Source organism: Sphingobium sp. 3R8 (assembly GCF_020166615.1).
In the GTDB taxonomy this organism is placed as follows: domain Bacteria; phylum Pseudomonadota; class Alphaproteobacteria; order Sphingomonadales; family Sphingomonadaceae; genus Sphingobium; species Sphingobium bisphenolicum.
Genome location: NZ_JAIQXR010000009.1, coordinates 1 through 55412, shown reverse-complemented (window position 1 = coordinate 55412; position 55412 = coordinate 1). Strand labels below are relative to the sequence as shown.

Below are 55412 nucleotides of genomic sequence, written 5' to 3'. Positions count from 1 at the left end.
ACCGATCGACATTCAGTCCCTTGACTGCTGACTAACGCACTGCGTGTTCCCGCGCAGGCGGGAACACGCAACGCTTAAATGGCACTTGAAATCACTCCGGCTGGCGCAGGAAGTTCAGCTCCATCGCCTCGCGCAGCGTGTCGTCGATCGCGCGGCGGCCTTCGGCGCCATGGGTGACGACCGTGGTGTCGCAGGTGGCGACGCACACGCCCTTCTGGAAGCCGGCCGAACTGATCGTCCAGCTGGTGCGGCCGATATGGCCGATCGCGCAATGCACCTCGAACGGATAAGGGAAATGCGATTCCTCGACGAAGTTCAGGTTCACGTTCGCGACCAGCCAGCGCACGCCCTGCTCCTGCGGATGGCGGCCCATATGATGGTGGAAACGGATGCGCGCGGTTTCGAAAATGCCGGAGATCGCCACATTGTTGATATGGCCCATGGTGTCGAGATCCTGGAACCGCGTGTCGATGCTGGTGACGAAGCGATAAGCCTCCGGGTTCAGACGCCAGGATTCGGGTTTGGCCATGTCCTGCTATTTCCCTGATTATGAGCGTGCCGTAGCGACTTCCGATCGGACGCCGGAAATCGCGTCAATCCAACAGATAAGCCTCTTAACCCGGATGGCGGGTGATGCAATCGCGCCCATAAAAATGCCGCAACTGCGTCCTTTGAGACACAGCGCGCCGCCAACGAGCAACGCAGCGTTTCGCGCCCGGTCGATGGACTTGGGCGCGCGGGCATCATAGTTTCGGGTCCGCCATGATCCAGGGAACCACCATGCAACGCTATAGCCGGGCCGCCATCTTCCTGCACTGGGCGATCGCCGCCCTGCTCGCCTTTCAGATCGCCGTCGGCTGGGCGCTGGAGGATCTGGGCGCGCGCGGCTTCGCCCTCTATCAGATGCACAAGTCGGTCGGCATCACCGTGCTGGCGCTGACGCTGGTGCGGATCGCGGTGCGTTACTGGAAGCCGCGCCCGGCCAAGCTGGAGGGCGGCTGGCAGGGCGCGCTGGCGTCGGGCGTACATGTCGGTCTCTACGCCTTCATGCTGGGCGCGCCGCTCACCGGCTGGGCGCTGGTATCGACCGCAAAGGTCAAGGTGCCGACCTTGCTGTTCGGCGTCATCCCCCTGCCCCATCTGCCCTTGCCAGCGAGTGCGCATGGCCTCGCCGAAAACGGCCATGGCCTGCTCGCCTGGCTGGGCATCGCGCTGCTGGCGCTGCACGTCGCGGGCGCGTTGCGCCATCATCTGCTGATGCGCGATGGCCTCATCTGGCGGATGGTGCCGGGGCGCTCCACCGCTCTGCTGATCGGGCTGCCCGCGTTGATTCTGGTCGGCTTCGTCGCCGGCCGCGCGATCCTGCCCGCGCCGCAGGCTGCATCGGCGCCCGTCCCGGTCGCGGAAGAGCCCGCCAATGCCGCGGCGGAAGACGCCAATGTCGCGGAAGCCGCCAACGCCGCCGTCCCGGCTGAAAACGCAGCCGCGAACGACAGCGCCGCCGTCGCCGAACAACCCGCCGGCCCGCCCCCCGCATGGACGGTGCAACCCGGCGGCCGCATCGGCTTCTCCGTCGGCAATGATGGCGAGACGATCAGCGGCAGCTTTTCCAAATGGACCGCGCAGATCGTCATGGACCCCGATCATCCCGACAGCGCCGATATCCAGGTGACGATCGACATGGCCTCGGCCAGCGTGGGCGACGCCTATAAGGACGGGATGTTGCCCGGCGACGAATTTTTCGGTGTCGCCGCTCATCCCACCGCAACCTTCACGGCCAAGGGCGCGGAAGCCATCGGTCCGAACAGCTACCGCGCCCGCGGCACGCTGACGCTCAAGGGCGTGTCCAAACCGCAGACGATCCGCTTCACCCTGTCCGGCAAGGACGCAACCCGCAAGGTGTCGGGCAGCGCCACCATCACCCGCGCGCTTTTCGGCGTGGGCAATGGCGACAGCAGCGGCGGGCTTGGTCCGCAGGTGGCGCTGACCTTCGCCTTCACCGCGAAGCGAAAGAATTGAAGAAAAAACAGCCTGCTCCCGCGCAGGCCGGAACAGGATAAGGGACACATGATGATGCGCCTCCTCCCCTTAGCCGCTGCCCTGCTCGCCGCATCCCCCACCCCGGTCGCGGCGCAGGCCTTCATGTTCGAAACCGGCACGACCCTGCTCGCCAAATGCCGCAACAAGGCGCCGGAATATGCGCTCGCCTGCACCGCTTATATCGTCGGCGTGGTCGACGGCATCCGCAAGGACATGTTCATCGGCCGCGCCCGCCCGGTCTGCTGGCCCGACCGGATGAGCGCGGAAGAAGCCCGCAAGACCGTCATCGCCTATCTCGAACGCTGGCCCGACCAGCGCAAGACGCCCGCCTCGGTCCTCGTCAGCGTGGCCTTGAACGAGCGCTGGCCCTGCACGAAATAGAGCGAGCCGACCAGGTTCCTCTGAAAGCCTGATCGCGACAATTCATTGCGCGCGCCCATGGCCTAACTGGTACATTCTTGCCTTGCCCCGCAGACAAGCGTAGGGGCGGCGCCTATTTTATCTTGTGCGAAGGAGACTCGACGTGGCGGCGAAGTGGACGCCGGAAAGCTGGCGGGAGCATAAGGGCATCCAGATGCCCTTTTACCGGGACGCAGAGGCGCTTGCCTCGGTAGAGGCCCAGCTTGGCCAGTTTCCGCCCCTCGTCTTTGCGGGCGAGGCACGCAACCTGAAGGCAGATCTCGCCAAGGTCGTGACCGGCGACGCCTTCCTGTTGCAGGGCGGCGACTGCGCGGAAAGCTTCGCGGAATTCCATCCGAACAATATCCGCGACACCTTCCGCGTGCTGCTTCAGATGGCGGTGGTGCTGACCTTCGCGTCGAAGCTGCCGGTGGTGAAGGTCGGCCGCATGGCCGGCCAGTTCGCCAAGCCGCGCTCGGCCGATACCGAGACGATCGGCGGCGTGGAACTGCCCAGCTATCGCGGCGACAATGTCAACGACATCGCCTTCACGCCCGAAGCCCGCGAGCCGAACCCGCAGCGCATGGTGCAGGCGTATAACCAGTCGGCCGCGACGCTGAACCTGGTGCGCGCCTTCTCGACCGGCGGCTATGCGTCGCTGGATCGCGTCCATGGCTGGATGCTCGATTTCATGGGCCGCAGCCCCTGGGCCGCGAAATTCGAGGCGATGGCCGACCAGATCGGCCAGGCGCTCGACTTCATGCGCGCCTGCGGTCTGGACGCCGAAACCGTGCCCCAGTTGGGCGGCACCAGCTTCTACACCAGCCATGAAGCGCTGCTGCTGCCGTTCGAACAGGCGCTGACCCGCCAGGATTCGCTGACCGGCGACTGGTACGATACGTCCGCGCACATGTTGTGGATCGGCGACCGCACCCGCTTCGAAGGGTCGGCCCATGTCGAATATCTGCGCGGCATCGGCAATCCGATCGGCCTGAAATGCGGTCCCAGCCTGGAACCGGATGCACTGCTACGCCTGCTCGACACGCTGAACCCGAAGCGGGAAGCCGGCCGCATCACGCTCATCACCCGCTATGGCCATGACAAGATCGAAGCGGGCCTGCCCAAGCTGGTCCGCGCTGTGCTGCGCGAAGGTCATCCAGTCATCTGGTCCTGCGACCCGATGCACGGCAACGTCATCAAGGCGGCGAACGGCTACAAGACCCGCCCGTTCGAGCGCATCCTGGCCGAAGTGCGCGGCTTCTTCGCCGTGCATCGCGCCGAGGGCAGCTTCGGCGGCGGCATCCATGCCGAAATGACCGGCCAGAATGTGACGGAATGCACCGGCGGCGCCATCGCCATCACCGACGAGGGCCTCGCCGACCGCTACCACACCCATTGCGACCCGCGCCTGAACGCGGCGCAGAGCCTGGAACTGGCCTTCCTGCTCGCCGAAATGCTCAATGAAGAACTGAAGGAACGCCGCGCCGCGGCCTGAACGAAAAAAGGGGGCGGGATCATGCGATCCTGCCCCCTTGCTCTATATAATGCCTGGGCCTGTCGAAGCCTCTTTCTTCTGAAAGCAGCAAAAGGCTCGGTCAGCCCTCAGCCACCACCACGATCGTCAGGGGCGCGCCACCTTCGGCAATCGCGATCAGCCGATCGACATTGGGATGCGCGCCCGGACGGTTGCGGGCATCGGCGATATGTTCCGCGAATAGGGCCAGGCCATGGTCCGCCGCGGCCGCGTCCAGCGCGCCGAACGCCTGCCCAAGATAATGATAGACCGCGAGCGAGCCCTGCTTGCCCGGTTGGTTTTCGATCGTCGCAACGATCGCGCCATGCGCATCCGTCAGGTCGATACGCGCCAGCCCGTCGATCGACGGCAGCCCGGCCAGATTATCCTTGAAGGTCGCGCCCGGTTCGATTTTTGCCAGCATGGGTCTTGGTCCTGTCCTGATAGTCGCGGCGGCCTTTTGCATCTTCCGCCCGCCTGCGCAATCGATCCGGCACAATCCAACAAGCTTCCAATGTAGGATTTCATCTGATCTATCCTGATCGATGGATCCCAATACCTGCCCTTATCTGCCGCGCGAAAACTGCCACGTCCCTGGCGCGCCGGTCGTGCCGCCATGGTGTAGGAAGGGACGCGTCGGGGACGCTTTGCAGGCGCTTGGCAAGCGCGTCGGGCCGATATCGCCCGACAACGGTGTGAACTTCGGCGCTACGACCTTGCCGCCCCTACTCTGCCACATTCTTCCGCTGCTGCGCCCGGCGCGCGAAGATGTTCAGACACTCCACCAGCGTGGAGAAAGCCATCGCCGCGTAGATATAGCCCTTGGGCACATGCACGCCGAAACCGTCGGCGATCAGCACGGCGCCGATCATCAGCAGGAAGCCCAGCGCCAGCATCACCACGGTCGGGTTGCGCGCGATGAAGTTGGCGAGCGGATCGGCCGCGATCAGCATCACCGTCACCGCCACGATCACGGCGATGTACATGACCGCCAGATTGTCCGTCATGCCCACCGCCGTCAGGATCGAATCGAGCGAGAAGATCATGTCGAGCAGAATGATCTGCACGATCGCCGCGCCGAAGGTCATGGTCGCGACGCCCTTCTTGTCCAGCCCCCCGTCCGCCGGTGTCGGATCGACATTATGGTGGATTTCCCGGGTCGCCTTCCAGATCAGGAACAGGCCGCCTGCGATCAGGATCAGGTCGCGCCAGGAAAAATTGGTTTCGAACGTCGGCGCGCCATGCTGGTCCAGCGGGCCGCTCAGCCCCAGGTCGAACACAGGCTGCGTCAGTCCCACGATCCACGCGATCATGGAAAGCAGCACCAGCCGCATCGCCAGCGCCAGGCCGATGCCGATCTTGCGCGCCTTGGGCCGCTGCGCTTCGGGCAATTTGTTGGTCAGGATGGAGATGAAGACCAGATTGTCGATGCCCAGCACCACCTCCATCACCACCAGCGCAACGAGCGCGGCAAGGGCCGTAGGGTCGGTGAAGGCGGTAATCAGACTGTCCATAGCATCCTCTATTGCACCCGGTCGGGACAAGCAGCAGCGTACCGAAACGGCGCAATCATGCTAGCGTCGCTTTGTTGCTGCTTGATGCCCGAAGGCCCAGTTTCTAATGCTGGACCGTTCGGTTTGGGGGGAATATCGATGCGTTTCATGCTGTGCCTTGCGGCGCTGGGCCTCGCGGCGCCGGCCTATGCCGAAGTCTTCGAAATGAACGGCCATTTCCCGGCGCCCTATCGGGATGTCAGCCTGGCCCGCAGCATCGGCATCGACCGGATCGCCGGCCGCGACGGCATGGCGCTGGGGCTGGCGATCGAGGGGCAGTTGAGCCGGCGCGGTCCCGATGGGCGGCCCTATTACGACCTCGTTGCCCTGTCGCGCCGCGGGCCGGACGCCGATGTGCTGGTCAGCGGCATGGCCGACGCATCGGTGCGCGAGGGCGACGTCAAGCGCAAGGTCGAGCAATGCGCCGAAAAGCAGGGCGACAAATGCGTGCGCAAGGACAAGGTGGAGGCGACCTGCCTGCAGGAAATGGTCAGCTTCTCCTCCACCCTGCGCGTGGCGCGCAGCGACGACGGGCGCATCCTCTATACCCAGACCCGGCCGCAGAGCGAGACCATCACCACCTGCCCCGGCGACAAGGGCAAGCCCAGCCCCAGGGAGGTCGTAGCCAGAATGGTGCGGACCGCGGCCGACCGCTTCGCCGACGACATTCTGCCGCGCCATGAGGATTATCGCATCCGCCTGCGCGAAGGGCGCGAGGGCATGGACAAGGCGATGGGACAGGCGTTCAAGGACAGCATCCGCCTGTCGCAGCGCGATCCGGTGGCGGCCTGCGGCCAATGGGCGGCAATGGCGGGGACGCTGCCCGGCCACCCGTCGCTGCTGTTCAACGCCGGCCTGTGCGCCGAACGGGCCGGCGATTATGCCGGGGCCGAGCACGCCTATCGCCAGGCCGGCGGCGCGGAGGAGGATGCGACCCGCGTCCGCGACCTGGCGGTCGGGCGCGACGACGCGCAACGGCGGGCGACGGAAGGATGATGCGGCATCTGGACTTGCGCGGACGGGTGCCGTAGCGACGGGCCGTTCCCTTCCATGCCGCGGCATAGCGCCGCAAAACCCATCTCTTGCGAAAGGCGGCATATGTCCCGGACCACCCTGACCCGTTTCCTGATCGAACAGCAACGCAACGCCAATGTCCTGCCCGGCGAACTGCGCCTGCTGATCGAAACCGTCGCGCGCGCGTGCAAGACGATCAGCCATGCGGTGAGCAAAGGTGCGCTGGGCGAAGTGCTGGGCAGCCTCGAGAGCGAGAATGTGCAGGGCGAGGTGCAGAAGAAGCTGGACGTGATCGCCAATGAACTGCTGCTCGACGCCAATGAATGGGGCGGGCATCTGGCCGCGATGGCCTCGGAAGAGATGGAAACGATCCATCTCATCCCCAATCGCTATCCCAAGGGCGAATATCTGCTGCTGTTCGATCCGATCGACGGCTCCAGCAATATCGACGTCGATCTGTCGGTCGGCACCATCTTCTCGGTTCTGAAGGCGCCCGACGCCTGCGCCGGGCGGCAGGTGACGGAAGAGGATTTCCTCCAGGACGGCCGTCAGCAGGTCGCTGCGGGCTACGCCATCTACGGGCCGCAGACGCTGCTGGTGCTCAGCGTCGGCACCGGCGTGTTCGAATTCACGCTCGACCGCGAAGTGGGAAGCTGGGTCATGACCGACCCGGACATGAAGATGCCCCAGGGCAAGTGCGAGTTCGCGATCAACATGTCCAACCGCCGCCAATGGTCGCCCGCCATCACCCGCTATATCGACGAGCGCGTCGCGGGTGGCGCGGGGCCGTGCGGCAAGGATTACAACATGCGCTGGACCGCCTCCATGGTGGCCGACGTGCATCGCATCCTGAAGCGCGGTGGCATCTTCATGTACCCCTATGACCACCGCAATCCGGGCAAGGCCAAGTTGCGCCTGATGTATGAAGCCAATCCGATGAGCTATTTGATCGAGCAGGCGGGCGGCGCGTCGAGCGACGGCTTCATGCCCATCATGGACGTTCCCGCCACCGGCCTGCACCAGCGCGTCGGCGTGGTGCTGGGCGACAAGGCCGAAGTGGCGGCGGTCGTCGCTTATGGCAAGGAAATGGAGACGGCCTGAGCCGGGCGAGAAAAAAGGGGGAGAGCGCGGCTGGCGCTCGATCCCCCTGATACTTCGGCTCGCCTTGCCGGTCTTACCGGCGGCTCCTCTCCAGAAACTTGTTATATGGCGCGCCGAACAGCCATGTCGCTCTAGCCCAACCGAATGACAAAAAAAAGGCCGATCGCAAGACCGGCCCGAAAGTTTTAGGAGAGGATGCCTGAAAGGCACAGTCTTTTTGTCTCGCCGGCCGGATTTTCGCAAATGCGAAGGACAGAGGTGCGATTGCAAATTCCGCAATCGGGCGCCGACACACCGCGCCGCCGTCGCAGCCTGCTGCGCAGTCGCACTCTTTTTCCGAGTCGCATCCGCCCGCATAAAGCAAATGTCAGGGCTTGGCCGTTAAGCCCGGCGCCATGCACGGACCAGTTCCCGCTTCGGGACCGGCGGATGGAACCGCCAATGCCCCCCATTCCGCCGCGCGCTATCGCCGCGACATCGACGGACTGCGCGCACTCGCGATCCTGCCGGTGCTGCTGTTCCACGCCCATGTGCCGGGCTTTTCGGGCGGCTATGTCGGGGTCGACATCTTCTTCGTCATATCGGGCTATCTGATCACCGGGATCATCGCCCGCGAAGTCGATGACGGCCGCTTCTCGCTCGCCCGTTTCTACGAACGCCGCTTCCGCCGGATCATGCCCGCGCTGGCGCTGATGATCCTGATCGTGCTGGCTGGCGCGGCCTGGTTCTATCTGCCCGGCGATCTGGAAGGCGTGCCGCGGTCGGCGCTGGCGGCGACCTTGTTCGCCTCCAATCTGTGGTTCTTCACCGACACCGGCTATTTTTCCGGCGGCGCGGACGTGAAGCCCCTGCTCCACACCTGGTCGCTGGCGGTGGAGGAGCAATATTATATCGGCTTCCCGATCCTGCTGATGCTGCTGGCGCGCTATGCGCCGCGCTGGCGCACCGGGGTCGTAGCCGCCATCGCCGCAGCATCGCTGGCGCTCGCGATCGTCATGCAACGGGACACCAGCGGCTTCACCTTCTACCTGTTGCCGACCCGCGCCTGGGAATTGTTCGCCGGGGCCTTGCTGGCGCTGGGCGCCGTGCCGGCGATCCGGGCGCGCTGGCTGCGCGAACTGGTGGCCGGGCTGGGGCTGCTCGCGATCGCACTGGCCGTCGCCTTGTATGATCGCACCACGATCTTTCCCGGCATCACCGCCCTCGCCCCGGTGCTGGGCGCCGCTGCACTGATCCATGCCGCCCCCGACACGCGGATCGGCCGGTTGCTGGGCTGGGGCCCGCTGGTCGGCATAGGGTTGATCTCCTACTCACTCTATCTGTGGCACTGGCCGCTGATCGTCTTCACCGAATATGCGACCGACCTGCCGCTCGCGGGAGGGACGCGGATCGCGGTTATCGGCGCAGCGCTGCTGGCGGGAACATTGTCCTGGCGCCTGGTCGAGCGCCCCTTCCGCGATCCACGACGCATGCCGGCGCGGACGATCTTCCTGTTCACCGCGGCGGCGATGAGCCTGCTCTGCGCGCTGGCGTTGACGCTGCTGGCGATGGGCGGCTGGCCCTCGCGCTTCGGTCCGCAGGTGCTGGCGCAGATGGCAGGGCAGAAGGATTTCGCGCCGACGCGCAAGCAATGCCACGACATATTCATGCGTAACGCGACGCCCTGCACCCTCGGCGCATCGGTGCCGCCCGACGCTATGCTATGGGGCGACAGCCATGGCGTCGAACTGGCCTACGCCTTGTCGCTGGATGCCAAGGCGCAGAATCGATCGCTGATCGAACGTACCACGTCGAGTTGCCCGCCTGTGCTGGGCTATGAGGCGAAGGACGCCCGCTGCGCCGCCGCGAACCAGACGGCATTCGATGCGATTCGCGCCGATCCGGCAATCCGGCGCATTTACCTGGCCGCCTTCTGGGCCAATGGCGATTTCGATGATCCCGCCTTCGTCGCCAAGCTGGACCGCACCATCGCCGCCATCCGTGCCGAAGGACGGCAGGTGGTGCTGATCGGGCCGGTGCCGCCCCAGCCGTTCGACGTACCGCGCCATCTGGCCCATCTGGCGCAGGCCGGAAAGCTTGCAGAGGCACGCGGCATCGACCGCGCCCATGTCGAAGCAAGAACCGCGCATCTGCGCGCCCTCTTCGCCCGCTGGCAGGCGCGTGGGGTGTCGCTGATCGATCCCGTCGCGGCCCTGTGCCCGACCGGCTCCTGCGCCATCGAACGCGACGGCGAGCCGCTCTATTTCGATTCGCACCATCTCAGCACCACGGGTGCGCGGTGGGTGATCGCAGCCGGCCGCTGACCCCTATTCGGCGGCCAGTGCATAGCCCGCGCGCGGCAATTCCGCCGCCAGCGCTTGCACCATGCGCGTCACGACCGCCTGCATCCGCACTAGACCCGGCCCCGGTCGGTCCAGCGTCGCATCCAGATAGAGCACGCGATCGATTTCGACCTGCAGCGCGTGTAACCCGTGCTCCGGCCGGCCATGCCGGTCGATGAGATGGTCGCCGGCATAAGGGTGGTTCTGCGCCACGATCAGGCCCTGACCCCCCGCGACATCGGCCGCCAGCGTCATCAGCCGGGTCGAGGCGCTGCGACCGAACCGGTCGCCCAGCACAATAGCCGGCGCCGGCCTGCCGGCGCCGGACGGAGGCAGCGGCGGCATGGAATGAATGTCGATCAGGATCGCATGGCCGTGCGCGTCGCGCGCCGCGGCCATCACCTGGGCCAACGCCGCGTGATAGGGCCGGTGCAGTGTTTCGATCCGGCGGCGGGCCTCCGCCCAGCGCATCGGGCCGCGCCACAATTCATGCGCGCCCGGCAGGCGACGCGGGAAGAGGCCAAGGCCGCCGCGCAGCTTGGCGCTGCTCTGGAGCGCGGCGTCGCGCGGCAGGTCGGCGATCATGCCGGGATCGATCTCGCGCTCATGTCGGTTGAGGTCGATCAGCGCGCGCGGCGCGCGGGCGACGACGACGGTGAAACCCAGCGCGATCAAAGGGTGGACCAGAAGGTCGGCCCAGCGATCCTCCAACCGATGCAGGATCGACAAGGGCACGCGCGCGTCGGCCAGCAGATCGTCGCCATAGTCGCGGGCCGCATGGGGGACAGAAATCACGACGGGACGATCAGGAATCGCAGGACCGTACAGGTCGAAGGCGGCTTCGCTATGGCTCGGGGCGCGCGGCGCGGAATGATCCAATGCGGCTCCTTTCGCCAGCGCGCCGAAAAAACTTGCCCGGCTGGATAATATTTACACCTTGTCGCATATAAAGGGGCTTCGCGCCACCCCGTCGGGTGCGCGCCAAGGGCTGCGGGGCGGCCGGATGAGAGTGTTGGGGGCGATGGTTCGCATTTTATTGGCCGAAGATGACGAGAGCATGCGGACCTATCTGGCCCGTGCGCTGGAACGGTCGGGGTATGAGGTCGTGTCGGTGGAGAATGGCCGCGACGCGCTGCCCCATATCGACACGGACCGGTTCGACCTGCTGCTGACCGATATCGTGATGCCCGAAATGGACGGTATCGAACTGGCGCAACATGCCGCGTCGGTGGCGCCGGACATGCGCATCATGTTCATCACCGGCTTCGCCGCGGTCACGCTGAAGGCCGGCAAGGCGGTGCCGCAGGCCAAGGTGCTGTCCAAGCCCTTCCACCTGCGCGACCTGGTGCTGGAGGTCGAGCGAATGTTCGGCAGCGAAAGCGTCCCGGCCTCGACGGACAATCCCTAAAACCGGCTCCCGCGACGCCCGGCTTTAATCGGGCACCACTTCCTCCATGTCGGGCGTCGGATCGAGCGGCCGCCCCGCCATGGCGGCGTTGAACCGCTCGCGGTCCAGCCCTTTCTCCCAGGCCGACACCACGATCGTCGCCACGGCATTGCCGATGAAGTTGGTGAGAGCCCGGACCTCGCTCATGAAACGGTCGACGCCCAGGATCAGCGTCATGCCGGCCACCGGCACCGACGGCACGATCGAGAGCGTCGCGGCGAGCGTGATGAAGCCCGCGCCGGTGACCCCCGCCGCGCCCTTCGACGAGATCATCGCGACCAGCAGCAGCAGGATTTGCTGCTCCAGGCTGATATGGACGTTACACGCCTGCGCGATGAACAACGCCGCCAGCGTCATATAGATATTGGTGCCGTCGAGGTTGAAGCTGTAGCCGGTCGGCACGACCAGCCCTACGACCGACTTGCGGCAACCGGCGCGCTCCATCTTCTCGATCAGGCTGGGCAACGCGGCTTCCGATGAGGATGTGCCCAGCACCAGCAGCAGTTCCGCCTTCAGATAGCGGATCAAGTGGAGGATGTTGAACCCCGCGAACCAGCCCACCGTGCCCAAGACGCCCAGCACGAACAGCAGCGAGGTCAGGTAGAAGGTCGCCACCAGCCCGGCGAGATTGGCGAGCGTGCCGACGCCATATTCGCCGATGGTGAAGGCCATCGCCCCGAAGGCGCCGATCGGCGCCGCCTTCATCAGCAGGGCGACCAGCTTGAACACCGCATGGCTGGCGGATTCGAGCACCATCATCAGCGGCTGCGCCCTGTCGCCGATCATGGTCAGCGCAATGCCGAACAGGATCGCCACGAACAATACCTGAAGGATGTTGCCGTCCGCCACCGCCGACACCATGGTCGACGGGATGATGCTCATCAGGAAACCGGTCAGCGTGCGCTCATGCGCCTGATGGGCATAGTCCGCCACCTTGCCGGCATCGAGCGTCGCGGGATCGATGTTGAGGCCCGCACCGGGCTGCACGACATTGGCGACGATGAGGCCGACGACCAGCGCCAGGGTGGAGAAGGTCAGGAAATAGGCGAACGCCTTGGCCGCCACCCGGCCGATCGCGCCCAGCTCCTTCATTCCCGCAATGCCAGTGACGATGGTCAGGAAAATGACCGGAGCGATGACCATCTTCACCAGCTTGATGAAGGCCTCGCCCAGCGGCTTGAGTTGCTTGCCTGCGTCGGGCCAGACATGGCCGATCAGCACGCCCAGCGCAATCGCGACGAGCACCTGGACATAGAGCTGGCGATAGAAGGGCAGCCGGGACGCCGCCTGAACCGGCGAAGATGGCGATGGCAGCATATGTCTTGGCGTCCCCCTGTTTGGATCGCAGCATATGAGTCACCCCCGGCCTGTCCAGAAGAATATCGGCCAGAAGAATATCGGCGCGTTTCAATTTCCCGCTTGCGCGGTCGCCCTACCCCCGTTATTGGCCCCCTCCACGGCGGGCGTGTAGCTCAGTGGTAGAGCACTGTGTTGACATCGCAGGGGTCGCAAGTTCAATCCTTGCCACGCCCACCATGACAAAGCCCGTCGCTTCTCTCGAAGCGGCGGGCTTTCTCTTTTCCCATCTTTGATGGATCCGGCCTAGCGTGCCGCAGCTACTCCCCGGCGCAGCTTCTGGCAGGCGTCGCGCTTGCCCGCCAGGGCACGCTCAACCTTCGCCCAGGCTTCTATGTCGGCGGCGGTGATCGTTTCCTCATCGGAGAATCGGACGGGGAAGGGAATGGGAATGGGCATGCGCATGGTCGACTCACGGGGAAACAGGCTCTCGACTATAAGCTGCGCTGCTGTCACGGGGATGTCCCGAACATTACAGACAGGCAATGAGGGCAAAGGATCGGCCATGACGATGGGATGCGAAACCATGGGCGGGCGGCGCGTGCTGTTCGTGATGGCGGTCGAAGCCGAATATGGGCCGCATCTGCGCGCGCGATTCACGCCGCTGCTGACCGGTGTCGGACCGGTCGAAGCGGCGCTGGCCACCGGCATGGCCCTGCAGGATATGGAGCGGCAACGGGCCTTGCCCGACCTCCTAGTCTGCCTGGGATCCGCGGGATCGCGCCTTTGCCCGCTCGGCGATATATTCCAGGTGGCGAGTGTATCGTGGCGCGACATGGATGCGTCGCGACTGGGCTTCACCAGGGGCGTGACCCCCTTCATCGACCATCCCGTCGACCTGCCGCTGGCGACGCCGCTGGCTCTGCCGCTCGCTCGCCTGTCGACCGGCGCGAATATCGTGGGCGGTGCGGACTATGCCACGATCGATGCGGACATGGTCGACATGGAGACATTCGCGGTGGCGCGGGCCTGCGCACGCTTCGACGTGCCGCTGATGGGCCTGCGCGGCATATCGGACGGACCAGGCGAGCTGGATCACATTCATGGCTGGATGGAGTTGCTGGACTTGCTCGACGAACGGCTGGCGGCGGCGGTGGACCTGCTGCCAGAAGCGCTGGCGCGCGCCGCCTGAGTTTGACAGCCCTGCGCGGGCTGGCCGCGGGGCCAGGACAGGCGGTAGGTGACCAAAAAGCCGTCATGGTCGGATAATCGCGGACCGCTCAGGCCGCCGTCGAACATCGCCTCGATCCGGATCGGGCGGATCGACACCCTGTCGCCCGGCCAGAAAAATTGCAGATCCTGCGTGTCCATCCACGGTTCGTCGCCGTCCCAGGACAGGCGCACGTCGCAATCCGACGCAGGATCGGCACATATGCGATGCACCAGATCGAGCGACTGATAGCGCGAGAAATTCTCCCAGCGCGATTCGGAATGGCGCATGTTGAAATCGCCGCCGAAAATCAACGGATAGGCATCGTCATGGCTGCGGTCGATGAAGGCCGAGGCTTCGAGCGACTGGCGGTCGTGCGCGGCGAGGTTGCGATGGGCCGGCGCACGCGAGGCGCCGCGGCTGTTCATATGCGTGTCGTAAATGTCGATCGGCGTCGGCACGCCGGGAATGACGATGCGCGCCAGCACGATCCCCTTATTGGCGAGGCAGTCGATCCCCGCGCAGGAACGACGACCATAGGCGTGCATATCGACCTCCACGATCGGATAGCGCGACGCGATGGCCAGGCCGCTGCCGGTCAGGTGCAGGCCGATCTCGCCGCGTTTGATATGGGATTTGCCGGGCAGCGTTTCCTTCGTCACGCCACGGGCGCGGGTGGTGCGGCGGGGACCGGTGACGATCGCGGGATAGCCGGTGGCGGCGACCGCCCGCTTCGCTGCCCCGCTGAACATTTCCTGGAACAGGATGATGTCGGGCGCCTGTCCCGCTGCGCGCAGATTTGCGAGGCGATCGCCGATGGCGCGCAACGACGGTGCGCGGCCCGTGCGGGCGGGCCAGCCCAGCCCCTCGATATTATAGGTGAGCACGGACAATGTGGTGGCGGCGATCTGTCCGTCGGGCGTCGCAGCGATGATCGGGGCGCCCCCGCCGCACGCTAGCGATCGCAAGGGCAAGGGCGCGGCACAGCCCGATATAAGGAGCGCAAACGCGAGGACGGCGTGACGGATGGCCGAGATCGACCGGTTCGCCCTTGCCAGCATATGCCTCAACCCCACCACATAACCGTCGAAGGTCAGTCGCCGTCGAAGGTCAGTCGCCGTCGAAGGCGATGATCGCCTGCGCCGCGACGCCGTCCGCCTCCAGCGCGGCCATGCCGCCCAGATCGGGCAGGTCTATGGCGAACAGGGCCATCAGGACGCTCGCGCCTTGTTCGCGCAGCAGTTGCGCGGCCGCCAGCGCTGTGCCGCCGGTGGCGATCAGATCGTCGACCAGCAGCACCCGCACGCCATGCGGCACCTGTCCTTCGTGCAATTCCAGCCGGTCGGTGCCATATTCCAGCACATAGTCGATGCCCACGGTCTTGCCGGGCAGCTTGCCTGCCTTGCGTACCGGCACGAAGCCCTTGCCCAGCGCCAGCGCCAGCGCCGCGCCCAGAATGAAGCCGCGGGCCTCTATCCCCACGATCAGGTCCGGATCGAGCGGCCGGGCCACCGCAGCCATATGATCGACCAGTTCGGCCAGCCCCCTGGCGTCGGCCAGCAGGGTAGTCACGTCGCGGAACTGGATGCCCGGCTTGGGGAAATCGGGGATAGTGCGGACCAGCGCGGTCAGGCTGTCGATGCTCATGGCGTCTCCATAATGAAAAAGGGCGCGGTTCCAATCGAAACCGCGCCCCCTTTAGTCTGTCGTCCCTGCGGACATCGGCCGTCAGGCGGCGGCCTTTTTCTTGTCCGCCCAGATATTCTGGTAGGACATATAGGCCAGGCCCGTCGCGATCAGCAGGAAGAGGATGGTCGCAAGCCCTGCACGGCGGCGATTTTCCAGCTTCGGTTCGGCGGTCCAGGTCAGGAACGCAGCTACGTCCTGCGCCATCTGGTCGACCGTCGCCTTGGTGCCGTCGCCATAGGTCACCTGGCCTTCGGCCGTCAGCGGCGGCGCCATGGCGAGGTTCAGGTTGGCGAAATATGGGTTGTAGTGCAGCCCTTCCGGCGTCTTGGAGTCCGGGAACTCCTTGAGCAATTCGGCCGGCTGCGCCTGGAAGCCCGTCAGCAGCGAATAAACATAGGCGCTGCCATGATGGCGGGCCTTGGTCATCAGCGACAGATCGGGCGGGATCGCATTGTTGTTCGCCGCTGCCGCCGCGACATTGTTCGCGAAGGGCTTGGGGAAGTGATCGGCCGGAACCGGTTCGCGGCTGGACGCTTCGCCCGTGGCCGGATCGACCGACGGGGTCTTGATCGCCCACTGCTTGGCGATCGCCTTCACTTCCGCTTCATTATAGCCGAGCGCCGCGAGGTCGCGGAAAGCGACGAATTTCAGGCTGTGACAGGCCGAGCAGACCTCCTTGAAAACCTGGAAGCCGCGCTGCAACTGCGCCTGGTCATATTTGCCGAGCGGTCCGTCGAACGAGAAAGACACATGCTTGGGCGCCAGGTGGAACTCATGCTCCACCGTGGCCGCCGGCGGCTCAGTGACATAGGCATAGGCGCCTACGAGGAAGGAAATGACCAGCCAGCCCGCGAAGAAGAGGCCGACGAGAAATGCGCCGATGCGTACCATATTACCTCTACCCCTTATTCGGCCGGGACCGCGACGGTTTCGCCGTCGGTCTTGCCATATTTCGCCAGCACGGCCTCGGTGATCGAGCCGGGCAGCGGCAGCGGCTTTTCAAAGCGCGAGATCAGCGGAAGGATGATCAGGAAATGGGCGAAATAATAGGCCGCCGCGATCTGCGAGATCATCACGAAGGGTTCCGCCGCCGGCGCGCCGCCGCAGTAACCCAGCACCGCTACGTCCGCGAGCAGGATCCACCAGAATTTCCGGAAGGTCGGGCGATAGCGCCCCGAACGCACCGGCGAGGTGTCCAGCCAGGGCAGGAAGAACAGCAGCAGGATCGACGCGAACATCGCCAGCACGCCCAGCAGCTTGGCCGGGATGAAGAAGAAGTCCACCGTGAAGGCGCGCAGGATGGCGTAGAAGGGCCAGAAATACCATTCCGGCACGATGTGCGCGGGGGTCGAGAGCGGGTTCGCTTCGATATAGTTATCCGGATGGCCCAGGAAGTTGGGGGCGAAGAACAGCAGGATGGAGAAGGCGATCAGGAAGATGCCCGCGCCGAAGCCGTCCTTGGCGGTGTAATAGGGATGGAAGGGCACAGTGTCCTGCGGCCCCTTCACTTCCACGCCGGTCGGGTTCGAGGAACCCGGAATGTGCAGCGCCCAGATGTGCAGGATGATGACGCCTGCAATCACGAAGGGCAGCAGGAAGTGCAGCGAGAAGAAGCGGTTGAGCGAGGCGTTACCGGGAGCGAAGCCGCCCAGCAGCCAGGTCTGGATCGGCTCGCCCACCACGGGGATCGCGCCGAACAGGCCGGTGATGACCTTCGCGCCCCAATAGGACATCTGGCCCCAGGGCAGCACATAGCCCATGAAGGCGGTCGCCATCATCAGCAGGAAGATGACGAGGCCGAGCAGCCACACCATTTCGCGGGGCGCCTTGTAGGAGCCAAAATAGAGGCCGCGGAAGATGTGGAGATAAACCACGATGAAGAAGAAGCTGGCGCCGTTGGCATGGGCGTAGCGCATCAGCCAGCCCGCGTTGACGTCGCGCATCGTCTGTTCGACGGTGCTGAAGGCGACCAGGTCATTGGCGCCATAATGCATCGCCATGATGACGCCGGTAACGATCTGGATCACCAGCGCGAGGCCGGCCAGAACACCGAAGTTCCAGAAATAATTGAGGTTGCGCGGCACGGGATAGCCCGCGCCCACAGCGTTATAGACGAGACGCGGCAGCGGCAGCTTCTCATCGACCCACTGCATCACGGGATGCTTAGGCGTATATTGCTCAGCCCAGGGAAAGCTCATGGTTTCTTACCTCAGCCTACGAGAATGGCGGTGTCGGAAGTGAAGCTGAACTTCGGCACTTCCAGGTTCTTGGGCGCGGGGCCTTTGCGGATGCGCGCGGCGGTGTCGTAGGACGAGCCATGGCATGGGCAAAAATAGCCGCCATATTCGCCGCGATTCTCGCCTTCGCCCGCGCCCAGCGGCACGCAGCCCAGATGGGTGCAGACACCCATCGTCACCAGCCACTGCTTCTTCCCGTCGACGGTGCGCTCTTCCAGCGTCTGCGGATCACGCAGCGTCGAAGCGTCAACCTTGTCGGCCTCGGCGATTTCCTTCGGCGTCAGCTGGCGCACGAATAGCGGCTGGCTGCGGAAGGTGGTCTTGATCGCCTGTCCCGGCTGAATCGCGGAAAGATCGACTTCCGTCGATGCGAGCGCCAGCACGTCGGCGCTGGGGTTCATCTGGTCGATGAGCGGGAGGACGGTGGCGACAGCCCCGACCCCTGCGAAGCTCACCGCAGCGATGTTGATGAAATCGCGGCGGCGCACGCCATCTTCGCCGGATGGACCCGTGCCGTCTATATGTTCAACGCTCGCCATGCACCTCTACCCTTGCAATAACGTCCCTGACCCCGCCGCAATGCCGTGACCGACTCTGTTTATCAAGGGATTTAGGGTGCCGTGCAAGTACGGTCCCCGCCTACCCCCCGGCGTGGTTTGCGCGCCTGATAACCGGACTGCGCGCTCTTTGCCAACAGCAAACTCGCGCCCCCTATGACAATTTGCCGCAGTGCATTAAGGCGCGGGCCATGCGTATCGCCCTTTATCAACCCGAGATTGCCGGCAATGTCGGCGCGATCCTGCGCCTCGCCGCCTGTTTCGCCGTGCCCGTGGACATCATCATGCCGACCGGATTCGCCTTTTCCGACACCCGCCTGAAGCGCGCGGCGATGGATTATGGCGAGGCCGCGGACGTCACCCGCCACGCCAATTTCGGCGCCTTCGACGCGGTGCGTCGCGCGGAAGGCCGCCGCCTGCTGCTGCTGAGCGCCCATGCCTCGCAGACATTGCCCGACGTCCAGTTCCAGCCGGAGGACGTGCTGATGATGGGATCGGAAAGCGCGGGCGTCCCCGACGACGTGCGCGACCTGGCCGACATCCGCGTCCGCATCCCGATGGCGCCAGGCTTTCGATCCTTGAACATCGCCGTTTCCACGGGCATCGCCGTCGCCGAGGCCCTTCGCCAGACCGGAAAGTTTCCACAATGACCGCCAGCAACCCGATTCCCGCCGTGCCCTTCGCCCTCGACGCGCGGCAGCAGGCGGCGCGCAACTGGTTCGAATCGCTGCGCGACCGCATCTGCGCCGCGTTCGAGGCGATCGAGCGGGAGGCCGGCAGCGAGGCGCGCTTCGACTATACCGCCTGGGACCGGGAGGCCGAGGGCCAGACGCCGGGCGAAGGTGGGGGCGGCGTGCGCGGCGTGATGAAGGGCAAGGTGTTCGAGAAGGTCGGCGTCAATGTCTCCACCGTGGGTGGCGAATTTGCGCCGGGTTTCGCCCAGACCATCCATGGCGCGGGCGATAACCCCGCCTTCTTCGCCACCGGCATCAGCCTGGTCGCGCATATGGCCAACCCGCATGTGCCCGCCGTGCATATGAATACGCGCTATCTCGTGACGACCAAGAGCTGGTTCGGCGGCGGCGCCGACCTCAATCCACCACTGCCGCGCCGGGAGGATACGGATTTTTTCCATGGCGTGTTCAAGGCCGCCTGCGATGCGCATGACGCCGATCATTATCCGCGCTTCAAGGCATGGGCCGACGAATATTTCTTCATTCCCCATCGCGGCGTGCATCGCGGCGTCGGCGGCATTTTCTACGATCATCTGGAATGTGCGGACGATGCGGCGTTCGACGCCCATTTCGCCTTCACCCGCGCCGTGGGCGACGCCTTCCTCGACGCCTTCCCGCCGATCGTGCGGCGGCGCATGGGCGACGCATGGGACGAGGCAGACTATCGCACCATGCTGGAATGGCGCGGGCGCTATGCCGAGTTCAACCTGGTGCATGATCGCGGCACGCTGTTCGGGCTCAAGACCGGCGGCAATATCGACGCGATCCTGATGAGCCTGCCGCCGATGGCGAGCTGGAGCTGAACCCCATGGCACTGACGCCGGTGGAGCCGGGCATGGTGGCGACGATCGTCACCCATCTGGAGATGCGGGACCGGCCGCGGCCCGCACCGGTTCCGCCCGCCCCGTTGCGGCTGGTGCCATGGAAGACACCCGACCTGGCCGCCTATCGCACGCTGTTCCGGCGGGTCGGGGCACCATGGCTGTGGTTTTCACGACTGGTGATGACCGATTCGGCGCTGACGGCGATTCTCCACGACCCGGCCGTGGAGGTCTATGCCGTCACCGACCCGCGCGGCACCGAAGTCGGCCTGCTGGAACTGGACTTCCGCTCGCGTCCCGATTGCGAACTCAGCTTCTTCGGGCTGGTGCCCGAACTGGGTGGCAAGGGGCTGGGTCGCTGGCTGATGGCGCAGGCCAAATCGCTGGCCTGGCGCAAGGGGGTGGAACGGTTCTGGGTCCATACCTGCACGCTCGACAGCCCGGCGGCGCTCATCTTCTATCTAAGGTCGGGTTTCGTGCCTTATGGGCGAGAAATCGAAACCTTCGTCGATCCGCGTCTGGCCGGCATATTGCCGCGCGATGCTGCCCCGCATGTGCCGCTGCTGGATCAGTCGGCGGCCTGACGATAGAGCCGCGCCAGCATCACCAGCATATAGACCTGGACCACGCTCGACACCGCCGCCCCGGCCAGGCCGCCAGCCAGCCGCGCCCCTTCCGCCCCGGCGATCAGACCGCCGAGCAGGCCGACAATGACCTGCGCTGCCGATCCGGCGATGGTGGACAGCAGCATCACGATGATGAGAAAGCCAAACAGCCGCCAGAAATAGCCGCGCGTCAACGCCCAGGCGCGGCGCAGCGAGTCCATCACTCCCGCCCTGCTGTCGATCACCACCGGATTGAGTAGCACGAGCCGGATGCTGGCGAAGAAGACAAGGGCGACAGCACCAAAGCCCAGCAACAGTCCGATCGCCGCAGCCAGTTGTTTCGATGCGAGGGATAGGACGACGCCGACCAGTGCCGCGCCAACAAAGACCGCGGCCACCGCGCCCACCACCACCAGCGCCGTGCCGATCAGCACCGGCAGGCGCGCGAAGCTGAGGCGCAACGCCTCCCCCACGCTGATGCCGGGACGCAGCGCCAGCGCGAACAGCGCCAGCGACCCGAACCAGATGAGGATGATTGTCAGCAGCATGGCGAGGCCGAAGCCGGGCGGCATGGCGGGAATCGTGTCCGCCTTGGGCGCAGCGAACCAGGCCTGCAATTCGGGCGGCGTCATTTCCTGCAGGATGAGGCCAGGCAGCGCCACGAACAGCAGCGCCACCGGGAACAGCAGGGTCGCTTCGCGCGCGACGAAAGCGACCGCCTCCTCCCACGCCTTGCCGATCGACATTGTCGCCATATCTATACTGCCTGCCCCAAAATGCTGAAAAGCGTCATGTTGAAAATGCGGCCCGAGACTTGATCGCTCGCCCCGCGCAAGTCAAGGAAGCGCCCCATGCCCGACCTTCCGCCCGCTCGCCCGACCTTTCCCGATCAGGTCGAATGGCGAATCGATCTTGCACCGGTCGATTATCCTGCCGCACTGACCGATATGGAGGCGCGCGCCGCCGCCATTTACGAAGGGCAGGCGCAGGAGCGGGTCTGGCTGCTGGAGCATCCGCCGCTCTATACCGCCGGGACGAGCGCCGATCCGGCCGAACTCCTGTCGCCGCGCTTTCCGGTCTATGACGCCGGGCGCGGCGGGCGCTACACCTATCATGGGCCGGGGCAGCGGATCGGCTATCTCAACATCGACTTGCGGGAACGCGGCAAGGATGTCCGCAATTTCGTCCATCATCTGGAAGGCTGGATGATCGCGGCGCTGGGCGACCTTGGGATCGCGGCGCGCCGCGCGGAGGGCCGGATCGGCATCTGGACCGACGACCCCCATGGCCGGGAAGCGAAGATCGGCGCGCTCGGCATTCGCGTGCGGCGCTGGGTCACGCTTCACGGCTTTTCGATCAATGTCGATCCCGACCTGTCGCATTTCGGGGGCATCATACCCTGCGGCATCAGCGAATTTCCGGTGACCAGCATCGCCGCGCTGGGCGGCAACGCCTCCATGGCAGCGCTCGATTCCGCCCTTCGCGATCATTTCCCGCTTTTTCTCAGTCGCTTGGCCCGTTGCGGCACAGGGGTTGAGCAATGCGAGACGGGCCGCTAGGTTCGCGCCTTCTTTCGCCGGGCGGGGGCCGGGCCTGAACCCTTTTTTCAAGGAGACCCGGATGCGCCGGACGACCAATACCGCCCTTACCGCCGCGCTTCTGGCAGGCTGCATCGCACTCGCCGGATGCGGCGACAAGGAGCAGGGCGGAAACAAGGTGCAGATGAAGGATATGGAAGTGGTGGACGGCACCGCTACCGATGCCATGACCGACCTGGATGGCGTACAGAGCGAAGGCACCGCCATCGCCCTGCCCAGCGGCAATGCCGCCGAAAACAGCAGTATGCCTGCCAAGGCCGTGGCGGAAAAAGCGCCTGCCGAAGATGCGGAAGTCCTGTCCGACCAGTAACGCTGGCCAGATCGTTCATGCCTGATATCATGACAGAACAATATGAAGGCGTCGGTTTACCACGACCTTCCAGAGAGGCTGATTCGATGACATTGCGTTTCCCGTTGCGCCGCGCGCTGGCCGGTCTCACCCTGGCCATCGCGCCGATCATCGCGCAACCGGCAGCGGCTCAGTTCTTCTGGTCGCCTCCCGACATGAGCGCCCCGCCGCTGACCGACGACGCCGCAGCCGCCGCCATGGGCCTGCCGGGCGCCACCGCGGCGGAAGTGAAGGCCGGGCTGGCGTGGAACCTGCGAGCCGCGCTCAATGTCGCGGCGCTGCAATGCCAATTCGAACCCACCTTGCTGGCGATCAGCAATTACAATGCGATGATCGCCCATCATGATGCGGAGCTGGACAGCGCGCAGGCTGCACTGCTGGGCTATTTCCAGCGCACCGTGGGCAAGGGCAAGCCGGGCCAGTCGGCGTCGGACATGTATAATACGCGCATCTATTCGGGCTATTCCACGGTGCAGGCGCAAAAGGGCTTTTGCCAGGCCACGGCGGAAGTCGGACGGCAGGCGATCTTCGCCGAGCGCGGAACATTGCACGAGGTCGGCCGCGCAGGTCTGGGTTCGATCAAGAAGTCGCTGGTTGCGGCGGGCGAGCAATTCTACGGCACGCCGGGCTATGATTATGTGGTGGCCCTGCCGTCCTTCGACCCCAAATGCTGGAAGAAGGGCGTGCTGCTGCCCGCCTGTCATCAGGCATGGAATAACCGGACGGGCGTGAAGCCCTGATCGACTGACGTTTAACGCAGGCCCAGATATTTATGGGCCTGCACCGTCAGCCGCCATTGCGGCCGATCCATCACCAGAGCGATCGCGGCGCGGGCATTGTCGGCCGCGTGGGGATCGTCCAGCGGCTGCAGCAGATGATGGTCGAACGCCCATCCCTCCATCGCGGCCACATCGGCCAGGCTATGCCCGCCGCCGGGCTGCGGCCAGACCAGCTTCAGTTCGTGGCCGGATCGCTGCACGACGTCGCTGCCCGCCTTGGGGCTGATGCAGATCCAGTCGATGCCGGCATGGGCGGCGATCGTGCCGTTGCTCTCGATCGCGATGGTGAAGCCGCGGGCATGGAGCGCATCGACCAGCCCATCGTCCACCTGCAACATCGGTTCACCGCCGGTCAGGACAATATAGCGACCTTCGTCGCCAGCACCCCAGAAGGCCAGCGCCGCATCGGCCAGCGCATCGGCATCGGCGAATTTGCCGCCGCCAAGACCATCGGTGCCGACGAAATCAGTGTCGCAAAAGCGGCAGACGGCATCGCGCCGGTCCTGCTCGCGCCCGCTCCACAGGTTGCAGCCGGCAAAGCGCAGGAACACCGCGCGCCGTCCCGCCTGCACGCCTTCACCCTGAAGGGTCAGGAACATTTCCTTGACCGCGTAGCTCATGGTTCAGGGCTGCGTGGCATAAATGGTCGGATCGGGCAGGCCCGCTTCCTGATAACCCTTCGACCGCAGGCGGCAGCTGTCGCACAGACCGCAATGCTTGCCGTCGGGCGTGGGGTCGTAACAGGACCAGCTGATCCCCGCGTCCAGGCCCAGCCGGTCGGCTTCGCGGGCGATGTCGGCCTTGCTCATATATTGCAGCGGCGTCTGGATGCGGATCGGATGGCCTTCCACCCCCGCCTTGGTCGCCAGCGTCGCCATCTTCTGGAAGGCGTCGATAAATTCCGGCCGGCAATCGGGATAGCCCGAATAGTCGAGCGCGTTGACGCCGATGAAGATGTCGCTCGCCCCCGCCACTTCGGCCAGGCCCAGGGTCAGCGACAGGAAAATGGTGTTGCGCGCGGGGACATAGGTGACGGGAATCTCGTCCCCGACCCCGCTCTTGGGCACGGCGATATCGGCGGTCAGCGCCGATCCGCCGAACGCGGTCAGGTCCAGCGGCAGGACGATGTGGCGGATCGCATTGAGCGCTTCGGCTACCCGGGCCGCGGCGCGCAGTTCGACCCGATGCCGCTGATTATAGTCGATCGACAGGGCCAGGATGCGATAGCCGGCCTCCCGCGCGAGTCCGCCCGCTACCATCGAATCGAGACCGCCCGACAGCAGCACGACGGCGAATTTTCCATTATTGGCAACCATGATCCCGCGCTACCGCCCGGAACGCCGCAGTGCAAGCGCAGCACGATGCGGCGCCACGATCAGGAACAGTCGCCGACGCGCCGCCCTTCCGCGGCGAAGGCGAAGGGCGCGCCCTGCGCCACCCCCTGCGACCGGATCTGGACCAGTTTGTTGGTTTCCACGCGCAGGTCGGTACGCCCATTGCCCGCCGCCGCGCAATCATAGGTAACCGTGATCGCATGCGCGTCGTCGCTGATGGTGAAACTGCGACAGAGCGCCTTGCCATGCCGTACCTGCAGCAACTGGCGCAGGTCGCTGACGCATAGCTTGCGCGTCTCCGCGCCTTCACCACGGCCGCGCAACTCCCATTCGCCGGTTTCCAGCGTGCGCAGCGCCATGGGCGTCAACGGGGGCGGCGGAACGTTCGCCGCCGCCGCCGTGCTGATCCACGCCACGGTCATCGCCGCCATCATCATCGCAACCGCGCCGAGCGCGTGCAGTCCCGCCCTCTTCATGATCCCGCATATCCCGTAAACAGCCAAAAGGCTCTGGCCGCCCATGGCTGCCCACATCGTCCATGCCGTCCAATTGCGGCATTTTCATAGCGCAAGCGACCGGGGCTGCCCCAATTACAAATATCGTTAGCGAAATCTTTGCCGGTTCAATGCGCGACGAAACTGTCGAGCGCGAGCGGAAACAGGCGCGAGCAGAAGGCGCAATCCACGCCGATAATGCCCTTTTCGTCCGCCATTTCGAGCCGTTCGCTGGCCGGAAACCGGCCGATCACGTCGCGGATATGGTTGATATCGCAGCGGCAGCCCTTGGCGAGCGGCGTCGGATCGGTCGCCCGCACTTCCTCTTCCTCATGGAACAAGCGCCACACGATATCGGTCAGCGGCAGGGCGTCGTCGGTCAGTTCGTCCGGCTTCAGCGTCTGGGCCAGCGTCTGGACATGCTCCCATTCCGGATGGTCGTGGCGGACATGCAGCCGCTCGCGCCCTACCTCGCCCTCCGGCAGATGCTGGAGCAGCATACCGGCCGCGACGCAGCCTGCGCCCTTGTCATGCCGGGTCGCGATCTGGATCACGCTGGGGATTTGTTCGGACTGGAAGAAATAATGTTCGGCAGCCTGCGCCAGCGACTGGCCCTCCAGCGGGACGATGCCCTGATAGCGCTCGCCGCTCACCGCCTGGTCGAAGGTGATCGCCAGATAGCCCTTGCCGAACAGGCCGAACAGGGTCGGATCGGCACCCTGCTCGGCCAGCCGGTCGGCATCGAACTTGGCATAGCCGCGCAGGTCGCCATCCTTGTAATCGGCCACCAGCAGGCTGACGACGCCATTTTCGGTCTGCGCCTGCAAGGTCAGCTGGCCGTTTGCTTGCTTCAAGGTGCTGCCCAGCAGCGCCGCCAGGACAAGGGCGGAGGCGAGCAGCCGTTCGATCGCGGGCGGATAGGCATGGGCGGCCAGCACCTGATCGAGCACCGGCCCCAGTCGCACGAGCCGGCCGCGCGCGTGGCGCGAGGTGATGGTGAAGCCAAGGGCCTGATCGAGATGGGCGGCAGACGTCAATGTACAGCTCCGGTCGTCCGGCGTTTCAACGACCGGACAAGATGGCGGCATCCGATGATGCGGGCGAACTGGCTAGATAGGAAGCCCGCCCATAAACTCAACCGAGGCGCCCCAATGCCCAGAGCAGCACCGATTTCTGGGCATGGATGCGGTTTTCCGCCTCGTCCCAGATCAGGGATTGCGGGCCGTCGATAACCTGCGCAACCACTTCCTCGCCGCGATGGGCAGGCAGGCAGTGGAGGAATTTGGCCTGTGGCTTGGCCTGCGCCATCAGATCGGGCGTTACCTGATAGGGCATCATCGCCGCCAGCTTTTCTTGCGCATGGGACTGGCCCATGGAAATCCAGGTATCGGTGACGACGACGTCCGCGCCGCGGACGGCCTCGGCCGCGTCGCGGGTCAGGGTGATGGTCGAGCCGGAGGCCTGCGCCGCCTGCGCAAAGGCCGGATCGGGATCGTAGCCGTCGGGGATGCCCATGCGGACGTCGAACTTGAGCAGGCCGGCCGCCTCTACGATCGAATGGAGGACGTTGTTGCCGTCGCCCAGCCAGGCCCATTGGCTGCCCGGCAGCGCCAGCCCATGTTCGACCACGGTCAGCAGGTCGGCGACGATCTGGCACGGATGCGACAGGTCGGTCAGCCCATTGATGACAGGGACGGTGGCATAGTGCGCCATTTCCTCGATCTTGGCATGATCGTCGGTGCGGATCATGATCGCGTCGCACATACGCGACAGAACCCGCGCGGTGTCCGCAATCGTCTCGCCACGGCCGATCTGGCTGGTCGCGCCTTCGAGGATCAGGGACGAGCCGCCCAGCTGCCGAATCGCCATATCGAAGCTGACGCGGGTGCGGGTGCTGTTCTTTTCGAAGATCATCGCCAGCGTGTGGCCGGCCAGCGGCGCGTCGGCATCCGCCGCGCCCTTGGGCTTGCCCGCCCGCGCGGCCTTCCGGTCGATGGCGTCCGCGATCATCGCGGCGATGGCGTCGCCGCCCGCATCGGAGAGATTCAGGAAATGCTTGGTCATTGGAAGTTTTCCCCGCTTCCAACCACCGTTCGTCCTGAGTAGCCATTGAGCGAAGTCGAAATGGCGTATCGAAGGATCAATGCTTCGATACGGGTCTTCGACTTCGCTCAGCCCCTACTCAGCACGAACGGGGCAGTATCAATCAGGCCGCCTTGGCGTCGGCGAAGGTCCGCGCGCCGGCGGAGATCTTCTCGATACATTCGGCGATATGGCTTTCCTCGATGACGAGGGGCGGCAGGATGCGCAGCACATTCTGCCCCGCCGACACCGCCAACAGGCCATGATGGTCGCGCAGATGGCCGACGAAGGCGCGCGCATCATAGGCGTCCTTCATCTTAACCCCCAGCATCAGCCCCATGCCGCGCACATCCTCGAACATGGCGTCATGATTGGGGATGAGCTGCTCCAGCGCCGCACGCAGGCGCGCGCCCATCGCCTTCACATGGTCCAGGAATCCGTCGGCCAGCACCTCTTCCAACACGGTCTGGCCCACCGCCATGGCAAGCGGGTTGCCGCCATAGGTGGAGCCGTGGGTGCCGAAGACCATGCCCTTGGCCGCTTCCTCGGTCGCGAGGCAGGCACCGAGCGGGAAGCCCGCGCCGATGCCCTTGGCGACCGCCATGATGTCCGGGGTGATGCCATATTGCTCATGCGCGAAGAAGGTGCCGGTGCGCGCATAGCCGCACTGGACCTCATCCAGGATCAGCAGCAGGCCATGTTCGTCGCATGCCTTGCGCAGGCCGGTCAGGAACGCGACCGTCGCGGGCGTCACGCCGCCTTCGCCCTGCACCGGCTCCAGCAGGAATCCGGCCGTATTGTCGTCGATCGCCGCCAGCGCCGCATCGAGATCGTTGAACGGCACGACCTGGAAGCCGGGCAGCAGCGGTTCGAAACCGTCGCGCATCTTGGGTTGGCTGGTGGCCGAAATCGTCCCCAGCGTCCGCCCGTGAAAGGCGTTGTCGAAGCTGATGATCTTGTGCCGGTGCGCTTCACCATTGGCATAATGGTAACGGCGCGCGGTCTTGATCGCGCACTCGACCGCTTCCGCGCCCGAATTGGTGAAGAAGACGGTGTCGGCGAAGCTGTTGTCCACCAGCTTCTGCGCGAACGCCTCCCCCAGCGGCGACCCGTAGAGGTTAGACGTATGCATCAGCGTCGCGGCCTGATCGGCGATCGTCTTGACCAGCTTGGGATGGCCATGGCCGAGCAGGTTGACCGCGATGCCGCTGGCGAAGTCGAGATAACGCTCGCCGCGATCCCCGATCAGATAGCAGCCCTCGCCTCGCACCGGACGGACATCGCACCGGGGGTAAACGGGCATGAGCGGCGTAATCGACATGAGCCTTCCCTTTCTGGGTTGATGCTGCGCGTCCAATGCGCAGGGAATATAACGCAAAAAGGCGGCCCCCGCCGGGCCGCCCTTGTGCGAGTGCCGCCTATACAGGTGGCTTATTGAGGGCGCAACCCCGCCCGGATGGGCAGGCGCGCGGCTTTCAACGACCGATCTGGTTCCAGGCTTCAGCGATTTCGGCGATGATGGCGTGGGCCTGATCGACAGGCTCGGCAGACCGTTCCTTGGCGCCGACCAGCAGCAGCCGGCGCGCTTCGCGGTAGATTTGCGCCAGGCCGACCGAAATGTCACCGCCCTTGTCGAAGTCCAGGCTCGATTCGAGCGCGAACAGGATCGACATCGCCCGCGCCTGCTTGTCCGACACCTTGATCCGGTCGCCATTGCGCTCGGCCAGCGCCGCCGCTTCGAGCGCCTGCAGCAACTCGTCGAACAGGATTTTCACCAATGCATGTGGCGTAGCGCCTTCGGTGCGGCTGCCCGAATGGACAGCGGCGTAACGGCGTGCCGCGCTGGCGCCTGCATAACCCTGATTGTAGAACATTGTCTGCTGCGTCCCCGATTAATTGCTGTTGCTATTGTTCCAGACCTCGATCTGCTGTTCGAGGTAGCTTTGCGTCGCCTTGAGCGCGGACAGCCGCGTCTCCATCGCTGCGTAGATGGTGGTCAGATGCTCCTGATAATTGGTCATCTTCTCATCCAGATCTTCGAGCTGCTTGGTAAATTCCTCGGCCTCCGCGTCGTAGCGCTTCTGCGCGGTCTTGAGCGGGCCGTCGTCCTTCTCGATATTGTCGCGGACGGTGTCCATCAGAGCGGACAGGCCGGGGCTGGCGGTGGTCGACACCTTGGGATTCACCATGTTGGTGACGCCTTCCGGGTCGGTTTCCATCGCCGTGGCCAGCCGGGCGGTGTCGAGCGTCAGCGTGCCGTCGCGATTGGTCGACACGCCGATGTCCGACAGCGTCTTGTAGGTGCCGGTCGCCGACAACTGGGTCGACGTGATCGACGCCAACTGGCGCTTCATGTCGCGCACGCCGGCCACGCCGTTCAGCACGCCAGCACTGGACGAATCCGCACCGGTCGCCGTTGCGGTGTTCAGTGCCTTCATCAACGTATTGTAGGCGTCGACAAATTCCTTGAGCAGATCGGACAGACCGGCCGTGGGCTGGCTCATCGACAGGGTCACGGTGGTGCCGGGCGACGCCTTGTTCAGGTCGATCCGCAGATAGGGGATCGCATCGTCGATCGTGTTGCTGGCATATTCATAGGCCACGCCGTCGAGCGTGATCTTGGCGTTCTGCGGGGTGGAGGAGCTGGTGAAGCTCATGCCGCCCAGGATGCTGCTGCTGTCGTCGGCGCTGGTGCTGATCGTGAAATCATTGTCGGCACCGGTCGCGCCCTTGAAGACCAGGCGCGTGCCCTGCGTATCGGTGACGACCCGCGCCGTGACGCCGGTGTCGCCGGCATTGATGGCGGCGGCGAGGCCGGCAAATGTGTTGTTGCTCGAATCGAGCGTGATCGTGGTTGCTTCACCGGCCGCGTTGGTGATGGTGAAGCTGCCGGTGCCGATCACGGTGCTGCCGGTCGCGCCGCTGGTTGCGGCGGAGGAATAGACGCGGGCCGAAGCGAGCTGATCGACCGTCAACTGGGCGGGCAGGCCGCTGGGGCTGCCGCCGCTCAACAGGGTGACCGATGCGATGCTGGCGTCGTTGGAGGCGGCCGTGCCGGTATAGGCGGCGCCCGACAGCACTTCGGTCAGGGCGTCGGCAAAGGTGTCGAGCGAGCTGATGGCGGAAGCCAGCGCCGAAATGCGTGAGCTGTTGAGCGTCTGGCGGCTGGTGATCGCCGTCTGCTTGGGCTCGCGGGTCGCGCTCACCAGACTGGAGACCAACGCCGAGGTGTCGATACCCGACCCTGCGTTGAGCGCCGTCAAAATGCTGCTGCCTACCGAAGTCATGCGCCGTCCTTTCAAGGGGATAGAACGGCGCTAGCGGCAAGACCTTTAGGAATGATTTTCGCTGCGCCGGAACGATGGGACTCAGCCCGCGGACGTGGTGACCTGCTCTACCGTCCCGCGCGACAGATGCGCCTGCGCGGCGTGGGAATAGGATGCGCGCTCCACGATGCGCCGGGCCAGCACGGCGGCATGTTCCACCGCTTCCTTGCTGGCGGGCGGCAGCGGCACAAGCACCATCGGGCGCGGGATCATCGCCTGGATCGCGCCAGCCGCATCATCGACGCTGCCGCCGCCCGACTGAAGGTCGGCAAGAATTTCAGAGATCCTTGCATGAACTTCCACATATTCTGCGACGCTGGCAAGATCGTCATCGACGACGACGGCCTTTGTCTGGGGCGCGGCCTGCACTTTTTCCCGAACGGGCGCCTCGGCAGAACGACTGGCCGCCACAGGCGGCACGGCCTGGACGGGTGATGGCGCGCGCGAAACGGCCCTGTCGACGGGCGTCAGTTCGCTTCTGGAAACATAGTCGTTCATGACGCACCAATCCTAATGCGTCCCCAAAGAAGAGATTACGGACGAGCGCGGTTAAACTTTAATGCATCATGCATATTTTTTTCGCGCATCAGATAAAGGGCGACCGCGATGGGAATGAGGCCGGGGCCGGGCAGCCCTGCCATGCCGGCAGCCAGTTGCAGCAAAGGCAGGAAAAAAGCCAGGTTCGGCACGATCCGGCCGCCCTGCCCGACGGCGAGCGCCAGCACCGCCATCGCAGCGAAGGACAGGGTGTCGTAGGTGAGCATATAGGGCGTGGCCGACACGGCGCAGGCGAGGAACAGCAGGTTGGCCGACAGGTCGGTGGCGGCAGGCCGGTGGCGGAAGCGCAGCCAGACAAGCGTGGCGGCCAGCAGGCTGAGCGCCATTTGCAGCCCGCTCGCCAGCGAGACAGGGACTCCGACGACGCGCAGGTTCATGAAGAGGGTCGGCATGAACGGGCCGGCGAGATGGTCGGGATCGCTGAGGACCAGCGACTGGTTGGCAATGCCGGTTGCGACATAAATGCGCCAGATATCGACACCCCACAGCAGCGCGACGATCGCCGCCAGCACCAGGCTGGACAGGGCGGCCGCGGCGAAGGCGCGCCAGTTGCGGGTGGCGAGGAACAGGATCGGGACGAGCAAGGCCAGCTGCGGCTTGACCAGCAACAGGCCGACCAGCGCCCCGGCCAGCCAGGGTCGGCTGTCGCGCCAGCGCAGCACGGTCAGGAGGATCGCGGCGGCGAACAGCGCGAACTGGCCGGACATGACGCCCAGCAACGCGGCGGGCGCGGCCAGCGGCAGGGCGACGACCCGCCATGCGCGCGTCCACAGGCGGAGTGCGACAAGGAAGGCGACGGTTCCACACAATGTCCACAGCGCCAGCGCGGGCAGATAGGGCAGCAGGCCAAATGGCGCGGCGACCAACATGGCGACCGGCGGATAGGACCAGAGCTGACCGGGATATCCGCCGCCCACAATCGGCCCCAGCGCGGCGAGATAGGCGTCCATGTCGTAATAGCGCTGCGGGTTCGCCTCCCACGCGGCGCGGCCGTACATCCAGATATTGAGGAAATCGCGCCCGACCACCAGCGAAGTGCCGTCACGCGGGATGCCGTGCCCCGGCGTCAGGGTTGATATATAGGCGGGGACGAAGACCAGCAGCAACAGGGCCGCACCGACCCATAAGAGGTGCAGCCGGTTTGCCATGGCGCTTATTGCTTGCGTCCATCCGCGTTGAACCGCAGATCTTCGGGCACGGTGATGAAGGGCCGGTCCATTTCGGTCGCCATCTTGTTTTCCACGCGGAAGACGAAGGCCAGGACGGTCGCCACCGCCATATATAACCCTTCATTCACAATCTGTCCGGCGCGCGAGGTGAAGTAGATGGCACGCGCCAAGTCGGGATATTGCAGGACGGTCACGCCATTCTGGTCCGCCAATTCACGGATCGCCGCGGCGATCGCGTCGCAGCCGCGCGCGACCACGATCGGGGCGGCGTCGACGCCCGGCTTGTAGCGCAGGGCGACGGCGAAATGGGTCGGGTTGGTGATGATGACGCTGGCCTCCGCCACCGCCTGGCGGGTGGAGCCGTTCAGCACCTCGAACTGGCGGCGCCGCAATTGCCCTTTCATTTCAGGCGAGCCTTCGCTTTCCTTATGCTCGTCCTTGATCTCCTGCTTGCTCATGCCCAGCCGCTTGGCGCGCTGCATGATCTGGGCGGGGACATCGATGCCCGCGATCAGGAACAGCCCGCCCGCCATCACCAGACAGGTCAGGATGAACAGATTGCCCAGGTCCGCCATGGCGGGCGCGACGCCCATCTTGCCCAGCGCCGTGATCTCCGTCAGCCGATCCCAGATGAACCAGATGCCGATGCTGCCCAGCAGGCCGATCTTGGCGATGGATTTCACCAGTTCGATCAGGCCCTGCGTGCCGAAAATCTTCTTGATGCCCGCCGCCGGGTTCATCTTCGACGCCTTGGGCGCGAAGGCGCCGGGACGAAAGCCGAGCGAGCCGAGCAAGGCGGGCGCGGCGATCGCGGCGATGAAGGTGGCGAGCATGACGCCCGCCGCCGGCAGGGCGATCGCGCCGAGCAGTTCGGCCCCCCGCGCGGCCGGCGAGAAGTCGATAATATCCTCGCGACGGAAGCGCAGCGCGTCGGTCAGCATGTCCGACAGGGCGTCGATCAGCGACGGGCCAGTGATCGCCAGCCAGGCGATGCCGGCCATCACCACCAGCGCCGTGCCCAACTCGCGCGACTGGAGGATGTCGCCCTTCTTGGCGGCGTCATCCAGTTTCTTCTGGGTCGGTTTCTCGGTCTTTTCGCCGCCGCCTGGACTGTCCGCCATGGCTTATCGTCCTTCCGCGATCGACTGGGCTTCTTCCAGCCCGGCCTTGAGCGAGGCGGTCATGCCTTCGGCCATGATCGGCGTGGCGATGGCGAGCAGGATCAGGCCCGCCATCATCGCCACCGGCATACCGACCGCGAACAGGTTGAGCGAGGGTGCGGCGCGGGCCAGCATCCCCATCACCACCTGCACCAGCACCAGCGCGAAAGCGACTGGCAGCGCCACGGTGACGCCTGCGCCCAGCAGCGCGCCGCCGAAGGAGATGAGGCGCCAGACGGTGTCGTTCGACAATATGCCAGCGCCGGGCGGGATCGCCTGATAGCTTTGCACCACGAAGCTGGCGAGCAGCAGATGACCGTCCATGCCGAGCAGCAGGAAGGTGGCGAGGATCGAGAGGAAAGTGCCCAGCACCTGGGTCGACTGGCCCGACGAGGGATCGACCATCGCCGCGAAGTTGAGGCCCATGGCGTTGCCGATCGTCTCCCCCGCGACGAAGGCGGCGGCATAGCCGATCTGGACCGCAAACCCCAAGGCAAGGCCCGCCATGACTTCGCCCGCGACCATCATCACGCCTTCGAAGCTGGCGACGCCGTCCTGCGGCAGGGTGATGGTGACGCTGTTGAGCGCGGCGAGGCCCAGCGCCAGGCTGAGGATCAGGCGCAGTTGCAGCGGGACGGCGGGCGCGCCGAAGACCGGCGCGGCGATGAAGGCCGCGCCCGGCCGGATCATGGCGATCAGCCAGACCCAGAGCTGGTTTTCGACCCCGGCGAAGCCCGGCGCGATCATTGCCCGTTCCTCACTGGAGCAGGTCCGGGATGCGTTCGAAGATTTCGCGGGTGAAGTCGGCGATCAGCACCATGATCGACCCGCCGAACAGCGCCAGCATACCGCCGACGACGATGATCTTGGGAATGAAGCTCAATGTCTGTTCGTTGATCGAGGTCGCGGCCTGCACCATGCCGATGATGAGCCCCGCGATCAGCGCCGGAATCAGCACGGGCGCAGCCGCCAGCGCCGTGATCCACAGCGCCTGTTGGGCCAACCCCATGAAGAAATCGGCATTGTCCATGGCCTACCGCACCAATGGATGGGGGAGAGGATGGCTGGTCATGTCGCGAATGATCCCGCAAGCGACCCCATGGTCAGCGCCCAGCCATCGACCAGCACGAACAATAAGAGCTTGAACGGCATCGATATGATCGTGGGGGACAGCATCATCATGCCCAGCGCCATCAGCGTGGACGCGACGACCAGGTCGATGATGAGGAAGGGCAGGAAGATCATGAAGCCGATCTGGAATGCGGTCTTCAATTCGCTGGTGACGAAGGCGGGCAGCAGGATCGTGAAGGGAATGTCGTCGGGCGTGCGGAAGGCGGGCGCCTTGGCGAGATTCTGGAACAGCTTGAGGTCGCTTTCGCGGGTCTGCTTCGACATGAAGCCGTGCAGCACCTTGCCCGAGCGGCCGACCGCTTCCTCGATGCTGATCTGCCCCTTGCCATAGGGATCGAAGGCCTGGGCGTTGATGGTGTCGATCGCGGGGCGCATCACGAACAGCGAGAGGAAGAGGGTCAGACCGACCAGCACCTGGTTGGGCGGGGTTTGTTGCAGGCCCAGCGCCTGGCGCAGCAGCGACAGGACGATGATGATGCGGGTGAAGCTGGTCATCATGAGCACGAGCGACGGCAGCACCGTCAGCAGGCTCATCAGGACGAGGATCTGAAGGCTGAGCGAAAGCGAGCGGCCGTCGCCCGAAATCTGACCCATGGCGCGGCTCAATGCGCCGCTATTATCGACGGGCGGGGTGACGGGCGCCGCCTGGGCAAAGGCCGGGACGGTGAAGAGCAGGACCGCAAGAAGGATCATGGCCGCAAGGGCGGGCAACCACCGCCTCAACGGTTTGGCCTCAGCGCAGGCGGACATGATCGCCTTCCGCGATCTTCTCGATCCGGCTGCGGGTGACGGACAGCAGGATTTTCTTACCCTCGAACTCGACCACGGCCAGCTTGCCGAAGGCGCCCATCGGCAGCGCTTCGAGCAGCTTCAGGGACCGGTCGCCCTGCCCCGCCATCATGCCGGGCTGATATTTGCGCCACAGCCACAGCGCGCCAAAGGCCATGCCGCCCACCAGCGGCAGCAGGATCAGCAGTTTGACGAAATACCAGAACATGAAATGGCCTGCCCGCAGCTATGGTTAACCCGCCTGCGATCCGCAGTTTCGCGGCGGAAGGCAAGCTGAAAATCAATGGCGTAAAATCAGAAGCGCCCCGTCAGCCGCGCCGTTCGATGCCGGCGAGGCGATTTTCGGTCGCGGCGATATCGACGATGCGGATGCCATAACGGCCGTTGACCGTCACCACTTCCCCCTTGGCGATCAGCGCGCCATTGACCATGATGTCGAGCAGATCGTCGGCCTGGCGGTCCAGTTCGACGATGCTGCCTTCGGCCAGATCCATGACTTCGGCCAGGCGCAGCGAGGTGGAGCCGACCTCCACCGACATGCGGACGGGGATATCGGCCAGCAGCTTGAACTGACGGTTGTTGGTCATCCGGCTCACCGGATCTTCGCCACGCTCCATGCGGGGCGCTTCGCTCATGTCGCTCATTGGTCTGGTCCCTGTGCAAGCTTTTCAATCTGGAAGGCGGCGCGGCCGTCCTGTTCGCCGATCGTGCCATGCGCGACGATGCGGTTTCCGACGATCAACGGCAGCGATCGGCCGATGGTGACGGGAATGACGTCGCCGACCTTGAGCTGCATCAGCTCGGCCAGCGAAAGGTTGGGGCGCGCCAATACGGTGCGCGCGGGCATGCGGATGTCGCGCATCCGCCGGGCGATCCGCGCCTGCCAGACGGGGTCGAGATGCTCCTCGTCGGCGGGGATGTTGCTGCCCATCAGCGCCTCGACGCCCCGCAGGGCTGACAAGGGAAAGACCAGGTCGATCGGCCATTCCTGTTCGCGGGTGATGGAGACGGTGAAGCGTTGCAGCACCATCTGGTCGCCAGGTTGCGCCGCCGCGGCATAGCCCACCGCGCTTTCGCGCAGGACCAGGCCCTGCTCCAGCGGCAGGATGTCGGCCCAGGTTTCGACCAGGCGGGTGGCGATGGAATCGGACAGGCGCGCGATCAGCCGGTCTTCGGTCGGTGTGAACTCGCCGCGCGTAGGCAGCGGGCGATTGCCGATGCCGCCATAGAAGCAATCGACCATGGTGGAGATCATGGCTGCGTCCATGCGCAACAGCATCTGGCCCTTGAGCGGCAGCAGACGATAGATGGACAGGCTGCAAAAGGCCGGAACTTCCGCCGTCCAGGCCGCGAAGTCCAGCACACGCGTGTCCTGCGCTACGACATGCGGGCGCACGCCGGCGATCGGTTCGATCAAGGCGCGCATACGCCGGCCGAGCTTTTCGCCCAGCCGGTCCAGCCCCGACAGCATGATCGGCGCCTGCGAATCCCCGCGCCCGAAGGCGTAGGTCTGTACGTCGTCCATCTTGGTCCCCTGCCCCATAGCGGATCAGGGGACGTCCCGATCCTGTGGTGCAGGGCCATTAATAACGAAAATGGTAAAATTGGAGTTAATAGGGCGACGATCTGCGCGAGCGACGATCGCGGCGGGCCTTGCCCGTTTCAGCCGTTTCGTTGCGCTGCGGAGGACGCTCTGCAGTACACCTACTGGATAACGAAGTTCGTGAAATAGACGTTGTCCACGCCGCCATAACCGGTCTTCTGCTTCAGGATATCGTTGATGATGCCCCTGATCTTGCCCTGGAGCATCTGCTTGCCCTTCGGCGTATCGAGTACTTCCTGCGGCTGCTCTGCCAGCATCATCAGCACCTGGCTGCGGATCGGCATCTCATGCTGCTTGATCGCGGCGATCACGCGATAGTCATAATAGGTCGACACGGCGATGGTGATCTGCGCAAAGGCATCTGTGTCCGACATGTTCGACGTAAAGGGCGCCTGAAGCTGGAAATAGGTCGCCTGATAGGCGGCCGGATTGGCCGGCGTCGGCAGGTCCATGCCCTTGCCGGGCGCATGGCCCGCGGACACGGCATGGCTTTCCCCGCCGCCGCCATGACCGCCGCCTTCGCCGCCGCCGCCCACTTCGCCCGCCCAGCCATGGGCAGTCGCGATCGCCTGCGCATCCTCACCCGCCAGCACCAGCACCGGCTTGTTCGGGTCTTCCTTCGGCCCTTCCGCCTTGGGGCTGAAGAAGCCGGCCGCGTACAGGCCGCCCGCTGCGCCTGCGCCACCCACGACGACGCCGACGACCAGCAGCAGGATCATCTTCATGCTCCCGCCCTTCTTTTTCTTGGCCTTAGGCTCGTCGCTCATCGTTCTGGTCCCCTAGGATAAAGTGCTGGTCACGCGTAGCGCGCGCGAACGGCCCCGCCGGCGTTTTCGCCGACGTCCGTATGGTTAAGAACGGCAGCATCACTCCCCGCTTTATGCCCGAAGGCGATATTTTCACGCGGCTGGCCGCGACCCTGCATATGCGACTGGGCCGACGACTGCCCCATCATCCCCTGACCCGCTCCCTGCCCCATGGCCTGATGGGCGTTCTGGCCCTGACCGCCGGATGGCTGTTGCGACGAATTCTGGTTGCCGCCGCTGTCCGCCCGCGCGGTTTCCGCGACAGGCGGCGCACGCTCGATCTTCACCTCGCTGATGCGCACCGCGGACAGACCCGCGTCCAGCTTCAGCCGGTCGCCCTCCTGCCGCAAGGCCTGTTCGGCCGCGTCGGTCGCGACTGTCAGGCTGACGGCGGCGCCGTCGGCGCCTTGGCGGATATCGACCTGGATCGGGCCGAGCTGGTCGGCGTTGATCTGGAACCGGCCCTGCGCGCCATTGGCCGACAGGCCGGCGATGTCGCGCGCCAATCCGTCGATCCACTGGCCTGATACGCTCATGTCCACCACCTGCGCGCCGAGGCTGGCGGAGAGATCGACGGTCGGGATGGCGGTTGCGATGGTCGCGAGCGGCGGCGTGCTTGGCTGAACCAGCGGTGCCAGCATCGATATACCGTCGTTCATCGCCGTCGGCAGGATCGCGGGCGCTGCGTCGGGGACCGTGTCGCGGACTGATGCGGCGGTTTCGGTTCGGCGCGGCGCGCGCAAGCTCATATGATCGCGCACCAACTGGAGCAGCGAGACGGCCTCCGCGCGCGGCTTGGTGGGCCCGGTGGGGAGGCTCGCCTGTGCGATGTCGATGGGCTGATCCAGGTCGTTCGCTTCCGAAGCCGCGGGCGCAGGCGTTACGACCGGCGTGGCCGACAAGGTTTCCGCGATCGGTGCAGCGACGGGCGATGCGGGAGTGGCCTGCGGGACCGGCCGGGCGGCTGGCGCGAGGTCGGCATTCTGCATGAGGGTAGCCGGAGCAGGCTGGCTGGCCGGGTGCGTGGCGTCCGGGGCAGGCATGGCAGCGGGCTTGCCGATCGACCTTTGCTCTACAGGCAGATCGGCGGAGGCGATCGCAGCTTGCGTCGGCAGCGGCGACACGGCGCTCGCCTCTGGCGCTGGTGCGACGGACGCAAGCGGCGCGGCCTCGACCGGCATCGGCGCGACGTCGTTCGACGCGACGGTCGGGGGCATCGGGATCACGGGGGACGGCGATGCTGTTGCTTCCGCAGCGATGAGGCTGGGTCGATCGACCGATGCGTCCGGGACGGACCGCGGCATGGGGGACGGTGCGGCGGTCGATCGCGAGACGGGGGACGGACCAGCGGCCTTGGCCTGGACCGCTTCGGCCGGTGCTGCTTCGGCCGGTGCTATTTCGGGTTGCGCGATGACGGGCGCAGCGATTGGAACAGGCGCGGTCGGCTGAGCCGGCGGCTGGCAGTCGTCCTGCGCAACGGGCATCGTCTCGTCTTCGGACGCCGACGGTTCGTGCGTGTCCTGCGCCCCGGATGTTTCGGTCGGCAGCGAGGCGGCGACAGGATCGGCCGAAACGGCATCGTGCGGCCGCGCGGGATGCGCCTTGACCGGCGCAGGCACGGACCGCTCGACGGTGGCAGGGGCGATCGGGGCCTTGGCAACCATTATGGCCGCGGGCAGCGCCGAAGAAGCCCCGGCACCCTGCGCCTGTTGCGGCAAGGAAATGTCGTCCCGCGCGTCGTCATCGTTCAGGGAAACGATCTCGACTGTTGGCTCGACCGGTGCGGCGGGCGTGGCGGGCGTGGCGGGCGTGGCGGGCGTGGCGGGCGCGAACGCCTCGTCCGCCTCGGAAAGTGCGACGACGAGCTGGACAGTTGTTTGGGGTTTTCCCGATTTTGGCAAGGGTGCGACAGAGGCAACCGGCGGTGTCGCAATCGCGATGGCAGGATGCCAGTCAGGCACATCAATCTCTTGATTTTCAATGCTATTTATAACGGGCGCGACACTTTCCGTTGCGGCGGCAACCGGCGCAGCCGGCTGCGCGGCGACGGTCGGCATAGTGCCCACGCTGTTCAACACTTGCGCGAAGTCCGTGCTGCCCTCGGCCGACATGGCGTCGGTCTTAACACCCGGCGATGCGGGCGTGGCGAACAAGAGCGCCTTGAGGCTGGTCAGCATGGTCATCATCAAACGTCCCCGTTACGCTGCATCCGGCGATAGCGCGGCAGCGCGGCAAGCCTTGTCTCACGCCACTCCTCCAGATCCGCGCGGGCGCGGTCCTTGAGGCGGGTGGCGATTTCCTTCTCGCGGTTCGCTGCAAGAGTCATGCCTTCTTTGGCCTCGACCTTGCGCTTGGCATCATAAAGCGCGCCGTCAAGCTGTCGCCCGGCCTGTTCCAGCCGGGTCGCCAGTTCCTGCATGGCGGCGAAGGACGCGCCGGTGGCCATGCCCTCCGTCTCGAACAATTCGCTGCGCACCTTGCGCAAGCGGTCGATATTGCGGGCAAGGCCATCGGCTTCGTCGCGCGCGCGAGCCGTTTCCGCGACCGCCATGGCATGTTGGACATGGCGGACGCGCAGCACGCGCTGACGGCGGCCGACCAGCCCCTTCATGCGCTAAAGCCCGCGACCAGCGCATCGGCGCTGGTGTCGAGGTCGATGCGGCTCTTCTGGTCCTGGCGAATGAAGTCGAGGATTTCCTGACGGCGGCGGACGGCTTCGTCGATGACCGGGTCGTTGCCGGGGCGATAGGCGCCCATCAGGATGAGATCGCGATTTTCCTCATAGGCGGCCCAGAGGCGGCGATAATTGGCGGCGGCCATGCGATGTTCGTCCGGCACGACGTCGGCCATGACGCGCGAGAGCGACTTGCCGATGTCGATGGCGGGGAAGATCGCCTGTTCGGACAGATGGCGCGACAGGACGAAATGGCCGTCCACGATGGCGCGGGCCGCGTCCACGATGGGATCGTCAGTATCGTCGCCATCGGCCAGCACGGTGTAGAGCGCGGTGATCGACCCGCCGGTGCGGGCGTCCACCCCTGCCCGCTCGACCAGACGGGGGATGAGCGCGAGGGCGGAGGGCGGATAGCCCTTCATCGCGGGCGGTTCGCCCAGAGCCAGGCCGATTTCACGCTGGGCATGGGCGCAGCGGGTGAGACTGTCGATGAGGAGCAACACCTTCTTGCCCCGCGCACGATAATATTCGGCGATGGCGGTGGCACGTGCGGCGGCGCGCAGGCGCAGCACCGGGGGATGATCGGCGGGGACGGCGACGACGATGCTCTTGTGCATCGTGTGCTTGAGTTTGGTTTCGAGGAAGTCGCTGACTTCGCGGCCGCGCTCGCCGATCAGGCCAACGACGACGATATCGGCTTCAGCCCCGGCGATCATCTGGCCCATCAGCACGGATTTACCGACGCCGGAGCCAGCGATGATGGCGATGCGCTGGCCACGCCCGGCGGTGAGCAGCGCGTTGACGGCGCGGACGCCCAGATCGAACGCTTCGGTGACGCGGCCCCGGTCGAGGACATTGCCCTTCACGCCGTTCAATGGCCAGGTGCCGCCCGCGATGATCGGCCCTTTGCGGTCGAGCGGCTGGCCCATGGCGTCGATGACGCGACCGATCAGGCCATCGCCGACCTGCACCATATTGGCCTGGCTGTCGGGTTCGACGCGGATGCCGTTTTCCAGCGGGGCGTCGGCATCGAGCGGGACCAGCAGGGTGCGGTCGCCGCGGAAGCCCACGACTTCGGCGCGGCAGACGGAGCCGTCGCTGGCCATGACGCGGGCGCCAGAGCCGATCGGGCGGCGGAAACCAGTGACTTCCAACATGCCGGCATCATGGCTGACGAGACGGCCGATCCGGCGGGGCGCACGGTTTTGCACCTGGAGATGGTCGAACAGGCTTTCCGCCTGGGCCAGCGCGGCGCGGATCATGCTTTCCCTTCCATATCGTCCATCAGCGCGCGCAGGCGCGCCAGGCGGACGTCCGGGCCATCCTCGACCCAGCCATCGGCGGTTTCCAGACGCACGCAGCCGCGATGCATCGCCTTGTCGCCGACCAGCTTGACGCCGATCGTCTCGCCTTCCAGCAAGGTGATGTCGTCGGGATGGAGATGCAGGGCGCTCTTGCCCTCTTCATTCTCGATGAAGGCGGCAACGCTGTCGCAGCGCTGCACCAACCGTTCGATGTCGATCTCCACTTCGCCGACAATCTGTTCGACCAGGCGGACGACGGTGGCGGAGAGCATGGTGGACAGCATGCCGCTGGGTGCGGGGGCAAGCGTTTCGAGCGCTTGCGTCAGGCGCTCGCGCGCATCGCTTTCTTCGCCATGGGTCTGGGCGGTGACGCGGCAGCCTTCATCGAAGCCCATGGTGAAGGCTTCCATCCGGGCCTCCTCCATCAGGTCGATTTCCGGTTCCGCCTCGATCACGCCGTTGCGCATCGTGCCGGTCCCGGTCTGGCCGGGCAGGCTGGCATAGAGGCTGCGAAAGCCGCCTTCGACGGGACGGAAGCCCGCGACCGCGACCGGCGTCGCATCCTGAACCGCGACGCCCCCCCAGAAGTTAGACAAAGTCGTTCCCCTTGCCGCCCAGCATGATGGTGCCCGCGTCCGCCATGCGGCGCGCGGTGGCGATGATGAGTTTCTGCGCGTCGATCACTTCGGCGAGGCGGATCGGGCCGCGTTCCTCGATCTCGTCGGCGATCGCCTGCGCGGCGCGGGCCGACATGGAGCTGAAGATCTTCGCCTTGAGCATGTCGTTCGCACCCTTGAGCGCCACGACCAGCACCTGACTGTCGACGGTGCGCATCAGCGTGCCGAGATTCTTGTCGTCCATGTCGATCAGGTTGTCGAAGACGAACATCTCCTCCTCGATCGTCTGGGCGATCATCTTGTCGCGCTTGGCGACGGCCTTCATGATCCGCTGTTCATTGTCCTTGCGGACATTGTTCATGATCGCGGCCGCTTCGACCGTGCCGCCGCGCTGCGACGCCGCGCCCTGCTTCTTGACCGGGCCGCGCAGCAGCAACTGTTCCAGATCGTCGAGCGCCTCGTTCGACACCGGGCCGAGCGTAGCGATGCGATAGACGATCTCTTCCTGATATTCGGACGGCAGCAATTGCAGCACGTCGGCCGCGACGGGCGCTTCCAGATGGGCCAGCACGATCGCCATGATCTGCGGATGCTCCATCTCGATCAGCGTGCCGATTTCCTTGGCGTCCATCCATTTGAGCATTTCCAGCTGGGTGGAGCGGGTCGGCGGGGTGATGCGGGCCAGGATGGTTTCCGCGCGTTCCTCGCCCAAAGCCTTGGTCATGGCGCCACGGATATGGCGGGTCGCGCCATAGCCGATGGTGGTGCGCTTCTTCGCCTTGGTCACGAAATGATCGAGCGCTTCGTTGACCTCTTCGGGATCGACATCCTGCACGTCGTACATGGCATAGCCGAGCTGACGCACTTCTTCGGGTTCGAGACGCGAGAGGATCTGGGCGGCTTCGTCTTCATCGAAGAGCATGAGGAGGACGGCGGCGGCGGCGCTGCCCTTCAGCGCCTCGGGACGACCGGGAACGATCTCAGGCATTTTCCTTCTTCCCCTCCTTCAGGAGGTCACGGACGACGAGCGCGGCGCGATCGGGGTCTTGCTTGACGAAGTTGCGGATGAGGTCTGCGCGCTGGGCGTAGTCGTAAGTGGAGGAGATCATGTCGAGCGTGATCTTGGGCGCGGCACCGTCGGGTGTCGCGGCAGTCGCCTGCTTGGTGATCTCGCTCGAAATCTCGCGACCGATGCGCTGGCCTTCCTCCGGGGTCGGCGCAGCCAGGGCGTCCGGTGCGGCGGCGCGGCGCTTGAGCAGCGGGCGACCGATGCCGAAGATGACCAGCAGCGCGACCAGCAGGGCCGATATGTTGCGCACCAGCGGCGACATCCAGTCGGCTTCATACCAGGGCGGGGTAACCTCCGCCGTCTTGAGGAAGCTGCGCGAGGACAGGGCCACCACATCGCCGCGGGCCTGGTCGAAGCCGACCGCGCCCTTCACCAGCGCTTCCAGCGCGGCGATTTCCTGCGGCGTGCGCGCCTTGCCGTCCGGCGCGGTGTCGAGCGCGACAGCGACCGACAGGCGCTTGACCGTGCCGATGGCGTCGCGGGTGACCGACACTTCGCGGCCCAGCTCGAAGCTGCGGTTGAACGTTTCTTCGGTCTTCATCAGCGGGTTGGGCGGGGTGCCGGGCTGACCCGCCTGCGCGCCCTGCGCGGTCTGGCCCTGCGCCACGGCCTGGCCATTGGGGTTGGTCTGGGTCACGGTCGGGTTGACCGGGGCCTGATTGCTGAGCGCGCCGGGAATGCCGGATGCTTCGCCCGCGCCCTGGCCGCGCGGATCGGACGCCCAGGTGCCGGTTTCGTTGCGCAGACGGGCTTCGTCCTGCGGATAGGTTTCGCGGGTCGCCTGACGTTCGGCGAAATTCAGTTCGGCATGGACCTCGGTCGAGAAATTGCCGGTGCCCAGGATCGGCGTCAGCAGCGCGATCACCGACTGGCGATAGCGATCCTCGATCTTGCCCTGAACGGCGAGCTGGCGATCGTCGGCGGCGTTGCCGTCATTGTTGCTGAGCAGGCGGCCATTCTGGTCGACCACCGAGATATCGTCCGGGTTGAGTTCCGGGATCGAGGAGGCGACGAGATGGACGATCGCACTGACCTGCTGGTCGGTAAGCGTGCGGCCATTGGCGAGACGCAGCATCACCGAAGCGGACGGCTTGCTCCGTTCGCGCAGGAAGACGCTGGGCGGCTCGACGGCGAGATGCACCTTGGCGGTTTCGACGCTGTCGATCGCCTCGATCGTGCGGGCCAGATCCATTTCGCGGGCCGAGCGCAGCTTTTCGCCTTCAACGGCGCGCGAAGCCCCCATCGGCAGGCTGTCGATCATGCTGTTGCCGTCGGGCGCGCTCTTGGGCAACCCCTGCGCGGCGAGCATCATCTTCGCCTTGAAATAATCGTCCTGCCCGACGGTCATGCCGCCGCTATTGTCGAAGCCATATTTGATGCCGTTCTGGTCCAGCACCTGCGCGACGGCCGACTTGTCGGTATCGGGCAAGGCGCGGAACAGGTCGCGCTGGGGCGGTTCGCGCAGCGCGAGCCAGGCCGCGCCGGCCACCGCGACGGTGCCGAGCAGGCCGAGCAGCGGCAGGCTCTTCGCCACCGCAGGCTGCTTGATGAAGCCGGTCAGGCGCGCCTTGAGCGCGTCCATTCCCTTGGCCCCGCCCCCGAAGGAGGTGCTGGAGGGGAGAGCAGGCGCCGATGCGCCGACATTGGTGCTGAGTGCGTTCTCGCTCATGGTTTAAACCGGCATGCTCATAATGTCCTTATAGGCGGACAGGAGTTTGTTGCGGACCTGGAGGGTCGCCTCGAAGCTGACCGACGCCTGCTGCTTGGCCAGCATGACCGCGGCGATATCGGTGGTTTCGCCACGTTCGAACGACGCTGCCGCCTCGCCGGCCTGATTCTGCAGGCCGTTGACCTGTTGCAGCGCGCTGTTGAGCGCTTCGGTGAAGCCGCCGGGCGCCGTGCCCTGCGTGCCGCCGGCGCCCGACGCGCCGTCGACCGGACCGGTCGAGGCGACATCGCGCAGCGCCGCATTCTTTTGCAGGATGGCGTTGCGGATCGCCATCACGCTGTCGGTGGGTGAAATGCCGTTGATGGCCATGGTTCAGCCCTCCTTCAAGCCGCTGCCAGCTCGCGCATCTCGGCGAGCCGATAGCGAAGCGTGCGTTCGGAAATGCCCAGCTTGCGGGCGGCGGCGGCGCGGTGGCCATCGGTTTCGCGCAGGGCGATGCGGATGGCTTCCAGCTTGCTGTGATGGGCGACGTCGCGCAGGCGGGTCGGCTCGACTGCGATCGACGCAGGCGCGACGATCGGCGTGACGACGCGCAGCGGCTGCGGCGCGCGGGCCAGATGCAGATCGTCCGCCTCGATCATCGCGCCGTCGCGCAGCACCAGCGCGCGCTGGAGCACATTGCCCAGTTCGCGGGCGTTGCCGGGCCAGACATGGGCGGTGAGCTTGTCCATCGCTGCGGCGGTCGGCCAGACGAAGCCGGCCTTGCCCATGTCCTGCTGGCGCAGCAGCATGGCGGCGGCGATCGCGGCGACATCGCCGGGGCGTTCGGCCAGCGGGCGCAGTTCCAGCGGCATGACGTTCAAGCGCCAGTAAAGATCTTCGCGGAAACGGCCGGCGGCGACCTCGTTAGCGAGATTGCGGTTGCAGGCCGCGATGATGCGGACATTGACCGGGACCGGATGGGTGGCGCCGACCGGCAGCACTTCGCCTTCCTGCAGCGCGCGCAGCAGCTTGGACTGGAGCGAGAGCGGCAGTTCGGCGATTTCGTCGAGGAAGAGCGTGCCGCCGTCCGCCGCGAGGAACAGCCCTTCCGACGCATTGGATGCGCCGGTGAAGCTGCCCTTCTTATGACCGAACAGCATCGCTTCCATCATGGTTTCCGGGAGCGCCGCGCAGTTGACGGCGATGAAGTCGTGGGCGGTGCGACCCGACTGGGCGTGCAGGAAGCGCGCCATGCCTTCCTTGCCGGTGCCGGTGTCGCCCTGGATCAGGACGGTGGCGTCGCTGCGGGCGACACGGCCGGCCAGCGTCATCAGGCGGGCGCTGCCGCTGTCGCCGACCGCGGGGATCGCGGCGGGACGGGCCAGTTCGGCGATGAGGGCGAAGGCGAAGCCCATGTCCGCTATGCCAAAGGCGACCCGCGCCGGCAGACCATTGGCGGCGGACAGCAGCGAAGGCGCACCGTCGATAACGTTGATCAGGATGTCCCGATAGGTGGCGTGACCGATCTCGGTCGCCAGCAGGATACGCCGGTCGTCCCTGTCACGGGGGTCGGCCGCATCGACGATGCGCACTTCATAGAAGGCATTTTCAAGCCAGTGCTGCAGCCCCGGAAGAAGCGCGCAGACGCCACGGCTCACGTCTAGTGTCGACATGAACAAAACCCCATCATTTGGCTGGCTTGTACCCCCGTACGCCCCAACCCCCTTCGATGGTTAACAAATAGCCCGTCTGTGGTTATCAGATAGTTAATGCCGTCTGCCGGCTTGCCGCAATGCGGCAGTTTTTTTCCGGCAAAAACGGCAATATCTTCGACCTTGGTCTAAGGCGCGCGCGTCGCGCCCGCGTAGGGGGGTTTTCGGACCGCCCGAATCACGCCCTTTCCAAAAAAATCGACATCGGCGCTAAAAGCCCATGGCGCCCCGCCGTTATCCCCTTTCGAGGCCGCAAGCGCTCTAACGGATGGCAGCGACCTGATAGTGAAACGAAAGGGAACACCATGACTGTTATCGGAACCAACACTGCAGCGCTGCGCTCGGCCAATGCTTCGTCGATGGCCAGCAAGTCGCTGAGCACCGCGATGGAACGCCTGTCGACCGGCAAGCGCATCAACAGCGCGAAGGACGACGCCGCCGGTCTCGCCATCGCTTCGAGCATGACGGCGCAGATCAAGGGCATGACCCAGGGCGTCCGCAACGCCAATGACGGCATCAGCCTGGCGCAGACGGCGGAAGGTGCGCTCGGCGAAGTCACCAACATGCTGCAGCGTATGCGTGAACTGTCGGTCCAGGCGCTGAACGGCACCAACGACACCGACGCCAAGGCGAACATCCAGGCGGAAGTCGCGCAGCTCCAGACCCAGATCACCGATACGCTGGCGAACACCGAATTCAACGGCACGAAGCTGTTCGACGGTTCCACCGCCACCGTGACGATCCAGGCCGGCGCCAACGCGTCCGACACTGTCGACATCACGCTGGACGACGTGACGACCGCAATGACCAACGCTTTGGCGGTCGATGTCACCACCGGCACCTCGGCTGACCTCGACACGTTCGACACCGCGATCGCTTCGATCGCCACGACCCGCGCCAACCTCGGTGCGGTGCAGAACCGCCTCGAATCGACGGTCAACAACCTGACCAACAACATCACCAACCTGACCGACGCCCGCAGCCGCATCGAAGACGCCGACTTCTCGGCCGAAACGACGGCGCTCGCCAAGCAGCAGATCCTGAGCCAGGCGTCGACCGCGATGCTGGCCCAGGCCAACCAGAGCCAGCAGGGCGTGCTCAAGCTGATCGGCTAAGGCGTAACAAGATTGGTCGGCTGAGGTCTTGGTCACCGCCAGCCGCCCAAGTGGCCCCCGGCACATCAACAGTCCCCACCGTGCCGGGGGCGACACCTTCGATCGAACGACCAGCCTGTTTGAAGCCTCCGTCCCCCCGGGCGGAGGCTTCTTCGCATGGAGGCGCGGATACAGACTTGGCTTCGCCGGTTGTGCCTCCCATGATAAAGGCCATGACCCAGATCAACCGACGCGCGATGATCGCCGCATCCGCATCCGCCCTTCTTCTTCCGGACATGCTGCTGGCCCAGACTGGCGGCGACGTCTTTTCATGGGATCGACTGGTCGGGCAGGCGCAGCGCCTCGCCCGCGCGCCGTTCAGGGAGACGCCGCCGCATCCCGGCGCGGCGAAGGTCGATTATGACGCCCTGCATCAGGCGCGGTTCCGCGACGAGCGCACCCTATGGGGCGACCTGCCCGGCGACACCGGCGTCCGTTTCTTCCCGCTTTCGGTGAACGCCGCCCAGCCAGTGTCGATCGCGATCGTGGAAAAAGGGCGCGCGACCCCGCTGCGCTACGATCCGACCATGTTCGACACGCCCCCAGGCAATGCCGTGGCGGCGCTGGGGCCGGATGCGGGCTTTGCCGGTTTCCGCATCATGAATGCGACGCGCGACGGCGACTGGCTGTCCTTCCTCGGCGCAAGCTATTTCCGCGCGCCCAGCCCGCAGAAGCAATTCGGCCTGTCGGCCCGCGCGATCGCGATCAACACCAGTCTGGCCGGCAAGGAAGAGTTTCCCCGCTTCACCCATTTCTGGCTGGAACGGACGGGCGCAAGCAGCGTCACTATCTATGCGTTGCTCGACGGCGCATCGATCAGCGGCGCGTTCCGTTTCGTCAGCAGCCTGGGGCCGCAGGGGGTGCGGCAGGATATCACCGCCGCCCTCTTCCCCCGACGCACCATCCCCGAACTGGGGCTGATGCCGATGACCAGCATGTTCTGGTACGATCAGGCGAACCGCATCCAGGGGACCGACTGGCGGCCGGAAATCCATGACAGCGACATGCTGTCGATCGCCAGCGCCGACGGGACCGCCCATGCCCGGCCGATCGTGAACCCGTCCGCGCCGCATTTCAGCGCCTTCAAGGAAGTGAGCCCCAAGGGCTTCGGCCTGCTGCAACGCGACCGCGACTTCGACCATTATCAGGATGATGGCGTCTTCTACGATCGCCGCCCCTCGCTCTGGTCGACGCCGACCGAGCCGCTGGGTGCAGGCGCCGTACGCCTCTACGCCTTCCCCACCGACAGCGAATATACCGACAATGTCGCCGCCTACTGGACGCCCGATGCCGCGCCGCGCGCGGGGGCGCGGATCGACCTGGCCTATCGGCTCGACTGGTCCGCGGCGCCCGCGCCGGCCTCTGCCGGCATCGCCATCGTCGAGAATGTCTGGCGCGGGCGCGGCGACGGCGATGCCGATCGGCTGGTGATCGACTTTGCGGGCGCAGCTGCGGGGAGCAAGCCCGATATCTGGGCGGACGTAGCCGGCGGTACGCTCATCAAGAAGGCCGGTTATCCGGTGCTGGGCCGCGACGGCCTGTTCCGGACGGTGCTCGACATCAAGCGCGCGCAGGGCAAGTCGGCCGATATTCGGCTCCAGTTGCGGACCGGCGATCGCGGATTGAGCGAATATGTGCATTATCCGCTGGGCGCTTAGCGGGAACCGTCTATGCATCGGGCGGTTGTGACATATTGGGTCAATCGCGATGGGTCTGAGGAATGATGGGGAATGGAGGCGTGCAGGCGCCGACCACCGATGCCGGGGGCAAGCCGCTGGCGCGCGCCTTTGAACAGGTGCCGCCGGAAAATCCGCTGGCGATGCCGGAACAGGATTTCGGCGCCCGGCCCGACCTGATCGCGCGCCGCCCGCTCAATATCGACATCTGGGCGCGCCGCCTGCTGGTGGTGCTGCTCGCCCTGCTGCCCGCCGCGATGGCTGCGCATGAAATGCGCCGATCGATCGGGCTGGACGGTATTTCCGCGTGGGAAGGCGTCTATCTCGCGCTCTTCATTCCGCTGTTCGCCTGGATCGCCTTCGGCTTCGCCACCGCAATGATCGGCTTCCTGCTGCTGACGGTTGGCAAGGGGCGGAGCGTGACGCCGCGTCCGCTGAATGCCGCCACCCCGCTGAAGGGCAAGACCGCGATCCTGCTGCCGGTGTGCAATGAGGATTTCCTGGGCGTGCTGGGCCGGCTGTCGATCATGGAGCGGTCGCTGGCGCAGGTGATGGGCGGCGAGCGGTTCGAATTTTTCATCCTGTCGGACTCCAGTCCCGAAAGTGGCGAGGTGGAGCGCCGCGCCTATCAGGAAATGCGCGCCTCCTTCTCCCGCCCGGTTCATTATCGTCGGCGCGCGCTCAACATCGGCCGCAAGCCAGGCAATATCGCCGAATGGGTGCAGCGTTTCGGCGGCGGGTACGATTATATGGTGGTGCTGGACGCCGACAGCGTGGTGAGCGGGCAGACGATGGCCCGCCTCGCCGCCGACATGGAGCGGCATCCGCATGTCGGGCTGATCCAGACCGTCCCCACCGTGATGGGCGCGGCCACGTTGTTCGCGCGCTGGCAGCAATTCGCCAGCCGCCTGTTCGGTCCGACGTCCGCCGCGGGCATGATCTGGTGGGCGGGATCGGAGGGCATGTTCTGGGGCCATAATGCGATCGTGCGGGTAAGCGCCTTCGCGCAAAGCTGCGGCCTGCCCGAACTGCCGGGCCGTGCGCCGTTCGGCGGGCATATTTTGAGCCACGACATGCTGGAGGCCGCCCTGCTGCGGCGGCGCGGCTGGGACGTGCATATGGTCACGGCCGACGACAGTTTCGAGGAATTTCCGCCCTCCATGCCGGACCTGTTCACCCGCGACCGGCGCTGGTGCCAGGGCAATATCCAGCATGTGCCGTTGCTGGTGAAGATCGCCGGGTTGCATCCGGTCAGCCGGTTCCAGTTGCTGGTCGGCGCGTCGGCCTATTGCACGTCGCCGCTGTGGCTGGCGCTGATGCTGGTGGTGCTGGGTGGCGCGCTGGCCGGGGTGTGGCCGCCCGCCGCGATCCTGCCGTCGGGCGGATTGCTGGCGCTGACGGCGGTGCTGTTGTTCGGTCCAAAGATATTGGCGATCATCTGGGCGATGGCCGATCCGGCCCGGCGCATCGGTTTTGGCGGCGCGGCGCGAATGACGCGCGGCGTTCTGGTCGATATCATCCTGTCGATCCTGATGGCGCCGGTGGCGATGCTGACGCAGACGATCAACCTGTTCAGCATCTTGATGGGCCGCAAGGCAAGCTGGAACGGGCAGACCCGCGATCGCGACGGCATGGCGATCACCAGTGCGATCTGGCTGTTCAAATGGCATTTGCTGCTGGGCGCGGGGCTGACCGCGATGGCGGTGAAGGCCGGCAGCCTGGGCTGGATGTCGCCGGTGGTCGCCGGCCTGTTCGCCGCGCCGATGCTGGCCGCGCTGACGGCGCGCAAGGATCTGGGGCGCAAGGCGGAAGAACATGGCCTGTTCCAGGTCGCCGATCCGTGGTGGCGCACGCAAAGCTATCGTCCGTTGCGGTTCCGCTGGCCGACGACGGATGGGCGGCGGGTCGGGCCGCTGGCGGCGAATGATGAGTGATGGATTAGGTAATCAGCCGTTGGGCGCGTCATGGAGATCGTAGGACCGGGTTCCCGCCTTCGCGGGAACACCGCCAGCCTGAAGGTCAGTCGTCCCAGTCGCGCAGTTTTTCGCGCAGCTTGTCGAGCGCCGCTTTCTTGATCTGGCAGACGCGGGCGGCGCCGATGTCCAGCGTGTGGCCGATTTCCTCCAGGTTCAGTTCCTCGACGAAATAGAGTTGCAGGACCATCGCTTCGCGCTGGGGCAGTTCGCCGATGCAGGCGGCCAGCGCTTTTTTGAGGGACTCACGTTCCATGATGTCGTCGGCGCGATCCTCCACGTCCGCGAACCACATCGACTGGTCGGAATAGACTTCGTCCATGCTGGTATGCTGAACCATTTCGACGCTGTCGGCGATCTCGCGATAGGCGGCCGGCTCAAGCCCCATGTCGGCCGACATTTCGGCCTCGGTCGGCAGGCGGCCGAGCTTCTGCTCCAGCCGGTTGCGGACCCCGGCAAGTTGTTTCCGCCTGGCCATTGCCGACCGGCAAATCGTTGCCTGCCGCCGCAGATGGTCGATCATCGCGCCGCGCACGCGCAACTGGGCATAGGCGGCGAAGCCCAGACCCCGATCCTCGAAGCTGTTGGCGGATTCGACCAGTGCGACCATGCCGATCTGGAGCAGATCCTCTATCTCTATCGCGGTGGAAACGCGGCCATGGACGTGCCAGGCGATCTTGCGCACCAGCGGCATATATTGGCGGGCCAGCCGTTCCGGGCTGTTTTCGCCAGGCTTGCCATAGGTGTGGGCGCCAGCCGCAATCTTGTTCATATACATGGCTCAGCCTCCTTTCAGGCGACCCGCTCGCGCGTTTGTTCCTGGCGCGGTGCGGGGTCGTGGCGGGGCGTGGGACGTTGTTCATTGCCGACCACGGCGACCACTTCAACGCCCTTGCCATCGGGAATTTCGAGGAAGGACAGCACTGGCGTTTCGGGCAAATGCGGCTTGAACAGCCGGGCGAGCGCGCGACGCGCGACCGGCGAGGTGACGATGGCGAAGTTGCGCGCCTGCCCCATCAGCGGCCGGGCGGCATGAATCACCGCTTCGACGATGCGGTTGGCGAGCGCGGGTTCGATCGGATGCTTGGCGTCGCCCGCGACGCGCATGGCCTGCGCCAGCAAGCCTTCGAGATCGCCGTCAAGGGTGATGACCGGCAGCGGCATCTTGACCGGGACGAGCCCCTGGATGATGAGCGCGCCGATGCGCTGGCGCACCGCCTCGACCAGTTGTTCGTGGCTCATGTCGGGGCGTGCGGCGTCGACCATCGCCTCGCAGATGCGGCGGAAGTCCTTGAGCGCGATGCCTTCGCCCAGCAGGGCGCGACACAGAGCGCTGATCTGCGTCAGGCTGAGCGTGCCGGGCGTCAGGCCATCGACCAGTTGCGGCGCAGCGTCCTTCAGATTGTCGAGCAGCTTGCGCGCTTCATCCAGGCCGAACATTTCGGCGGCGTTCATCGCGATGAGCTGATTGAGGTGCGTGGCGACCACCGTCGGCGGATCGACGACGGTATAGCCCGCAACCACGGCTTCGCTGCGCTTGGCCTGCGATATCCAGACGGCGTCGAGGCCGAAGGTCGGGTCTTTGGCCGGGCGACCGGCGACCGTGCCTTCCAGCGCGCCGCTGTCGAGCGCGAGCAGATCGTCGGGCCAGATTTCGTCCTCGCCCACGACCACGCCCGCGATGGTGATGCGATATTGATTGGGTTCGAGCGCCAGATTGTCCTTCACGCGAACCATCGGCACGACGAAACCCAGTTCCTTGGATAGCTGGCGGCGGATGCCGGTGATGCGGGCCATGAGCGGCGCGCCCTTGCGCTCGTCCACCAGGCTGATGAGGCCATAGCCGATCTCGAGACCCAGGATCGCGCCGTCCGACACATCGTCCCATTCGATGACGGCCGGGTTGGGCGCGGGGGCGACCGGCGCAGGCTCGGCCGCCTTTTTCTGGACAGCCTTGCGCAATTGCCAGGCAATGCCACCGGCGACCGCCGCGGCCGACAGGATGATGAGATGGGGCATGCCAGGCAGGATGCCCAGAAAGCCCAGGATCGCGGCGACCGGCACCCAGGCGCGGCCCGACCCGAACTGGCCGGCGATCTGGCCGCCCAGATCCTGCTCGCTCTTGACGCGGGTGACGATGGAGGCGGCGGCGATGGAGAGCAGCAGCGCGGGGATCTGCGCCACGAGCGCGTCGCCGATCGCCAGAATGATATAGGTCTGCGCGGCTTCGCCAATGGCGAGGCCATGGCTGACCACGCCCAGGATGATGCCGCCGACGATGTTGATGACCAGGATCAGGATGCCAGCGACCGCATCGCCCTTCACGAACTTGCTGGCGCCGTCCATCGAGCCGTAGAAGTCCGCCTCGGTCGCGACTTCGACGCGGCGGATTTTGGCTTCTTCCGGCGTCATCAAACCGGCGTTCAGGTCGGCGTCGATCGCCATCTGCTTGCCCGGCAAGGCGTCCAGGGTGAAACGCGCCGACACTTCGGACACGCGTCCCGCGCCCTTGGTGATGACGACAAGGTTGATGATCATCAGGATGGCGAAGACGAAGATGCCCACGACATAGTCGCCGCCGATCAGGAAGTGGCCGAAGGCTTCGATCACCTGCCCGGCCGCGTCGGAGCCTTCATGTCCCTGCACCAGCACGACGCGGGTCGAGGCGACGTTGAGCGCGAGACGCAGCAGGGTCGCGAACAACAACACGGTGGGAAAGCTGGAGAAATCGAGCGGCTTGCCCGCGTTCAGCGCCACCATCAGCACCGCAAGGGAAATCATGATGTTGGTGATGAAGCCGATGTCCAGCATGATCGCCGGCACCGGGACCATCATGAACACGACGACCATCAGCGTGGCGAACGGCAGCACGGCGCCCTTGACGGCGCTCATCCAGATCTTCGCTTTGACTTGGGCAGGAGACATTGCGGCCGTTTACCTTCCGAGGGTGGCGAGCATGAGATAGGCGAGGCGGGCGGTCTGCGGTTGCGGCTTGACCATGATGTCAGGCTGCTCGGCGAGGCGCTGGGTTTCGATCCGCACATAGTCGGCGGGCTGGACCGTCTTCGCGCCCGAAGGCAGCGCAGCGGAGGCATATTGGATGTCGGCGCCGAGGCCGTCGGAGTTCTTCTGGAGCTTCGACGCAAAGCGGTCACGGATGTCGGCGAAGCTGCGAGCGTGGCCCTGCTTGTCGAAGAAGATCGAACGGTTGGCGCGCGCCGCGGACGGGAACAGCGATGCCGCCGTCGCATCCGGCGCGCGGTCATGGACCGACAGGAATTTGGAGGCACCGCCGACGCCGAGGAAATGGGCGAGGTAGAGATCGACCGGCTGGGCTTCGCGGCCCAGCTTCGATTCCAGATAGGCCTTGTTGTCGGCCGCATGTTCCGCCGCCATGACCGACGCGGTTTCGGGGTGCTTGCGCAGGTCTAATATCTGTTTGCGCAGGTCGGGGTCGGCCACATAATAGCGGCCGCCGCTCTGCTGGATCGCGTCGGACGCCCAGCCCAGCCCATATTCGCTGCCATGCTTGTCGACGACGGCGAGCCAGCTCTGGTCGATGAACTGATAGAGGCCGGTGGCGGACGATGTCGCCGCACGGGCCGTGGGGTTCAGGCTGGATTCGATCTTGGCCTGACCGAGCAAATAGGAGAAGTCGACACCAGTACGGCGGCTCGCCATCGCAATCGCGTTGGTGACGCGATTACCTGTCGAACTCCCGGTTACTGATATGTCTGCGAAAGCCGACACGACTAAAATCCTCACTTGCTAGCGAGGACATTAGAGCAAGGCTTGTGCCAAGATTTGGTTAACGTGAGTAAGGATTTCGCGCCCTACAACGAAAAACGGCGCCGAAGGGCGCCGCTT

General features: G+C 65.4%; 58 protein-coding genes and 1 tRNA gene. 18 read left to right on the top strand and 41 right to left on the bottom strand.

The window, feature by feature from the left end; all coding sequences use genetic code 11:
* Positions 1-91 precede the first annotated feature (91 nt).
* Positions 92-529: an acyl-CoA thioesterase gene (locus K9B33_RS10545; RefSeq protein ID WP_224548611.1), complete on the bottom strand. Its 438-nt coding sequence runs from the start codon at positions 527-529 to the stop codon at positions 92-94.
* Positions 530-780: 251 nt separating this feature from the next.
* On the opposite strand from K9B33_RS10545, the gene K9B33_RS10540 reads away from it, so the two are divergent.
* The 3 genes from K9B33_RS10540 to K9B33_RS10530 all read left to right on the top strand — a co-directional run bounded on the left by K9B33_RS10540 (position 781) and on the right by K9B33_RS10530 (position 3934).
* Entirely contained in the window at positions 781-2019 is a 1239-nt protein-coding gene (locus K9B33_RS10540; protein ID WP_224548610.1) for a YceI family protein, read from the top strand.
* 54 nt (positions 2020-2073) lie between these two features.
* A complete protein-coding gene (locus K9B33_RS10535) occupies positions 2074-2421 on the top strand; it encodes a Rap1a/Tai family immunity protein (RefSeq protein ID WP_315975809.1) in 348 nt (115 codons plus the stop codon).
* Positions 2422-2563: 142 nt separating this feature from the next.
* Positions 2564-3934 carry a class II 3-deoxy-7-phosphoheptulonate synthase gene (locus K9B33_RS10530; protein ID WP_224548608.1) on the top strand — a complete coding sequence of 457 codons (1371 nt, stop codon included), beginning with the start codon at positions 2564-2566 and terminating at the stop codon, positions 3932-3934.
* A 100-nt stretch (positions 3935-4034) separates the two neighbouring features.
* Here K9B33_RS10530 and K9B33_RS10525 read toward each other — a convergent pair whose 3' ends face one another.
* Positions 4035-4376, bottom strand: a complete 342-nt coding sequence (locus K9B33_RS10525) for a DUF2322 family protein (RefSeq protein ID WP_224548607.1) — start codon at positions 4374-4376, stop codon at positions 4035-4037.
* Between the two features lie 301 nt (positions 4377-4677).
* Entirely contained in the window at positions 4678-5466 is a 789-nt protein-coding gene (locus K9B33_RS10520; protein ID WP_224548605.1) for a TerC family protein, read from the bottom strand.
* A 138-nt stretch (positions 5467-5604) separates the two neighbouring features.
* Between K9B33_RS10520 and K9B33_RS10515 the strand changes: the two genes are divergently transcribed.
* From K9B33_RS10515 to K9B33_RS10505, 3 genes are all read left to right on the top strand, one after another.
* Complete coding sequence (locus K9B33_RS10515; protein ID WP_224548603.1) at positions 5605-6501, top strand: tetratricopeptide repeat protein; 897 nt, start codon at positions 5605-5607, stop codon at positions 6499-6501.
* Between the two features lie 102 nt (positions 6502-6603).
* The gene (locus K9B33_RS10510) at positions 6604-7620 is read left to right on the top strand and encodes a class 1 fructose-bisphosphatase (RefSeq protein WP_224548602.1); all 1017 of its coding nucleotides are present in this window, start codon (positions 6604-6606) and stop codon (positions 7618-7620) included.
* Between the two features lie 395 nt (positions 7621-8015).
* Positions 8016-9923 carry an acyltransferase family protein gene (locus tag K9B33_RS10505; protein WP_224548600.1) on the top strand — a complete coding sequence of 636 codons (1908 nt, stop codon included), beginning with the start codon at positions 8016-8018 and terminating at the stop codon, positions 9921-9923.
* A gap of 3 nt (positions 9924-9926) precedes the next feature.
* Here K9B33_RS10505 and K9B33_RS10500 read toward each other — a convergent pair whose 3' ends face one another.
* The gene (locus tag K9B33_RS10500; protein ID WP_224548598.1) at positions 9927-10820 is read right to left on the bottom strand and encodes an N-formylglutamate amidohydrolase; all 894 of its coding nucleotides are present in this window, start codon (positions 10818-10820) and stop codon (positions 9927-9929) included.
* Between the two features lie 142 nt (positions 10821-10962).
* Between K9B33_RS10500 and cpdR the strand changes: the two genes are divergently transcribed.
* Positions 10963-11349: a cell cycle two-component system response regulator CpdR gene (gene cpdR / locus K9B33_RS10495; RefSeq protein ID WP_224548596.1), complete on the top strand. Its 387-nt coding sequence runs from the start codon at positions 10963-10965 to the stop codon at positions 11347-11349.
* Between the two features lie 24 nt (positions 11350-11373).
* On the opposite strand, the gene K9B33_RS10490 is transcribed toward cpdR, so the two are convergent.
* Positions 11374-12705 carry a dicarboxylate/amino acid:cation symporter gene (locus K9B33_RS10490; RefSeq protein WP_224548595.1) on the bottom strand — a complete coding sequence of 444 codons (1332 nt, stop codon included), beginning with the start codon at positions 12703-12705 and terminating at the stop codon, positions 11374-11376.
* 144 nt (positions 12706-12849) lie between these two features.
* On the opposite strand from K9B33_RS10490, the gene K9B33_RS10485 reads away from it, so the two are divergent.
* Positions 12850-12924 (top strand) — tRNA-Val (locus K9B33_RS10485).
* Between the two features lie 66 nt (positions 12925-12990).
* On the opposite strand, the gene K9B33_RS10480 is transcribed toward K9B33_RS10485, so the two are convergent.
* Entirely contained in the window at positions 12991-13149 is a 159-nt protein-coding gene (locus K9B33_RS10480; protein ID WP_224548594.1) for a hypothetical protein, read from the bottom strand.
* Between the two features lie 100 nt (positions 13150-13249).
* On the opposite strand from K9B33_RS10480, the gene K9B33_RS10475 reads away from it, so the two are divergent.
* Positions 13250-13876 carry a 5'-methylthioadenosine/S-adenosylhomocysteine nucleosidase gene (locus tag K9B33_RS10475; protein ID WP_224548593.1) on the top strand — a complete coding sequence of 209 codons (627 nt, stop codon included), beginning with the start codon at positions 13250-13252 and terminating at the stop codon, positions 13874-13876.
* Here the strand turns inward: K9B33_RS10475 and K9B33_RS10470 are convergent.
* From K9B33_RS10470 to petA, 5 genes are all read right to left on the bottom strand, one after another.
* Positions 13786-14955, bottom strand: coding sequence for an endonuclease/exonuclease/phosphatase family protein (locus K9B33_RS10470; protein ID WP_224548592.1), 1170 nt, complete (start codon positions 14953-14955; stop codon positions 13786-13788). The two genes, K9B33_RS10475 and K9B33_RS10470, sit on opposite strands and share 91 nt — an antisense overlap.
* A 49-nt stretch (positions 14956-15004) precedes the next feature.
* The gene (locus K9B33_RS10465) at positions 15005-15541 is read right to left on the bottom strand and encodes an adenine phosphoribosyltransferase (protein WP_224548591.1); all 537 of its coding nucleotides are present in this window, start codon (positions 15539-15541) and stop codon (positions 15005-15007) included.
* 81 nt (positions 15542-15622) lie between these two features.
* Positions 15623-16474, bottom strand: coding sequence for a cytochrome c1 (locus K9B33_RS10460; protein WP_224548590.1), 852 nt, complete (start codon positions 16472-16474; stop codon positions 15623-15625).
* 14 nt (positions 16475-16488) lie between these two features.
* Positions 16489-17781 carry a cytochrome b gene (locus tag K9B33_RS10455; RefSeq protein ID WP_224548589.1) on the bottom strand — a complete coding sequence of 431 codons (1293 nt, stop codon included), beginning with the start codon at positions 17779-17781 and terminating at the stop codon, positions 16489-16491.
* Between the two features lie 11 nt (positions 17782-17792).
* Complete coding sequence (gene petA, locus K9B33_RS10450) at positions 17793-18359, bottom strand: ubiquinol-cytochrome c reductase iron-sulfur subunit (protein WP_224548588.1); 567 nt, start codon at positions 18357-18359, stop codon at positions 17793-17795.
* A gap of 209 nt (positions 18360-18568) precedes the next feature.
* On the opposite strand from petA, the gene K9B33_RS10445 reads away from it, so the two are divergent.
* Genes K9B33_RS10445 through K9B33_RS10435 form a run of 3 tightly spaced genes read left to right on the top strand, consistent with a single transcriptional unit; the run spans position 18569 to position 20516 of the window.
* Positions 18569-19027: a tRNA (cytidine(34)-2'-O)-methyltransferase gene (locus K9B33_RS10445; protein ID WP_224548587.1), complete on the top strand. Its 459-nt coding sequence runs from the start codon at positions 18569-18571 to the stop codon at positions 19025-19027.
* Positions 19024-19914 carry an oxygen-dependent coproporphyrinogen oxidase gene (hemF, locus tag K9B33_RS10440; RefSeq protein WP_224548586.1) on the top strand — a complete coding sequence of 297 codons (891 nt, stop codon included), beginning with the start codon at positions 19024-19026 and terminating at the stop codon, positions 19912-19914. The genes K9B33_RS10445 and hemF overlap by 4 nt, the downstream gene beginning before the upstream one ends.
* Before the next feature lie 5 nt (positions 19915-19919).
* Complete coding sequence (locus K9B33_RS10435; protein ID WP_224548585.1) at positions 19920-20516, top strand: GNAT family N-acetyltransferase; 597 nt, start codon at positions 19920-19922, stop codon at positions 20514-20516.
* Here the strand turns inward: K9B33_RS10435 and K9B33_RS10430 are convergent.
* On the bottom strand, positions 20501-21292 hold the full coding sequence (locus tag K9B33_RS10430) for a hypothetical protein (RefSeq protein ID WP_224548583.1): 792 nt from the start codon (positions 21290-21292) through the stop codon (positions 20501-20503). The genes K9B33_RS10435 and K9B33_RS10430 overlap by 16 nt on opposite strands.
* A 96-nt stretch (positions 21293-21388) precedes the next feature.
* Here K9B33_RS10430 and lipB point away from each other — a divergent pair, with 96 nt between their 5' ends.
* From lipB to K9B33_RS10415, 3 genes are all read left to right on the top strand, one after another.
* Positions 21389-22096, top strand: a complete 708-nt coding sequence (gene lipB / locus K9B33_RS10425; RefSeq protein WP_224548582.1) for a lipoyl(octanoyl) transferase LipB — start codon at positions 21389-21391, stop codon at positions 22094-22096.
* 61 nt (positions 22097-22157) lie between these two features.
* Positions 22158-22445 (top strand): hypothetical protein, encoded by a 288-nt coding sequence (locus K9B33_RS10420; protein WP_224548581.1) that lies wholly within the window; start codon positions 22158-22160, stop codon positions 22443-22445.
* A gap of 86 nt (positions 22446-22531) precedes the next feature.
* Positions 22532-23224 (top strand): hypothetical protein, encoded by a 693-nt coding sequence (locus K9B33_RS10415; RefSeq protein WP_224548580.1) that lies wholly within the window; start codon positions 22532-22534, stop codon positions 23222-23224.
* 11 nt (positions 23225-23235) lie between these two features.
* Here the strand turns inward: K9B33_RS10415 and queE are convergent, their stop codons facing one another.
* The 26 genes from queE to K9B33_RS10285 form a co-directional block, all read right to left on the bottom strand.
* The gene (gene queE / locus K9B33_RS10410; protein ID WP_224548579.1) at positions 23236-23883 is read right to left on the bottom strand and encodes a 7-carboxy-7-deazaguanine synthase; all 648 of its coding nucleotides are present in this window, start codon (positions 23881-23883) and stop codon (positions 23236-23238) included.
* 3 nt (positions 23884-23886) lie between these two features.
* Positions 23887-24579, bottom strand: a complete 693-nt coding sequence (gene queC / locus K9B33_RS10405) for a 7-cyano-7-deazaguanine synthase QueC (protein WP_224548578.1) — start codon at positions 24577-24579, stop codon at positions 23887-23889.
* A 59-nt stretch (positions 24580-24638) separates the two neighbouring features.
* On the bottom strand, positions 24639-25073 hold the full coding sequence (locus K9B33_RS10400; protein WP_224548577.1) for a DUF3617 domain-containing protein: 435 nt from the start codon (positions 25071-25073) through the stop codon (positions 24639-24641).
* Positions 25074-25219: 146 nt separating this feature from the next.
* Positions 25220-26128 (bottom strand): Hsp33 family molecular chaperone HslO, encoded by a 909-nt coding sequence (locus tag K9B33_RS10395; RefSeq protein WP_224548576.1) that lies wholly within the window; start codon positions 26126-26128, stop codon positions 25220-25222.
* A 97-nt stretch (positions 26129-26225) separates the two neighbouring features.
* Positions 26226-27155: an ornithine carbamoyltransferase gene (gene argF, locus K9B33_RS10390; RefSeq protein ID WP_224548575.1), complete on the bottom strand. Its 930-nt coding sequence runs from the start codon at positions 27153-27155 to the stop codon at positions 26226-26228.
* 142 nt (positions 27156-27297) lie between these two features.
* On the bottom strand, positions 27298-28494 hold the full coding sequence (locus tag K9B33_RS10385) for an aspartate aminotransferase family protein (protein ID WP_224548574.1): 1197 nt from the start codon (positions 28492-28494) through the stop codon (positions 27298-27300).
* A gap of 154 nt (positions 28495-28648) precedes the next feature.
* Positions 28649-29047 (bottom strand): flagellar export chaperone FliS, encoded by a 399-nt coding sequence (gene fliS, locus K9B33_RS10380; RefSeq protein ID WP_224548573.1) that lies wholly within the window; start codon positions 29045-29047, stop codon positions 28649-28651.
* A gap of 18 nt (positions 29048-29065) precedes the next feature.
* The gene (gene fliD / locus K9B33_RS10375; RefSeq protein WP_224548572.1) at positions 29066-30460 is read right to left on the bottom strand and encodes a flagellar filament capping protein FliD; all 1395 of its coding nucleotides are present in this window, start codon (positions 30458-30460) and stop codon (positions 29066-29068) included.
* 81 nt (positions 30461-30541) lie between these two features.
* Positions 30542-30997 carry a hypothetical protein gene (locus K9B33_RS10370; RefSeq protein ID WP_224548570.1) on the bottom strand — a complete coding sequence of 152 codons (456 nt, stop codon included), beginning with the start codon at positions 30995-30997 and terminating at the stop codon, positions 30542-30544.
* Positions 30998-31032: 35 nt separating this feature from the next.
* On the bottom strand, positions 31033-32205 hold the full coding sequence (locus tag K9B33_RS10365; protein WP_224548568.1) for a glycosyltransferase family 87 protein: 1173 nt from the start codon (positions 32203-32205) through the stop codon (positions 31033-31035).
* Positions 32206-32210: 5 nt separating this feature from the next.
* On the bottom strand, positions 32211-33347 hold the full coding sequence (gene flhB / locus K9B33_RS10360) for a flagellar type III secretion system protein FlhB (RefSeq protein WP_224548566.1): 1137 nt from the start codon (positions 33345-33347) through the stop codon (positions 32211-32213).
* 3 nt (positions 33348-33350) lie between these two features.
* Complete coding sequence (gene fliR / locus K9B33_RS10355) at positions 33351-34133, bottom strand: flagellar biosynthetic protein FliR (protein WP_066600050.1); 783 nt, start codon at positions 34131-34133, stop codon at positions 33351-33353.
* A gap of 10 nt (positions 34134-34143) precedes the next feature.
* Complete coding sequence (gene fliQ / locus K9B33_RS10350; protein WP_224548564.1) at positions 34144-34416, bottom strand: flagellar biosynthesis protein FliQ; 273 nt, start codon at positions 34414-34416, stop codon at positions 34144-34146.
* A 38-nt stretch (positions 34417-34454) separates the two neighbouring features.
* Entirely contained in the window at positions 34455-35210 is a 756-nt protein-coding gene (gene fliP, locus K9B33_RS10345) for a flagellar type III secretion system pore protein FliP (RefSeq protein WP_224548562.1), read from the bottom strand.
* A 40-nt stretch (positions 35211-35250) separates the two neighbouring features.
* Positions 35251-35514 carry a FliO/MopB family protein gene (locus K9B33_RS10340; RefSeq protein ID WP_066600044.1) on the bottom strand — a complete coding sequence of 88 codons (264 nt, stop codon included), beginning with the start codon at positions 35512-35514 and terminating at the stop codon, positions 35251-35253.
* A gap of 100 nt (positions 35515-35614) precedes the next feature.
* The gene (gene fliN / locus K9B33_RS10335) at positions 35615-35950 is read right to left on the bottom strand and encodes a flagellar motor switch protein FliN (protein ID WP_224548561.1); all 336 of its coding nucleotides are present in this window, start codon (positions 35948-35950) and stop codon (positions 35615-35617) included.
* Positions 35947-36831, bottom strand: a complete 885-nt coding sequence (locus tag K9B33_RS10330) for a flagellar motor switch protein FliM (RefSeq protein ID WP_224548560.1) — start codon at positions 36829-36831, stop codon at positions 35947-35949. The genes fliN and K9B33_RS10330 overlap by 4 nt, the downstream gene beginning before the upstream one ends.
* 179 nt (positions 36832-37010) lie before the next feature.
* A complete protein-coding gene (gene fliL / locus K9B33_RS10325) occupies positions 37011-37676 on the bottom strand; it encodes a flagellar basal body-associated protein FliL (RefSeq protein WP_224548558.1) in 666 nt (221 codons plus the stop codon).
* A gap of 29 nt (positions 37677-37705) precedes the next feature.
* Entirely contained in the window at positions 37706-39901 is a 2196-nt protein-coding gene (locus K9B33_RS10320) for a flagellar hook-length control protein FliK (RefSeq protein WP_224548556.1), read from the bottom strand.
* On the bottom strand, positions 39901-40326 hold the full coding sequence (locus tag K9B33_RS10315; RefSeq protein WP_224548554.1) for a hypothetical protein: 426 nt from the start codon (positions 40324-40326) through the stop codon (positions 39901-39903). The genes K9B33_RS10320 and K9B33_RS10315 overlap by 1 nt, the downstream gene beginning before the upstream one ends.
* Complete coding sequence (locus K9B33_RS10310) at positions 40323-41651, bottom strand: FliI/YscN family ATPase (protein ID WP_224548552.1); 1329 nt, start codon at positions 41649-41651, stop codon at positions 40323-40325. Before K9B33_RS10310 ends, K9B33_RS10315 begins: the two co-directional genes overlap by 4 nt.
* Positions 41648-42289, bottom strand: a complete 642-nt coding sequence (locus tag K9B33_RS10305) for a FliH/SctL family protein (RefSeq protein ID WP_224548550.1) — start codon at positions 42287-42289, stop codon at positions 41648-41650. Before K9B33_RS10305 ends, K9B33_RS10310 begins: the two co-directional genes overlap by 4 nt.
* Positions 42282-43298 (bottom strand): flagellar motor switch protein FliG, encoded by a 1017-nt coding sequence (fliG, locus tag K9B33_RS10300; RefSeq protein ID WP_224548549.1) that lies wholly within the window; start codon positions 43296-43298, stop codon positions 42282-42284. Before fliG ends, K9B33_RS10305 begins: the two co-directional genes overlap by 8 nt.
* Positions 43291-45048: a flagellar basal-body MS-ring/collar protein FliF gene (gene fliF, locus K9B33_RS10295; protein WP_224548547.1), complete on the bottom strand. Its 1758-nt coding sequence runs from the start codon at positions 45046-45048 to the stop codon at positions 43291-43293. The genes fliG and fliF overlap by 8 nt, the downstream gene beginning before the upstream one ends.
* Positions 45049-45051: 3 nt before the next feature.
* Positions 45052-45411: a flagellar hook-basal body complex protein FliE gene (fliE, locus tag K9B33_RS10290; protein ID WP_224548779.1), complete on the bottom strand. Its 360-nt coding sequence runs from the start codon at positions 45409-45411 to the stop codon at positions 45052-45054.
* Positions 45412-45431: 20 nt separating this feature from the next.
* Positions 45432-46703: a sigma-54 interaction domain-containing protein gene (locus tag K9B33_RS10285; protein ID WP_224548545.1), complete on the bottom strand. Its 1272-nt coding sequence runs from the start codon at positions 46701-46703 to the stop codon at positions 45432-45434.
* A gap of 344 nt (positions 46704-47047) precedes the next feature.
* On the opposite strand from K9B33_RS10285, the gene K9B33_RS10280 reads away from it, so the two are divergent.
* The 3 genes from K9B33_RS10280 to mdoH all read left to right on the top strand — a co-directional run bounded on the left by K9B33_RS10280 (position 47048) and on the right by mdoH (position 51506).
* Positions 47048-47857, top strand: coding sequence for a flagellin (locus K9B33_RS10280; protein WP_224548543.1), 810 nt, complete (start codon positions 47048-47050; stop codon positions 47855-47857).
* A gap of 212 nt (positions 47858-48069) precedes the next feature.
* Positions 48070-49554, top strand: a complete 1485-nt coding sequence (locus K9B33_RS10275) for a glucan biosynthesis protein (RefSeq protein WP_224548542.1) — start codon at positions 48070-48072, stop codon at positions 49552-49554.
* A 62-nt stretch (positions 49555-49616) separates the two neighbouring features.
* Positions 49617-51506, top strand: a complete 1890-nt coding sequence (gene mdoH, locus K9B33_RS10270; RefSeq protein ID WP_411974002.1) for a glucans biosynthesis glucosyltransferase MdoH — start codon at positions 49617-49619, stop codon at positions 51504-51506.
* Between the two features lie 85 nt (positions 51507-51591).
* Here the strand turns inward: mdoH and K9B33_RS10265 are convergent, their stop codons facing one another.
* Genes K9B33_RS10265 through K9B33_RS10255 form a run of 3 tightly spaced genes read right to left on the bottom strand, consistent with a single transcriptional unit; the run spans position 51592 to position 55295 of the window.
* On the bottom strand, positions 51592-52323 hold the full coding sequence (locus tag K9B33_RS10265) for a sigma-70 family RNA polymerase sigma factor (RefSeq protein WP_224548541.1): 732 nt from the start codon (positions 52321-52323) through the stop codon (positions 51592-51594).
* Positions 52324-52337: 14 nt separating this feature from the next.
* The gene (gene flhA, locus K9B33_RS10260) at positions 52338-54470 is read right to left on the bottom strand and encodes a flagellar biosynthesis protein FlhA (protein ID WP_224548540.1); all 2133 of its coding nucleotides are present in this window, start codon (positions 54468-54470) and stop codon (positions 52338-52340) included.
* 9 nt (positions 54471-54479) lie between these two features.
* Entirely contained in the window at positions 54480-55295 is an 816-nt protein-coding gene (locus K9B33_RS10255) for a lytic transglycosylase domain-containing protein (RefSeq protein WP_224548539.1), read from the bottom strand.
* Positions 55296-55412 lie beyond the last annotated feature (117 nt).

Coding starts and splice junctions, on each gene's coding strand:
- K9B33_RS10320 (WP_224548556.1), bottom strand. CDS start 39,901: ATGATGACCATGCTGACCAGCCTCAAGGCGCTCTTGTTCGCCACGCCC.
- K9B33_RS10400 (WP_224548577.1), bottom strand. CDS start 25,073: ATGAAGAGGGCGGGACTGCACGCGCTCGGCGCGGTTGCGATGATGATG.
- queC (WP_224548578.1), bottom strand. CDS start 24,579: ATGGTTGCCAATAATGGAAAATTCGCCGTCGTGCTGCTGTCGGGCGGT.
- K9B33_RS10445 (WP_224548587.1), top strand. CDS start 18,569: ATGCGTATCGCCCTTTATCAACCCGAGATTGCCGGCAATGTCGGCGCG.
- K9B33_RS10330 (WP_224548560.1), bottom strand. CDS start 36,831: ATGGACGACGTACAGACCTACGCCTTCGGGCGCGGGGATTCGCAGGCG.
- K9B33_RS10275 (WP_224548542.1), top strand. CDS start 48,070: ATGACCCAGATCAACCGACGCGCGATGATCGCCGCATCCGCATCCGCC.
- fliN (WP_224548561.1), bottom strand. CDS start 35,950: ATGAGCGACATGAGCGAAGCGCCCCGCATGGAGCGTGGCGAAGATCCG.
- petA (WP_224548588.1), bottom strand. CDS start 18,359: ATGGCGAGCGTTGAACATATAGACGGCACGGGTCCATCCGGCGAAGAT.
- K9B33_RS10465 (WP_224548591.1), bottom strand. CDS start 15,541: ATGAGCATCGACAGCCTGACCGCGCTGGTCCGCACTATCCCCGATTTC.
- K9B33_RS10310 (WP_224548552.1), bottom strand. CDS start 41,651: ATGATCCGCGCCGCGCTGGCCCAGGCGGAAAGCCTGTTCGACCATCTC.
- fliQ (WP_224548564.1), bottom strand. CDS start 34,416: ATGGACAATGCCGATTTCTTCATGGGGTTGGCCCAACAGGCGCTGTGG.
- K9B33_RS10430 (WP_224548583.1), bottom strand. CDS start 21,292: ATGGCGACAATGTCGATCGGCAAGGCGTGGGAGGAGGCGGTCGCTTTC.
- K9B33_RS10540 (WP_224548610.1), top strand. CDS start 781: ATGCAACGCTATAGCCGGGCCGCCATCTTCCTGCACTGGGCGATCGCC.
- fliG (WP_224548549.1), bottom strand. CDS start 43,298: ATGCCTGAGATCGTTCCCGGTCGTCCCGAGGCGCTGAAGGGCAGCGCC.
- K9B33_RS10265 (WP_224548541.1), bottom strand. CDS start 52,323: ATGTATATGAACAAGATTGCGGCTGGCGCCCACACCTATGGCAAGCCT.
- K9B33_RS10525 (WP_224548607.1), bottom strand. CDS start 4,376: ATGCTGGCAAAAATCGAACCGGGCGCGACCTTCAAGGATAATCTGGCC.
- K9B33_RS10285 (WP_224548545.1), bottom strand. CDS start 46,703: ATGTCGACACTAGACGTGAGCCGTGGCGTCTGCGCGCTTCTTCCGGGG.
- K9B33_RS10505 (WP_224548600.1), top strand. CDS start 8,016: ATGCACGGACCAGTTCCCGCTTCGGGACCGGCGGATGGAACCGCCAAT.
- hemF (WP_224548586.1), top strand. CDS start 19,024: ATGACCGCCAGCAACCCGATTCCCGCCGTGCCCTTCGCCCTCGACGCG.
- fliS (WP_224548573.1), bottom strand. CDS start 29,047: ATGTTCTACAATCAGGGTTATGCAGGCGCCAGCGCGGCACGCCGTTAC.
- mdoH (WP_411974002.1), top strand. CDS start 49,617: ATGATGGGGAATGGAGGCGTGCAGGCGCCGACCACCGATGCCGGGGGC.
- K9B33_RS10480 (WP_224548594.1), bottom strand. CDS start 13,149: ATGCGCATGCCCATTCCCATTCCCTTCCCCGTCCGATTCTCCGATGAG.
- K9B33_RS10280 (WP_224548543.1), top strand. CDS start 47,048: ATGACTGTTATCGGAACCAACACTGCAGCGCTGCGCTCGGCCAATGCT.
- fliR (WP_066600050.1), bottom strand. CDS start 34,133: ATGATCGCGCCGGGCTTCGCCGGGGTCGAAAACCAGCTCTGGGTCTGG.
- K9B33_RS10435 (WP_224548585.1), top strand. CDS start 19,920: ATGGCACTGACGCCGGTGGAGCCGGGCATGGTGGCGACGATCGTCACC.
- K9B33_RS10460 (WP_224548590.1), bottom strand. CDS start 16,474: ATGGTACGCATCGGCGCATTTCTCGTCGGCCTCTTCTTCGCGGGCTGG.
- cpdR (WP_224548596.1), top strand. CDS start 10,963: ATGGTTCGCATTTTATTGGCCGAAGATGACGAGAGCATGCGGACCTAT.
- K9B33_RS10490 (WP_224548595.1), bottom strand. CDS start 12,705: ATGCTGCCATCGCCATCTTCGCCGGTTCAGGCGGCGTCCCGGCTGCCC.
- K9B33_RS10385 (WP_224548574.1), bottom strand. CDS start 28,494: ATGTCGATTACGCCGCTCATGCCCGTTTACCCCCGGTGCGATGTCCGT.
- fliF (WP_224548547.1), bottom strand. CDS start 45,048: ATGAGCGAGAACGCACTCAGCACCAATGTCGGCGCATCGGCGCCTGCT.
- fliP (WP_224548562.1), bottom strand. CDS start 35,210: ATGATCCTTCTTGCGGTCCTGCTCTTCACCGTCCCGGCCTTTGCCCAG.
- flhB (WP_224548566.1), bottom strand. CDS start 33,347: ATGGCGGACAGTCCAGGCGGCGGCGAAAAGACCGAGAAACCGACCCAG.
- fliD (WP_224548572.1), bottom strand. CDS start 30,460: ATGACTTCGGTAGGCAGCAGCATTTTGACGGCGCTCAACGCAGGGTCG.
- K9B33_RS10370 (WP_224548570.1), bottom strand. CDS start 30,997: ATGAACGACTATGTTTCCAGAAGCGAACTGACGCCCGTCGACAGGGCC.
- K9B33_RS10415 (WP_224548580.1), top strand. CDS start 22,532: ATGACATTGCGTTTCCCGTTGCGCCGCGCGCTGGCCGGTCTCACCCTG.
- K9B33_RS10340 (WP_066600044.1), bottom strand. CDS start 35,514: ATGTTCTGGTATTTCGTCAAACTGCTGATCCTGCTGCCGCTGGTGGGC.
- K9B33_RS10420 (WP_224548581.1), top strand. CDS start 22,158: ATGCGCCGGACGACCAATACCGCCCTTACCGCCGCGCTTCTGGCAGGC.
- flhA (WP_224548540.1), bottom strand. CDS start 54,470: ATGTCTCCTGCCCAAGTCAAAGCGAAGATCTGGATGAGCGCCGTCAAG.
- K9B33_RS10475 (WP_224548593.1), top strand. CDS start 13,250: ATGACGATGGGATGCGAAACCATGGGCGGGCGGCGCGTGCTGTTCGTG.
- K9B33_RS10535 (WP_315975809.1), top strand. CDS start 2,074: ATGCGCCTCCTCCCCTTAGCCGCTGCCCTGCTCGCCGCATCCCCCACC.
- lipB (WP_224548582.1), top strand. CDS start 21,389: ATGCCCGACCTTCCGCCCGCTCGCCCGACCTTTCCCGATCAGGTCGAA.
- K9B33_RS10470 (WP_224548592.1), bottom strand. CDS start 14,955: ATGCTGGCAAGGGCGAACCGGTCGATCTCGGCCATCCGTCACGCCGTC.
- K9B33_RS10365 (WP_224548568.1), bottom strand. CDS start 32,205: ATGGCAAACCGGCTGCACCTCTTATGGGTCGGTGCGGCCCTGTTGCTG.
- argF (WP_224548575.1), bottom strand. CDS start 27,155: ATGACCAAGCATTTCCTGAATCTCTCCGATGCGGGCGGCGACGCCATC.
- K9B33_RS10520 (WP_224548605.1), bottom strand. CDS start 5,466: ATGGACAGTCTGATTACCGCCTTCACCGACCCTACGGCCCTTGCCGCG.
- K9B33_RS10315 (WP_224548554.1), bottom strand. CDS start 40,326: ATGAAGGGGCTGGTCGGCCGCCGTCAGCGCGTGCTGCGCGTCCGCCAT.
- queE (WP_224548579.1), bottom strand. CDS start 23,883: ATGAGCTACGCGGTCAAGGAAATGTTCCTGACCCTTCAGGGTGAAGGC.
- K9B33_RS10515 (WP_224548603.1), top strand. CDS start 5,605: ATGCGTTTCATGCTGTGCCTTGCGGCGCTGGGCCTCGCGGCGCCGGCC.
- K9B33_RS10545 (WP_224548611.1), bottom strand. CDS start 529: ATGGCCAAACCCGAATCCTGGCGTCTGAACCCGGAGGCTTATCGCTTC.
- fliL (WP_224548558.1), bottom strand. CDS start 37,676: ATGAGCGACGAGCCTAAGGCCAAGAAAAAGAAGGGCGGGAGCATGAAG.
- K9B33_RS10510 (WP_224548602.1), top strand. CDS start 6,604: ATGTCCCGGACCACCCTGACCCGTTTCCTGATCGAACAGCAACGCAAC.
- K9B33_RS10455 (WP_224548589.1), bottom strand. CDS start 17,781: ATGAGCTTTCCCTGGGCTGAGCAATATACGCCTAAGCATCCCGTGATG.